The following is a 45,768-nucleotide window of genomic DNA, read 5'->3' as shown; positions in this document are numbered from 1 at the left end:
CGTCTTTCTTCCGGGGGGGTGGGTTTTTTTTTGGGGCGCCCCCCCCCCCGGCGGGGGGGGGGGGGGGGGGGGCCCCCCCCGGGGGGGGGGGGGGGGGCGCGCCCCCCCCCCCCCCCCCCCCCGCCTCCTGCGCTCGCGTCGACGACCGGTGTCAGTCGAGTCCGAGCTTCTTGCGGAGCGACGCCACGTGCCCCGTCGCCTTGACGTTGTAGAGCGGCAGCTCGACGGCGCCCTGTTCATCGACCACGAACGTCGACCGGATCGTGCCCGTCACGATGCGGCCGTAGTTGTTCTTCTCGCCGTAGGCGCCGTACGCTTGGTGCACCGTCAGCTCGGGGTCGCTCAGCAGCGGGAAGTTCAGGCCCTGTTCCTCCTTGAACGTCAGGAGGGCCGCGGGCTCGTCCTTCGAGACGCCCAACACCTGGTAGCCCGACGACGTCAACGAGTTGATGTTGTCCCGGAAGTCGCACGCCTCGGTGGTGCAACCCGGCGTCGACGCCGCCGGGTAGAAGTACACGATGACCTTCCGGCCGGCGTAGTCGGCCAGCGAGACGGGTGAACCGTTCTCGTCGTCGAGGGTGAACGTCGGCGCCGCAGCGCCCTTCTCGAGCTTCGTGGACATGGTGCTCCGATCTGCGGACGCCACGACGGCGCCGATGGTTCTGGGAGGGTCAGAACTCATGCTAGTGTTGACCGTCGTTGCGAGAGATCGCAGCACGCACCTCTAGCTCAATTGGCAGAGCAACTGACTCTTAATCAGTGGGTTCTCGGTTCAAGTCCGAGGGGGTGCACGAAAGAATTGGGTCCCCCGTGTTCTGCTCGGCAGAACCGGGGGATTCTTTCGTCGTACGGGTGTGGTCCACTCCGCGGCCCCCCCCCCCGCACGGGGCGCGGGCCGGGCCCCCCAGGTCGGCGTTGCACGGGGGTGGCGTCGCTTCGCTCGTCATGGGGTGCGGGGGCGCGCCCGCGTCTCAGCGACGTCGGCGCGAGGGCGCCGGAACCGTGGCGACGCGGCGGGCCAGGGGCGCCGTGACCCGGTGCCGTCGGGCAGAGCGATCGTCTCGTCGTGGCCGGAGGACCGACTGCGGCGGGATGTGCTCGAGCGCTTGCCCGACTCGCTCTCACCCTCGTAACGTATCAATGTCATCTACCGGTTCTCGAGCGATTGGTCACCTCATGCCCTCTTTCTTCCCCGCAGAGTTCGAAGTCTTCGAAGCCGGCGCCCCCGGCGCCCGCATCGCTCTCGTGCTCCACGGTGGCGGTGGCCCGCAGACCGTCGCGCCGGTCGTCGAGCACCTCGCGTCCTCGTTCCACGTCGTCGCCCCGACGCACCCGGGATGGAACGGCACCTCAAGATCCGACGAGATCGGCTCCATCGCGGCCCTCGCCAGCACCTACCTCGAACACCTCCACGCTGCTGGCGGCCACGACGTGGTCCTGGTCGGGTCCTCCATCGGCGGATGGATAGCCCTCGAGATGGCCGTGCAGGCCGCAGCGGACGGGAAGTACGTGGGCCTGATCGGCGCCGTGATCGACATCGACGGTGTCGGCGTCGTCGTCGAGGACGCACCGATCGCGGACTTCTTCGCGTTGGATGCCCGCGGCCTCGCCGAGGTCGCCTGGCACGACCCCGACCGCGGTTACACGGACCCGGCCGTGCTCACCGAGCAGCAGCGAGCCGTGCAGCAGTCCAACGAGCGGGCCATGGCCGAGATCGCCGGCCGGGGGATGAGTGACGAGACACTCCTCGGTCGACTCGGCACGGTCGCCGTGCCGGTCCTCGTCGTCTTCGGCGAGAGCGACCGGTTCGTCACCCCCGCCTACGGTCGCGCCGTCGCCGAAGCGATCCCGGGCGGCGAGTTCGCCGAGGTCGCCGCTGCCGGGCACCTGCCCCAGCTGGAGAACCCCGAGGCCACGTGGGCCGTCATCGACTCGTTCGTGACCCGCTGCCAGCTACCGTGACCCACTCTTGACCGCAGGTCGAACGTGCCCCCGCGGCGGCTCAGGTATCACTGACCGTCGCGGGGGACCTGCGAGGAGGCGTCGCGGCCGGTCACGGGGTACGGGCCGGTCATGCCCTCGCGGAGGCGGGCGGCCGCGAGGATGCGGTCGCGCTGCAGGTGCCAACCGAGCATCAGCAACGGGATGATCACGACCAGTGACATCACCGTGAACGACCCGATCGGCCAGTCGATCGCCATCAGCACGACCACGGCGAGCAAGAACGCCAGCGTCAGGTAGCTGGTGACCGGAGCACCCGGTAGCTTGAACGACGGCTCTTTCGCCTTGCCCTCCTTGGCCCACTGACGCAGGCGCATCTGGCACAGGATGATCGTGCCCCACGCCGTCAGGATGCCCAGCGACGCGATGTTCAACACGATCTCGAACGCCGTGTTCGCCCCGACGATCGCGTTCAAGAACACGCCCAACAAGGTGATGCTCGCGGTCAGCAGGATGCCGCCGAACGGCACCCCGCCCTTCGACATCTTCGTCGTGAACTTCGGCGCCGACCCGTTCATGCCCATCGAGTGCAGCACCCGCCCGGTCGAGTACAGCCCCGCGTTGAGGCTCGACAGCGCGGCCGTGACGACCACGAAGTTCATGATCGACCCCGCGACGTCGCCCACCTCGGGGCTGCCGATGCTGCTGAAGAACGTGACGAAGGGGCTCTCGCCGGCCTTGTACGCCGTGTACGGCAGCAGCAACGACAGCAGCACCAGCGACCCGACGTAGAACACCGCGATGCGGATGATGACCGTGTTGATCGCGCGAGGCACGACCTTCTCGGGGTTCTGGGTCTCACCCGACGCCGTGCCGACCAACTCGATCGCCGCGTAGGCGAAGACGACGCCCTGCACCACGATCACGGCCGGGAGGAGGCCGTTCGGCAGGATGCCCGACGACGCCACGAGGCCCCAACCGGTGTCGACGGCGGCGCCGTCGTGCGTGACGGGGAACGCCGCCGCGAGCCACACGACGCCGACCACGAGGAACACCACGAGCGCGGCGACCTTGATGATGGCGAACCAGAACTCCATCTCGCCGAAGACCTTCACCGCCAACAGGTTGACCGAGAGCACCACGGCGAGGGCGACCAGGGCCAGCAGCCAGTCGGGTGCCGCCGTGAAGGCCGACCAGTAGTGCAGGTAGAGGGCGACGGCGGTGACGTCGACGATGGCCGTCATGGCCCAGTTCAAGAAGTACATCCAGCCCGCCGCGTACGCGAACTTCTCGCCGAAGAACTCGCGGGCGTACGAGACGAACGACCCCGACGACGGGCGGTGCAGCACCAACTCGCCCAGGGCACGCAGGATGAAGAACGCGAACACGCCGCAGATCGCGAACACGATCGCGAGCGCCGGGCCGGCCGACGCCAGTCGACCACCGGCCCCGAGGAAGAGCCCCGTGCCGATCGCGCCACCGATGGCGATCATCTGGAGCTGACGCGGCTTGAGGCCGTGCTGGAAGCCCTCTTGCTCGTGCGAGAAGTCTTGAGGGAGGTGCGTCTCGGTGGAGGCTTCGCCGCCCCCGTTCGTGGGACTCGTCATGGCTCGACCGTAGCCCGTATCTGTTCCGTCCGCCTAAACGTGACATGACAGGCGAATGCCCAGGAGGCGCGGGGGTCATTCACACGCCGGTAACGAATGGGACACGATCGGGATCCCCGCAGACATGGGCGACACGCCGGGACGGGGTACGCCGATGGTCCCCTGGTGGTGGGTTCGCAATTCGGATCAACGACAGATGTCGGCTACGTTCGTGGAGGCCCGGGAGACCGGGCCCGTCATCATCAGGACGCGCCGACCGATGGTCCGACCAGTTCGGGTTCCGGTCGTCGTACGGTCTGGTGACGCGAGGGTCCGGTCCCATGACCGGCCCGGCGGAGGTCAGGTTCGCCCCGTGTCATCACGGTGGGCTTGAGCCGACACGATCCGCACGCGTCGTCGACCCGTCCGCCCGACCCGATCGCCGCCGACGGCGAACCGGCCCGAGCGGCCGGTGCCCCCTCGGCGTGCCTGGAGACACCCGTGACCACTACGCCTGCCGTGCGTGCCCGGAACCTGTACAAGGTGTTCGGCCGCCGACCCAAGGACGCCGTCGCCCGACTCGAGGCCGGCGCGTCACGCACCGAGGCCGCGGGCCTCGGCACCGCCGCCGTCATCGACGCCTCGTTCGACGTCCAGCCCGGTGAGATCTTCGTCGTGATGGGGCTGTCCGGCTCGGGCAAGTCGACCCTCATCCGCATGCTGAACGGTCTGCTGGAGCCCACGTCGGGCTCGGTCGAGGTCGCGGGCTCCGCCATCTCGGACGTGCCCGCCAAGCGGCTCCGCGAGGTGCGTCGTCAGAACGTGTCGATGGTGTTCCAGCACTTCGCCCTGCTGCCGCACCGCACCGTCATCGACAACGTCGCCTACGGTCTCGAGGTGCAGGGGGTCGCGAAGGCGGCCCGCCTGGCCAAGGCCAGGGAGGTCACCGAGATCGTCGGCCTCGCCGGGTGGGAGGACAAGCTGCCGAGTCAGCTCTCGGGCGGCATGCAGCAGCGCGTCGGCCTCGCCCGCGCCCTCGCCGCCGAGACCGACATCCTGCTGATGGACGAGGCGTTCTCCGCCCTCGACCCGCTGATCCGCCGCGAGATGCAGGAGCAGCTCGTCGAACTGCAGGCGAAGCTCGGCAAGACCATCGTCTTCATCACCCACGACCTGAACGAGGCGATGTTCCTCGGGGACCGCATCGCGGTGATGCGGGACGGCCGCATCGTCCAGATCGGCACGCCCGAGGACATCCTCACCGACCCCGCCAACGACTACGTCGCCCAGTTCGTGCAGGACGTCGACCGGGCGCGCGTCCTCACCGCCGCGAGCGTCATGGAGCCCGCCCGGGCCGTGGTCCCGCTGACCGTCGGCCCCCGCGGTGCCCTGCGCTCGCTGCGCGACCTGCAGACCGCCGCCCTGTTCGTCACGGGCCGCGACCGCAAACTGCTCGGCTGGGTGCGTGACCGCCACGTCATGCGCCAGGTCAAGGCGAACGACACCGACCTCGCCGCCATCGTCAACGCCGAGTTCTCGAAGGTCGGGCCCGAGGCGGCCCTCGTCGACCTCTTCGAGCTGGCCGTCGAGAGCCCCCTGCCGATCGCGGTCGTCGACGGCGCCGACCGCCTCCTCGGCGTCATCCCGAGGGTCACGCTGCTCGCGGCGCTCGGCAACGTCGACACGACGACGTCGCCCATCCCCGTGCTCGAGCCCGTCACCCGCATCTCGGACGTCGAGCTCGACGCCACCCTCGAAGGAGCCATCCGATGAACGAGTACCTGCGCATCCCCTTCGGCTCCTGGGTCTCGGAGGTCGTCGACTGGATCACCACCCACCTCGGCGGCTTCTTCGACGTCATCCGTCTCGTCTTCACGTTCTTCTACGAGTGGGTCGCGTACTTCTTGAGCGCGCCTCCGTTCTGGGCGGTCGTCATCGTGATCGCGGCCCTCGCGTTCGTCGCCAAGGGCTGGAAGTTCTCGGTCGGCACGGCCGTCGGCCTGCTGTTCATCGGCACGGTCAACCAGTGGGACAACGCGATGTCGAGTCTCGCCCTCGTGCTCGTCGCCAGCACGCTCGCGATCGCGCTGAGCATCCCGCTCGGCGTGCTCGCCGCGAAGTCGAGCGTCGCGTCGCAGATCATCCGGCCCGTGCTCGACTTCATGCAGACGACGCCCGCGTTCGTCTACCTCATCCCGGCCCTGCTGCTGTTCCGCGTGGGCGTCGTGCCCGGAATCGTCGCGACCATCGTCTTCGCGATGGCCCCCGGCGTCCGCCTGACCGAGCTCGGCATCCGCGGAGTCGACAAAGAGGTGGTCGAGGCCGGCCAGGCGTTCGGCTCGTCGCCGTGGCGCATCCTCCGACAGATCCAGCTGCCGCTCGCGAAGCCCAGCATCATGGCCGGCGTCAACCAGGTCATCATGCTCTCGCTCTCGATGGTCGTCATCGCCGGCATGGTCGGCGCGGGCGGACTCGGCGGCGACATCGTCGCCAGCCTCAACCGCATCGACGTGGGGCTGGGCGCCGAGGCCGGCATCTCGGTCGTCATCCTGGCGATCGTGCTCGACCGCATGACGGCGGCCCTCGGGTCCGACCGTCACAGTCGACGGGTGGCCCGGGCGCAGAACCGCCGGTCCGTCCCGCCGGCCCCGGCCCCGGCCCGTCCCGAGGCCGAGCAGCCCCTGCCCCCCACCGACCGCCGCGAACCCGCGACGGCCTCGGTCTAGACCCCGACCACCTGCGGGACGGGAGCAGCCTTCGCCCACCCCGACCCGCGCCTCCTGCACCACCCGAAAGGACCACATGAAGAAGCGCACCATCGCCGCATCGATCGCCCTCGGCACCACCGCCGTCCTCGCACTCGCGGCCTGCTCGCCCCCCGGCAGCAGCTCGTCGGCCGACGCCGAGACGCTCGACAACGGCGACCAGGCCGTCGTCGACCTCGCCGTGTTCAACGGCTGGGACGAGGGCATCGCGGCCTCGTGGCTGTGGAAGACCGTCCTCGAGGAGGAGGGCTACACGGTCAACCTGAAGCCGGCCGACGTCGCTCCCGTCTACAGCGGCCTCACCACCGACGACTACGACGTCGTGCTCGACACCTGGCTGCCCACGACCCACGCGTCGTACATCGAGCAGTACGGTGACGACCTGACCGACCTCGGCGCCTGGAACGACGGCGCCAAGCTCGCGGTGGCCGTGAACGAGGACGCCCCCATCGACTCGCTCGACGAACTGGCGGCCAACGCCGACCTGTTCGGCGGCAAGATCGTCGGCATCGAGCCGGGCGCGGGTCTCACGGCCGCCGTGCAGGACGAGACCATCCCGACCTACGGCCTGAGCGACCTGCAACTGCAGACCTCGTCGACCGCCGCCATGCTCACCGAGCTGAAGAGCGCGACCGACGCGGGCGAGAACATCGCCGTCACGCTCTGGAGCCCGCACTGGGCCTACGACGCGTTCCCGATCAAGGACCTCGCCGACCCCGAGGGCACCCTGGGCGACGCCGAGGGTATCCACTCGTTCGGTGGCAAGAGCTTCACCGCGAACTTCCCGCAGCTGACCGAGTGGCTGCAAGGATTCACGATGGACACCGAGACCCTGTCCTCGTTGGAGAACGCCATGTTCAACGGCGAGGAGGTCGACGGCGACGACTACGCCCCCGTCGTCGAGAAGTGGATCTCCGAGAACCAGGACTACGTCGACGGCCTCACCAGCTGATCAGTCCCGTACCCGACGTCGCCCCGGCCGAGCCCCGCTCGCCCGGGGCGTCGCCGTGTCGGTCGTCCGGCCGGGTGACGGAGCCGGGTGAAACCACAGCTGGACGACACCCGACGCACAGCCAACCCCGAGGTCACACCCCGGGAGGCGCGGGTAGCGTCGTCGTCGGACGTCACCGAGACGTCCCCGCACCACCCGCACCAGCACCACGAGAGGCACCACCCGTGAGCACCACCGCACCGTCCGACGTCCTGAGGAGAATGGCCCGCGTCATCACGCGCACCGTCTCGTCCGACCTCGTCCAGGTGTCGACCCCCGACCGCGTTCTCGGCCACGTCCGGGCCGAGCAGGGCGTGTTCGTCGCCCTGCGCGGTGCCGACCCCCGCTGGGGTGAGGTCGTCGGACGTTATCCCTCCGAGGGTCTCGCGCTCGAGGCGCTGCGGCAGCGCAAGCGCTCCATCTGATCCACCGCCGCGCCGAGTCGTGGTCGCCCCGGGCCCACCGGTCGGTCGTGAGAATCGCCCGGGCGCCTAGCCACCGACGCCGGCGAAGAACGACGTGAGCTGGCGCGTGATCCGGTCGCGCGCCTCCTCGTCCGAGATGGCGGCCGAACCGTCGCCCGACTGCTCGCCGTAGCTGCCGAACTGCGCGTGGTTCGACCCGTCGATCTCGACCACCGACGCGCTTCCCGGCAGCATGTCGCGGTCCTTCGCGGTCTTCGCCGGGGTGCTCAGGCCGTCTTCGGAACCGCCGAGGCTGAGGACCGCCAGCTCGTCGTCGTCCGAGAGGTCGGTGGTCGCGCAGTACGAGCCGAGGAGCACCAGCGCGTCCACCGACCGATCGTCGGCGGCGTACCGACAGGCGCGAACGCCGCCGAGCGAGTGGCCGCCGACGGCCCACGTGTCGACGTCGGGCGCGAGGGCGGTGAAGGTCGACAGCGGACGTGGGTCGAGGATGCCGAACCCGAGAGTGGGTCGTTCGACGACGACGGTGATGCCGGTCGCGACGAGCCCCGCGAAGGTCTGCTCATAAGCCTGCGGGTCGACCCGGGCGCCCGCGACGAAGACGAGACCCTGGCCGGTGGACGCCGTCTCGGCGGGTCGCATGACGACCGTGTCGGGCGTGCTGGTGACGGCGACCCGGTCGTCGTCGGCGACCGCCGCGAGCGAGGCCGCGGTGGCCGACATGGGGGTCTTCGCCCAGACGAAGAACCCCGTGGCCGCGAGCACGACGCCGGCGAAGAGCCCGAGTGCCACGCCCTTCAGCGCGCGTCGCCGACGAGACCGGTGACGCGACGGCGTCGGGGGCGTGGCGGGCTCGTGACGGGAAGCTGTGGATCGTCTCACCGTTCCATCGTCCCAGGGTCGAGCCCCGACGGAGCAGGGCGTCTTGCGACAGGCTCGAGGGATGCCCTGGATACAACTCGTCATCTCACTCGTCGCCGCCGTCGTCCTCACGTTCGTCGTCTCGGCCGTCGTCGGCGCGGTCGTCGGCGTCGTCGCCAAGCGCAAGGAGTGGGCTCAGGCGTTCGTGACGCGCATGCGACGACCGTTCCGCGCGACGCTGCTCGTCGTCCTGCTCGTCGTCGCCCTGACCACGTCGTTCGACTCGCTGCTGCCCGCCGACTACCCGGGGGAGGGCTGGGTGTCGCAGTCCTTCCGCTGCGCGATCATCGTCGTCGTCGCCTGGTTCGTGGGCGCCCTGGCGATCTTCTTCGAGGACCTCGGCCTGTCGCGCTACCGGGTCGACACCCCCGACAACCGGGTGGCCCGTCGCGTCCGGACGCAGGTGCTCATCCTGCGCCGGCTGACGGTGGCCCTGATCGTCATCCTCGCCGCGGGCACCGTGCTGCTCGGGTTCCCGGGAGTCGAGGCCGTGGGCGCGAGCGTCCTCGCCAGTGCGGGGCTGGTCTCCGTCGTCGCCGGACTCGCGGCGCAGTCGACGTTGGCCAACGTCTTCGCCGGCATCCAACTGGCGTTCAGCGACGCCATCCGCATCGACGACGTGGTCGTGGTCGAGGGCCAGTGGGGTCTGATCGAGGAGATCACCCTGTCGTACGTCGTCGTCCACGTCTGGGACGACCGCCGCCTCGTGCTCCCGTCGACGTACTTCACCACGACGCCGTTCGAGAACTGGACGCGGCGCACGAGCGAACTGCTCGGGGCCGTCGAGTTCGACCTCGACTGGCGCGTCGACCCCGGTGCCATGCGCAAGGAGCTCGACGTGATCCTGGCGGGCACCGACCTCTGGGACGGCCGCACCAAGGTGCTGCAGGTCACCGACGCCCAGGCCGGCTACGTGAGGGTGCGCGTCCTGGTGACCGCCAAGGACGCCCCCACCCTGTTCGACCTGCGCTGCCTCGTCCGCGAGGACCTCATCGCGTGGTTGCACGCGAAGAGCCCCCAGTCGATCCCGCGGACGCGCGTCCAGATGGTCGAGGCCGAGCCCGCACCGAAGGGCAGGGCCCACCGCTCGTCGTCGGACGCCTCGGGCCTGTTCAGCGGCGACAACGCCGGCTCCGAGCGCACCGCGTTGTTCACGGCCGCGATCCCGATCCACGACATCGCCGACTACGAGGCCTCGCTCGGCGCCGAGGCGGAACACGATCCGCACGTCGCGGGCCGCCCGGGTGGCCGGCCCGTCGGTCGGCCCGACGGCGACCCGAGCGGGCCGACGCCCGGGGTCGACGGACGTCGCTGACGCGACCACCGGACGCAGGAGGCGCGCCCCGCCAGAGCGGGACGCGCCTCCTCGGTGACTCCGCCGACGTCAGTCGTCGTCGTTCGCGGCCTCGACGACGTTGCCCACGGCGATCGCGGTCGAGGCCGCCCAGCTGACGGCCATCAGGGCCAGTCGCCAGTCACGGGGACCGGCGCTGAGGCTGCGGAGCAGACTGATGCCGGAGAAGATGGCGCTGATGATCGCGCCGTTGAAGAGGAATTTGCGCACGGTGGGGCTCCCAGGGGTCGTTTCGCCCACGGTACCGCGTGACGTCGCGGGAGTCCGGCTGGGGGTAGGTTGAGCTGCCCGGCGTCCCGTGCCGGTGCGTCCCGCGGTCGAAGGAGAATGCCGTGCGCACTGCCGTGCTCGGAGGAGTGTTCGTGGTGCTCGGCCTCGTGGCCGTGGCCACCGGGGTCCTGACCGGTGACGAACTGCTCGCCCTCGTCGAGCGGGTCGCTCCCGTGCTGGGCTTCGTCGTCGGCCTGACCATCGTCGCCGAGCTGGCGGCGGAGGCCGGGCTCTTCGCCTGGCTGGCGTCCGCCTCGGCCCGGCTCGCCGGAGGGCGCGTGTCCGTGCTGTGGCTCCTGGTGGTCGCGCTCGCCGTGCTGTGCACGGTGTTCCTCTCTCTCGACACGACGGCGGTGCTGCTCACACCCGTCGTCGTGATCGTCGCCCGGCACGCAGGCCTGCCCCCGATGCCGTTCGCCCTGACGACGGTGTGGCTCGCGAACTGCGCCTCGATGCTGCTCCCGGTCTCGAACCTCACCAACCTGCTCGCCCTGCACGAGCTCGGCTCACCGGCGCCGGTGCAGTTCGCCGCCCTGGTCGCCCCGGCGGCCGTGGTGGGCGTCGCCGTCCCCGTCGTGGCGATCGGACTGCGCTACCGCCGTCAGCTGGTCGGCCGCTTCGAGGCGCCGGCATCCGAGCCCGTGGCCGACCGCGTGCTCTTCGGCGTCGCCGCGGTCGCGACGGGACTCCTCGTGCCGGCCCTCGTCTCGGGCGTCGAGGTCTGGATCCCCGCGGCGATCGCGGCGCTGGTGCTCGTCGTGGCCACGGCCGTGCGCCGGCGCGGCGTCCTGCGGCTCGGGCTCGTGCCCTGGGGCACGCTGCTCTTCGCGGGCGGACTCTTCCTCGTCGTGGAGGCCGCCCACTCGCTCGGCCTGGCCGACCTGCTCGGCGCCGTGGTCGGCACGGGCGACCAGCTGCCCGACCTGTTGCGGCTCGCGGGCGGCAGCGCCGTCGCCGCGAACGTCGCGAACAACCTGCCGGCCTACCTCGCCCTCGAGCCGGTGGCGGGGTCGCCGCTGCGGCTCGTCGCCGTGCTCATCGGGGTGAACATCGGTTGCCTCGTCACGCCGTGGGCGTCGCTCGCGACGCTGCTCTGGCACTCGCGGCTGTCCTCGATGGGGGTCGAGGTCGCGTGGGGGCGGTTCATGCTCGCCGGACTCGGCGTGGCGGCGATCGCCGTACCGCTGGCGGTCGTCGCGACCGTGCTCTTCGTCTGAGCGGCGCGGACGTCCACGCCCGGCGCAGGGACGGTCGCGAGGTGACGGCGCGCGAAGGCGAGCGTCCGTCTCAGCTGACCGAGCCGCGCCTCCTCGCCCCCGTCGGTGTGCACCTCGGCGGCGACGACTCCGGACCACCCCGACCGGGCCAGGTGGGTCAGCACCTCGGCGACGGGCTGCGTGCCACGACCCGGCACCCGGTGCTGGTCGTGCAGACCACCCGGGCGGGACGACACGACGCCGTCGGCCAGGTGGACGTGACGCAGCCGTGGCCCGAGCGCCAGGGCGAGGTCGAGGGCGTCGCGGCCGGCGACGGCGGCATGTGAGAAGTCGAGGGTGGTCGCGTCCACGTCGACGGTCGAGGGGTCGTGCCCGGGGCGGTACGGGTCGAACCCGGCCGGTCCGAGTCGCAGGGGGAACATGTTCTCGACCGCGAGGGTGACGCCCGTCGACTCGGCGATCCCGCGGACGGCGTCCACGAAGCGGGCCGAGAACGACCTCTGCCAGACGAACGGCGGGTGGACGACGACGGTCGTGGCGCCCAGCTCGCGTGCCAGCTCGGCCGAGCGTCTCACCTTGTCGACCTGGTCGCGGCCGAAGGCGAAGTGCGCGACCGGCAGCACCGGGGCGTGCACCGAGAGCACGGGCAGGCCCCAGCGCGCGGTCGTCGCGTGGAGCAGGTCGGCGCGCCGGGTCGTGCGGTCGGCGGTCACCATCACCTCGACCCCGTCGAAGCCGGTGAGTCGCGCGAGGCGGAAGGCCTCGTCGGTCGACAGGGGGAAGACGCAGGACGTGCTCATTCCGACCGTGATCACGCCGCCAGGCTACGACCGGCGTGCGGCGGCGACGCCGTGGGGCTCGTGAACGGTCCGCGAACTCGTGGCGAACGATCCGGCCGCGTCGGCGGGGACCGGCCACTACGCTCGGGGCATGGCTGCCGACCACCCCGGGAAACAGCCCGGCATCGCCGACGTCGCGCGGCTGGCCGGGGTGTCGATCGCCACGGTCTCGCGGGTGCTGAACGGCAGCGAACAGGTCAGCGATCGGCGACGCGCGACCGTCCGCCGGGCCGTCGACGAGCTCGGCTACCGTCCCAACGAGGCGGCGCGGGCGCTGGTCAGCGGCCGCAACCGTCTGGTCGGCGTGCTGACCGGCGACACCTCGCGCTACGGCTACGCCTCGACCATCCAGGGGATACAAGAGGCGGCCATGGCTCACGGCCTGCTCGTGACGGTGGCGGTGGTCCCCGGCGAGCACCCCGACGACGTCCGTGCGGCCGTCGAACTCCTGTTGAGCCTGCCGCTGGCCGGGGTCATCGGCATCGAGTTCGACCGGCCGGTCAGCCTGGCGCTCGAGTCGCTTCCCCGCGCCCTGCCCGCGGCGACCGCCACGTTGATGGGCACGCACGTCTCAGGGCTGCCCCACGCCTACATCGACGACGAGCTCGGTGCCCGCCTCGCGACCGACCACCTGCTCGACCTGGGCCACGCCACGGTCCACCACCTGTCGGTCGACCACCCGTCCGAGTCGGGACTCGGCCGCAGCTACGGCTACCTCAGGGCCCTCGCCGATCGAGGGGTCGACGCGCCGCCCGTGGTGCCGACGGGGTGGCACCCGCTCCAGGCCCGCGACGCCGTCCTGCACTCGATCGGCCCCGAGGTCACGGCGCTCTTCTGCTTCAACGACGACGTCGCCATGGGGGCCGTGCGGGCGCTCGCCGAACAGGGCAGACGCGTGCCCGACGACGTGAGCGTGGTCGGGTTCGACGACGCCCCGTCGTCGCAGGTGCTGACGCCGTCGCTCACGAGCGTGCGGATGGACTTCCGCGGTCTCGGACGCGCCGTGCTCGAGCAGCTCGTCGCGCGGGTCGAGGGCGTCGAGCGGCCCGACGACGTCGAACTGCCGCCGCTGCTCGTCGAGCGCGAGAGCAGCGCGCCACCCCGCTGACGGAGGACGCGCCGCCCGGTCGGCGCGTCCCCGGCCGGCTCAGGAGGCGCGGGTCACCCGGTACACGCGCGCGCCGACACCGGCGTCCGGCGTCTCCAGGCGCAGACCGGCATCGGTCCGGATCGCCGTCCAGGCCGCCCCGGTGCTCGCCGGCGGGTAGACCTGCTCGACCTGCAGGTCGTCGGAGCCGAGGTGCGGCAGCGAGAGCTCGACCGTGGCGTCGGCGTGGGCCTGTCGCCAGGCGATCAGGTAGGTCTCGTCGTCGTCGTCCGCCGCTGCGGGCACGTCGAAGGCGACGGTCGTCCAGGCGTCGTCCCACGAGGGCAGCCCGGTGGGGAACCTCGGGGTCGATCGTGCCAGGGCGCCCCGCATGCGTTTGTGCACGGCGACCGCCTCGGCGACCAGGTCGAGACGGTGCTCGTCCATGCCGCTGAGGACGCCGGCCTGGTACAGGCGTCCGGCGAGCCCGGTGCACTCGGTGAAGACGATCATCTCGTCGCTCATGTCGGGCTGCGGGTACGCCCAGTTGCCGGCCTGTTCGGGCAGCACGTGGGCGAGGGCTCCGACCGCGATCGCCGGGTAGAGCAACGGGTCCTGCTGATCGGAGGTCGATTGCAGCTGCAGGACGCCGAGCATGCCGAAGTCCGAGCGCATGGCGCCCGAACCGCAGTTCTCGAGCACGAGGTCGGGGTGCCGGTCGAGCACCGTCTCGAGCCACGACAGCAGGGCCCGGTTGTGCTCGAGCAGGCCGTCCCCGACCGATTCGGCGGCGTGGTCGGTGCCCGCCCCCGGGGTGACGTTGTAGTCCAGCTTGAAGAAACCGACGCCCAGTTCGCCGACGAGGCGGTCGACCGCCTCGTCGAGGTGTGCGCGGGCCTCGGGTGAGCGCAGGTCGAGCAGGTGGCGCTCGTGCTCGACGATGCGGACTCCGCCGCGTTGCAGGAAGGCCGAGTCCGGCAGGGTGCCGGCCGCGCGACTCGTCACGCCCACGACCTCTGGTTCGAGCCACAGCCCGGGCACCATGCCACGGGAACGGATGTGGTCGAGCACCGAGGCGAGCCCGGACGGGAACCGTGCGGTCGAGGGCTGCCAGTCGCCCACGCTGGCCCACCAGCCGGCGGTGTCGTCGTACCAACCGGCGTCGATGCAGAAGTACTCGGCGCCGACGTCGGCCGCGGCGTCGATCAGGGGCAGCAGCTTGCCCTCTGTGGGGTCGCCCTCGAGGGTGTTCATGTAGTCGTTGAACACCACCGGCAGGGTCTCGTCCTGCGGGTGGGGTCGGCGCGTCGCGCGGCGCTGGGCCGTGAGCGCCCCGAAGGCGTCGTCGAGCGTGTCGGCCACGGTGAACGACACGGGCACGCTCGTGAACGAGCGGTCGCCGTCGAGCACGACGGACCAGTGGTGAAGCGTGTCGGTCGGCCCGAGCACGGCCACGTACGCGCCGTCCTCGGAGCGGTCGCCGCGCGGGGGGCCGAAGGGTTTCTCGCTGAAGAGCCGGTCCTCGAGCGGGACCCCGCCATGGCCCCAGTGCGGGCTCTCACCCAGTTCGAACGTCCAGGCGCCGTTGTGCTCGATCTGCCAGGCGAGGGTGCGTCCGCCGACGCGGTCGCGCGCCGCTCCGATCGGATTCGCGATGCCAGAGGACCACGTGCTGAGGCTCGAGACGGCCAGGCGGTTGCGACTCGTCTCGCCCCGGGCCGTGCGGTCGATCGCGGCGAGTCCGGGCGATCTCAGGGGCTTCGAGGTCCACCGGTTCTCGCTGCACCAGCCGCTGTCCGCCCACCACAGGTCGACGTCGTTCGGGGAGTCCGAGACGACCGCGCCCGTCGCGAAGCTCGTGACTGCCCAGACCAGCAGCGGCGCACCGCCCGGCTCGACCGCCACGGTCGTGGTCGTCCTCACGGCCGGGACACCCGTCCGGGCCTCGAACACCGTGGTGGCGACCAGCCCGGACCCCTCGTGCCGCTGCACGATCTCGAGCCGGTCGACACCGGCCGAGCGGGAGGTCGTCGAGTCGACGTAGCGCAGACCCGCCCCGAGCGCGGTGGCGTCGTAGCGGTAGCTGTTGTTGCTGCGACCCCAGGCCGGGGCGAGCACCTCGACGAGCGGCTGTCGCGGCGTGCGATGCCGGGGGAGGGACGAGGAGGCGCGGGTCGCCTCACCGTCCACGCCCAGGTCGTCGATCGCCACCAGGCGCACCGGCCCCTCCGCGTCATGGTCGAACAGCAGCCTGAGCCGGGAGTTGTCCCAGTCGAGGGTGGTCACGCGGGGCGCGTCGGTGAGGGTCACGATGAGCTTCCTTGCACGAGGTGAGTGGTGGTCCTGGCGACTGTAACGGCTACCGATGAATCATGGAAGCGTTTCCATTTCGTTACCTCACCGTTATCTTTCATCGTTGTAACCGTTCTGTCCGCCGGGCACACTGGGGCCACGGTGGCTGCGGCCATCGCCACGTCCGCAACGGTGCGGACGAGACGAAGGAGTCTGATGGCACTCTCGACGCACGATCCGGCACCCCTCACCCGCTCGGCACCCGCGGCGGGACCATCGTCGCCCCCGAGCGTCCCCACCCGGCGGGGAGCGCCTCCGGGGCGTCGTCGTCCCGACGACACGAAACTCGCGCTCCTGTTCGTGCTCCCGGCGGCGATCGGCCTCGTGGTCTTCTACTTCTGGCCGCTGCTGAGGGGCATCTGGCTGAGCTTCACCTCGTGGGACCTGCTCTCACCCGCCGAGTTCGTCGGGCTGGCGAACTACGAGCGCATGATGGCCGATCCGATCTTCTGGAACGCGGCGCGGGTCACCGTCTACTACGTCGTGCTGAACATCGGGTTCCAGACGGTCATCGCCCTCGGCATCGCCGTCCTGATGCAGCGCCTGACCCGTTCCACCCTGCTGAGGGGCGTGATCCTGGCGCCCTACCTCGTCTCGAACGTGGTGGCCGCGCTGGTGTTCCTGTGGATCCTCGACTACCAGTTGGGCATCGGCAACCAGCTGCTCGACTGGGCAGGACTCGACCGCATCGGCTTCTTCACGACCGAGCAGTGGGTCATCCCGACCGTCGCCGGCGTCAACGTCTGGCGCCACATGGGTTACACGGCCCTGCTCATCTTCGCCGGACTGCAGGCGATCCCGGCCAACTACTACGAGGCGGCCCGGGTCGACGGCGCGAGCGAGTTCCGCATGTTCCGGCAGATCACGATGCCGTTGTTGCGGCCGGTGCTCGGGCTCGTCCTGATCATCTCGGTCATCGGTTCGTTCCAGGTCTTCGACACCGTCTCGGTGACGACGAACGGTGGCCCGGTCGACTCGTCGCGACTGCTGCAGGTCTACATCTACGACAAGGCCTTCGCGCAGTTCGACTTCGGCTACGCGTCGACGCTGAGCGTCGCCATGTTGATCATCCTGGTGATCGTCACCTTCTTCCAGTACCGCATCACGCGGGCCGGCCAGACCGACCTGAACTAGGGGCGCACCATGACTCAACTACAGACACGTCCTCGCGACAGCGCACCGACGTCGACCTCCGACCGGGCTCGGCCCGACCGCGTCGCCCGACCGCGCAAGCCCATCCGGTGGGGCCGGGTCGGCGCCTGGGTGGTGATGGGCCTGATCGTGCTCGTCACGGTCTTCCCGTTCTACTGGATCCTGCGCACGGCTCTCTCGAGCAACGGTGCGCTCTACGCCAACGCCACGTCGTTGCTCCCCGTGGACTTCACCTGGAACGGCTTCGCTCGGGTCTTCGGGGCGCAGTCGGTCGAGGACGCCATCGCCGACGGCGGCTCGGGGGCGAAGCTGGACTTCTGGCGGTACCTCGGCAACTCGGTCATCGTCTCGACCACGGTCACGATCTGCCAGGTCTTCTTCTCGTCGATGGCGGCCTACGCGTTCTCGCGTCTCGTCTGGCGCGGGCGCGACCTCGTCTTCGGGTTCTTCCTGCTGTCGTTGATGGTGCCCGTGATCTTCACGCTGCTGCCCAACTTCCTGTTGGTGAAGCAGCTCGGCCTGATCGACACCCTGCTCGGCATCATGCTGCCGTCGCTGTTCATGACCCCGTTCGCCATCTTCTTCCTGCGGCAGTTCTTCCTCAACGTGCCGAAGGAGGTCGAGGAGGCGGCGCTGGTCGACGGGGCGAGCAAGATCGCGATCTTCTTCAAGGTGATCGTGCCCATGTCGGTCGCCCCGATCGCGACGGTCGGCATCTTGACCTACATGACGTCGTGGAACGACTACTTCTGGCCCCTGATGGTCAGCTACACCGACGACTCACGGGTGCTGACGGTGGCTCTGGGGGCCTTCAAGTCCCAGAGTCCGCAGGGAGGCCCGGACTGGTCGGGCCTCATGGCGGCGACGCTCGTCGCGGCGCTTCCGATGATCGTGCTCTTCGGCGTCTTCGCCAAGCGGATCGTCAACAACATCGGCTTCAACGGGATCAAGTGAGGACCATCATGTCGACGACGACACGCCCCGACCACCGCCCCGACCACCGCCCCGACCACCGCGACGGACGCCGTCGTCCACGACGTCCGTCGCGCCTCCGTCGCCTCGTCGCGGGAGCCACGGCCGCGGCCGCCTTCGTGGCGCTCAGCGGCTGCTCGGCCGTCGGCGCACCCGCGGCCGACGGAACGACGAGCGTCGACTACTGGCTCTGGGAGTCGCTGCAGCTGCCGGGCTACCAGAAATGCGCGGACGCCTTCGAGGCCGAGAACCCCGACGTCACAATCCGCATCACGCAGTACGGCTGGGCCGACTACTGGCAGAAGCTCACCGCCGGCCTGGTCGCCGGCGCGGGGCCCGACGTCTTCACCGACCACCTGACCAAGTACCCCGAGTTCGTCACGCGCGGAGTGATCCTGCCGCTCGACGACTTCGAGGCGACGGCCGACATCGACCCGGCCGACTACCAGGAGGGTCTCGCCGAGCTCTGGAAGGGTCAGGACGGCAAACAGTACGGGTCGCCCAAGGACTTCGACACGATCGCCCTCTTCTACGACGAGAAGGTGCTGTCGGAGGCCGGCATGACCCCCGCCGACCTCGACGGACTCACCTGGAACCCCGAGGACGGCGGCACCTTCGAGGACGTCATCGCCCATCTCTCGGTCGACGCGAACGGCGTCCGAGGCGACGAAGAGGGGTTCGACCCCACGAACGTCGTCACGTACGGGCTCGGCTCGAACGGCGCGGGCGACACCAACGGTCAGACGCAGTGGTCCTGGCTCGCCGGCGCCACCGGCTGGGACTACACGAACGCCCCGGTGTGGGGCGACGAGTACCACTACGACGACCCGCGGTTCAAGGCGTCGATCGCCTGGCTCTTCGGCCTCGTCGACAAGGGGTTCCTCCCGTCGTACGAGCGCGTCGGCACCGCGCCGAACCTCGTGCAGCAGCTCGGTTCCGGCCAGGCGGCGCTGACGGCCGACGGCTCCTGGACCATCTCGAGCTACGCCCGTCTGCAGGGCGTCGACCTGGGCATCGCGAGCGTGCCGATCGGCCCGATCGGTCACCCCGTCTCGATGTACAACGGCTTGGGCGACTCCATCAGCGCGCAGACCGACGCTCCCGAGGAGTCGGCCCGGTGGGTGCGGTTCCTCGGCTCCGACGCCTGCCAGACGATCGTCGGCGACGAAGGCGTGATCTTCCCGGCCAGGCCGGCCGGCACCGACGCGGCCATCGCGGCGTTCGCCGACGAGGGCATCGACGTCACTCCGTTCACCGACCTGGTCGCGGACGGCGACACGGTGCTGTTCCCGGTCACGAACAACGCGGCCGAGATCCTGTCGATCATGCGACCCGTCATGGACGGCATCTACATCGGCAGCGAGTCCGTGGACTCGCTCGACGCGGTGAACCGGCGGGTCAACGGCCTGTTCGACTGACGTCGCCGAGACCGCAGGAGGCGCGGCTCGCCGACACCGCGCCTCCTGCGCTCACGCCCTCGGCCTCACAGCCAGTCGCGTCGCCTGAACTGCCACCAGAGCAGACCGCCGATGGCGACGATGAGCACGCACGAGGTGACGAAGCCGGCCGGGGACTGGAACCCCGGGTACGGCACGTTCTGTCCGTAGAACCCCGTGATGGCGGTGGGCACCGCGATGATCGCCGCCCAGCTCGTCACCTTCTTCATGATGAGGTTCATCCGGTTGGACTGCAGGTTGAGGTTCGTGTCGAGGATGGTCGAGACGAGGTCGCGCAGCGAGTCGTTCTGCTCGGCCACGCGCAGCACGTGGTCGTAGACGTCCTGGAAGTACGGCTGCATGTCGGAGTCGACCTCCTTCAGGTCGCGGCGCAGCAGGGTGTTCAACACCTCGCGCATCGGCGACGCGACCCGCCGCAGCTGGACGAGGCTCTTGCGCAGGGCGAACGAGCGCTTCTGCACGTCGATGGTGCGGGGCTTCGGGTCGAAGAGGTCGTCGGCGATGCCCTCGATCTCGTCGTCGAGCGCGTCGGTGGCGTCGAAGTGACGGTCGACGACGCAGTCGAGCAACCCCCAGAGCAGGTACGTGACGCCGTGCGGGGCGAGATCCTTGTTCTCGTCGTACGTCTTCTCGAGCCGCGAGACGTCGAACTCGGGGTGGTGGATGGTCACGAGGGCCCGCTTCGAGATGAACGCCTTCACCTCGCTCGTGGTGAGCACCCCGCTCTCGCGATCGAAGCGCACGTCGTAGAGCGCCGCGAAGAGGTGCCCGTCGTATCGGTCGATCTTGGGACGCTGCCCGTCCTGCAGGGCGTCCTCGACGGCCAGCTCGTGCAGGCCCAGCTCGTCCTCGAGCGCGGCGAGGTCGTCGGCGGTCGGGTCGGTGAAGTCGATCCAGACGTGGCAGCCGTCGGTCTCGAGATGGTCGCTCACCTCGTGCAGCGGGAAGCCGTGGGCGACGAGTTCGCCCCGGCGGTAGGCCCGGGTGATCGTGGTGGTGCCGCGGGCGTCGCCCTCGTCGGCGGTGCCGTGGGACCCCTCGGTGCGCGGGGGACGGATGTCGGTCATGAGGCGCATGCTATTCCCGTGACCTCGTACACGAAGCAGCGTGCCGACGCCCCCGCCGGGTTCTTCGAGGCCGGGGCGGCCGGGCTCGCCTGGCTCGCCGAGGCCACGCCCCGAGGAGGCGCGCGCACCGTGGGCGTGCGGGCCACGTCCCCGGGACGCATCGACCTCGATCCCGTGCGCGAGGTCCCTCCCACGGCGCAGGCCGCGCGGGCCTTCGGCACGGCGCTGGCGGTGACCCACGCGAGCGGTGCGGACGCGTTCGGCGCGCCTCCTCGGGGCTGGACGGGGCCGACGTTCATCGGCAGCCGGTCCATGAGCACGCGGCCGAAGGCGACCTGGGGCGTCTTCTACGCCGAGCAACGGGTCCTGCCCTACGCCCGTGTCGCCGTCGAGGCGGGCACCCTCGACCGGGCCGGCCTCGAGGTGGTCGAGCGGGCGTGCCGCGTCGTGGCGGACGGCGCCTTCGACGACGACGTGCCCCCGGCCCGACTCCACGGCGACCTGTGGGCCGGCAACGTGCTCTTCGCGGACGGGGGAGTGGTGCTGATCGACCCGGCCGCCCACGGCGGGCACCCCGAGACCGACCTGGCCATGCTGGCGTTGTTCGGCTGCCCGCACCTCGACGAGGTGCGGGCCGGCTACGACGCGCGCTCGCCGCTGCGCGACGGGTGGAGCGACCGTCCGCCGCTGCACCAGCTGCATCCGCTGGCCGTTCACGCCGCCGGTCACGGGCCGAGCTACGGGGTCGCTCTGGTGCGTGCCGCCGAGGCGACCCTGCTGCTCGTCTGAACCGTGCGGGGCGGGGTACGCCGGTCGCCCGGGGGTGCCGGGGGCACCGCTGATAATCTGGCCGTCCCGCGTCCGTGCGGGCGATCCGACAGGAGCTGACCCACCCCCATGCCTGACACCCCCGAACGCTACGGCTTCGTCGTCGTCTCCAACCGCCTCCCCGTCGACCGTGTCATCGCCGACGACGGTTCGGCGTCGTGGCAGCACTCACCCGGTGGTCTCGTCACCGCCCTCGAGCCCGTCATGAAGGCCAACGACGGTGCCTGGGTGGGCTGGGCGGGGCAGCCCGACCTCGAGTTCGAGCCCTTCGAGTCCGACGGCATCGAGATCGTGCCCGTGCCGCTCACCGCCGACGAGGTCCAGCGCTACTACGAGGGCTTCAGCAACGACACGCTCTGGCCCCTCTACCACGACGTGATCGCAGCACCGACCTACCACCGCGTCTGGTGGGAGTCCTACGTCCAGGTCAACCAGCGTTTCGCCGACCGCGCCGCCGAGATCACCGAAGAGGGCGGCACCATCTGGGTGCAGGACTACCAGCTGCAGCTCGTGCCGAAGATGCTGCGCGAGGCCCGACCCGACGTGACCATCGGGTTCTTCAACCACATCCCCTTCCCGCCGCTCGGCATCTTCTCGCAGCTGCCCTGGCGGCAGCAGATCGTCGAGGGCCTGCTCGGCGCGGACGTCATCGGGTTCCAGCGAGCCGACGACGCGTCGAACTTCTCGCGCGCCGTCCGACACCTGCTCGGTTACGCGACGACGCGCCCCTACATCGAGGTCCCGGTCGACGACGAGTCCGCGCCGGTCTCTCGCCGTGGCACGAAGGTGCGTCGCGTGCTGGCCAAGCACTTCCCGATCTCGATCGACGCCGCGAGCTACGAAGAGCTCGCCGCACGACCCGACGTCCAGGCCAGGGCCCGTGAGATCCGCGAGGGCCTCGGCAACCCGAAGACGATCATGCTCGGCGTCGACCGACTCGATTACACCAAGGGCATCCGGCATCGCATGAAGGCCTTCGGCGAGCTGCTCGCCGACGGCCGGCTCAGCGTCGAGGACGCGACGCTCGTGCAGGTCGCGAGCCCGAGCCGCGAGCGGGTCGAGACGTACAAGCTGCTGCGCGACGAGATCGAGCTCACCGTCGGTCGCGTCAACGGCGACTACGGCACCATGAGCCACACGGCCATCAGCTACCACCACCACGGCTATCCGCGCGAAGAGATGGTGGCGCTGTACCTCGCGGCCGACATCATGCTGGTCACGGCCCTGCGCGACGGCATGAACCTCGTCGCGAAAGAGTACGTGGCGGTCCGTCGTGACAACGACGGCGTGCTCGTCCTGAGCGAGTTCGCCGGTGCGGCCGACGAGCTGAAGAGCGCCCTCCTGATCAACCCGCACGACATCGGCGGCCTCAAGAACACCATCATGCGGGCCATCGAGATGCCCAGGCGAGACCGCACCACGCGCATGCGGGCCCTCCGTCGTCGTGTGCTCGAGAACGACGTCGCCAAGTGGTCGGCGTCCTTCCTCCAGGCCCTCGAGAACGTCCGTCCGGGGCAGCAGATCACCCCGGCCTCGGCCGCGAAGGGAGGCGATGCCTCGTGACCGGTCCCGACTCCCTGGCCCTGAGCGATGCCCTCGGACGCCTCGCGACGACGCCGCGCCTCCTCGTGGCCCTCGACTTCGACGGGACCCTGGCCCCCGAGGTCGACGCTCCTCTCCAGGCCCGTGCGCTGCCGGCGGCCATGGACGCGATCACGCGTCTCTCGGCGCTCGACCGGACGACCGTGGCCCTGGTGTCCGGGCGCGACCTCGCGTCGCTGATCGAGGTCAGCCAGATGCCCGACGAGGTGCTGCTGGTCGGGTCGCATGGCATCGAGGTGCGGGTCGACGGTCACGAGACGTCTCTCAGCGACGACGAACAGGCGGCCCGCGGGCGGCTGTCCGACGCCGTCCACGGCGCGGCCCAGGGCCGAGAGGGCGTCTTCGTCGAGGAGAAGCCCGCGGGCCTCGCCCTGCACACGCGGCTCGCGGACGACGCGACGACCGCAGCCGTCCACGTGGCCGCCCGCGAGGCCGTCGGTGCACTCGGCGACGTGCACGAGCGGGTCGGCAAGAACGTCCTCGAGTTCGCCGTGCGGGCGACCGGCAAGAACGACGGCATCGACCGTCTCCGCGAGTCCGTCGACGCCACGGGCGTCCTCTTCGCGGGGGACGACGTGACCGACGAGGACGGCTTCCGGGCACTCGGCGAGGGCGACCTCTCGATCAAGGTCGGCCAGGGCGAGACCGGCGCGATGCACCGTGTCGCCGATCCCGCCGCGATGGCCGACCTGCTCGTCGAACTCGCCGGCCTGCGAGAACACCTGGGGTATGCCTGACGCCGCATGTCTCGTCCGGGCGTGACGGCCCGATCTGAGCATTCCCAGGTGACCGCAAGGTAGTCTGGACCCCCCGCCGCGACTCCCCGCCACCGCTCAGCCGAGCCGGTTCGACGAGGTCGCCTGCCGACGGAGGTCCCCGTGATCGTAGCCCTGACAGCGTTCGCCGTGGCGGCCGTCGTCGTGGCCTGCGTCGGCGGTCGCCTGGGCCGCTCGCTCTTCCTCTGGTCGTCCGTCGTGCCGTTCGCCGCCTTCGTCTACACGGCGCTCCAGGGCCCCGCGGTGCTGTCGGGCGAGGTGCCCACCGAGGCCGTGCCATGGATTCCCCAGCTGGCCATCTCGCTCACGTTGCGCATGGACGTGCTCGCCTGGGTGCTCGCGCTCGTGGTGACGGGCGTCGGTGGTCTCGTGCTCGTCTACTGTGCACGGTACTTCGAGCGCGACGAGGCCGGACGCGCCCGATTCGCCGCCGTGCTCGTCGCGTTCGCCGGAGCCATGTACGGCCTGGTGACGAGCGACGACGTCTTCGTCCTGTTCGTCTTCTGGGAGGCCACGAGCGTCTTCTCGTACCTGCTGATCGGTCATTACACGGCGAAGCAGGCCAGTCGTGGCGCCGCCTTGCAGGCTCTCATCGTCACGACCGCGGGTGGGCTCGCGATGCTCGTCGGCCTCGTCGTCCTCGCCGTCCAGGGCGGAACGAGCTCCCTGTCGCAGCTCGTCGAGCAGCCGCCCACGGGGACGGTCGTCACGGTGGCCGTCGTGCTCGTGCTCGTCGGGGCCCTCTCGAAGTCGGCACTCGTGCCGTTCCACTTCTGGCTCCCGGCCGCGATGGCCGCACCGACGCCGGTCAGCGCCTACCTGCACGCCGCCGCCATGGTCAAGGCGGGCATCTACCTCGTCGCCCGCCTCGCCCCCGGCTACCACGATCAGCCCGGTTGGCAAGAGATCATCGTGACCGTCGGGGTGGTCACGATGATCCTCGGCGGGTACCGCGCACTCCGGCAGCACGACCTGAAGCTCGTCCTGGCCTACGGCACGGTGAGCCAGCTCGGGTTCCTGACGATCGTGGTCGGCTTCGGCACCCGCGACGCGGCTCTCGCCGGCCTCGCCCTGCTCGTCGCCCACGCCCTGTTCAAGTCGACGCTCTTCCTGGTGGTCGGTGTCATCGACCATCGCACGGGCACGCGAGACCTCCGCAAGCTCTGCGGGCTGGGCAGACAGGCCCCCGTCCTCCTCGTGGTCACGGTCCTGGCACTCGCCTCGATGGCGGGCGTGCCACCGACCTTCGGCTTCGTCGCGAAAGAGGCCGTGCTCACCGCCCTCTACGACGACGCCGTGACCGGGTCGCCCTGGGGCGTCGTCGCCCTGGTCGGCGTCGTCATCGGTTCGATCCTGACCACCGCGTACAGCCTGCGCTTCCTCTGGGGGGCGTTCGGCCGCAAGAAGGGCGTCGAGCCGGTCGAGTTCGTGCGTGAGCACGTCGACTTCCTCGCGTCGCCGATCGTCCTCGCCGTCGCCGGTCTCGTGCTCGGCCTGGTCTCGTACCAGGTCGGTCCGGTGTTCGCGCGCTACGCCGACACCCTGCCCGCGGGGCCGGGCGAGCACGAGCCCTACTACCTCGCGCTCTGGCACGGCTTCGAGCCCGCCCTCGGCTTGACCGCGATCTCACTCGTCGTCGGCGGACTGCTGTTCTGGCAGCGAGACAGGGTCTCGCAACTGCAGAAGGCCGTCTCGTTCCTGCCCCGCGCCTCCGACGGGTACGTGCGCATCATGGCGACCATCGACCGCACGGCGTCGCGGACGACCGCGACGACGCAGCGCGGCTCGCTTCCGTTCTACCTGGCCACGATCCTCGTCGTGTTCATCGCCTCGTCGATCGTGACGCTCGCGCTCAACAGCAGCTGGCCGACCAGCGCCGTGCTCTGGGACTACCCGGCGCAACTCGCCATCGGCGGGTTGATGATCATCGGTGCCATCGCGTCGGCACTCTCGAACAAGCGGTTCCAGGCCGTCGTCCTCGTGGGCGTGACGGGCTACGGCATGGCCGCGCTCTTCGCGCTGCACGGGGCCCCCGACCTGGCCCTGACGCAGGCCCTCATCGAGACCATCACCCTCATCGCTTTCGTCCTCGTGCTGCGTCGGTTGCCGGCCCGGCTGGGCGAGCGCAACGGTCGCACGCACCGGGCGATCCGGGCAGTGATCGGCATCTCGGTCGGGTCCGTCATGGCCGCCATCGCCGTCGTGGCCCTGGGGGCGCGCTCCGTCCCCACGATCTCGGGCGCCTTCCCCGAACTCGCCGTCGACGGGGGGCACGGGCGCAACGTCGTCAACGTGACGCTGGTCGACATCCGCGGGTGGGACACCATGGGCGAAATCGCCGTCCTCATCGTCGCCGCCACCGGTGTGGCGAGCCTGGTCTTCCTGACCTCCCGCACCGACGTGCTGCCCCGGCCCGAGCGGCGCACGCGCGCCCAGCGGTTCCTGGCACGGGTCCGGCCCGTGCGTGAACCGGCCCCCGTCGTGCCGGTCCACGGATCGACCGCCCAGATCGGCGACAGCGACGAGGGCGACCGCCGCGCATGGCTGCTGGCCGGACGCAAGCTCGCGCCGCAGAACCGCTCGATCCTGCTCGAGGTGGTCGTGCGACTCATCTTCCACGCCATCATCGTCGTCTCGATCTACCTGCTCTTCGCCGGGCACAACACGCCCGGCGGCGGCTTCGCGGGCGGTCTGATCGCCGGATTCGCGTTCGTGGCCCGGTACCTCGCCGGCGGCCGGTACGAGCTCGGCGCCGCGGCACCCCTCGACGCCGGCAAGCTCCTCGGCGCCGGTCTCCTGACGGTGGCCGCCACGGCCCTCGTCCCGCTCTTCTTCGGCGTCGACGCCCTGACGTCGACCTGGTTCGAGGGCGACGTGCCGTTGCTCGGCCACGTCGAGTTCGTGACCTCGACGTTCTTCGACGTCGGCGTCTACCTGGTCGTCGTCGGGCTCGTCCTCGACGTGCTCCGGAGTCTCGGGGCCGAGGTCGACCGCCAAGAAGAAGAGGACGCGTTCGGCCACCCGAGCGAGGTGTCCGAGCCCGAAGAGGAGTCGCTCCCCGTGTCCGTCGCCGGTACGCCCCCGACCGAGCGGGGTCGCGCATGAGCGTCTCCCTCGTCCTGATCGTCGTCATGGCCGCGTTGTACGCCTGCGGCGTCTACCTGCTGCTCGAGCGCAGCATGACCCGCGTGCTGCTGGGCTTCCTCCTCGTCGGCAACGCCACGAACATCCTCATCCTGCTCATGTCCGGCCGACGCGGCGCCGCCCCCGTGGTCGACGGTCAGGCCGATCCGGCCGACTTCGCCGATCCGCTGCCGCAGGCCTTCGTGCTGACGGCCATCGTCATCACCTTCGGCATCTCGGCCTTCATGCTCGCGCTGATCTACCGGTCGTGGCGACTCGCCCAGGGCGACACCCTCGCAGACGACGCCGAAGACCTCGAGATCGGGCGTCGGGGCGTCCCGGCCGAAGAAGAGTCCGAGCAGGGCGACGGTGACGACGAAGCCGGTGGCGACAGCGAGTTCGGCAGCCGTGCCGAGGCGGCCGTCCCGGCCGACGACCCGCTGCCTCGCGACGACCGATCCCACCACGACGAGAAAGGGCACCGAGTATGACCACCAGCTACCTCGTGCCGCTCGTCGTCCTGATCCCGCTGCTCGGTGCCGCGGCGGCCTTGATCGCCGGTCGGCGACCCCGACTGCAGGCCGTCGTCTCGATCGTCGCCCTGGCCCTCGTCGTCGTCATCAGCCTGGTGCTGCTCGTCGTCGTCGACACCCAGGGGGCGATCGCCGTGCAGGTGGGCGGCTGGCAGGCACCGTTCGGCATCACGCTCGTCGTCGACCGCCTCGCGGCGCTCATGCTCAGCATCTCGTCGATCGTCCTGCTGGCGGTCTTCGTGTTCTCGGTCGGCCAGGGCCAGGCCGACGGGGACGGCGAGGCCCCGGTCTCGATCTACAACCCGACCTACCTCATCCTCGCCACGGGCGTGTTCAACGCTTTCATCGCGGGTGACCTCTTCAACCTCTACGTGGGCTTCGAGATCCTCCTGGTGGCCAGCTACGTGCTGATCACCCTCGGCGGCACCGAGCAGCGCATCCGGGCCGGTGTGGTCTACATCGTCGTCAGCCTGGTGTCGTCCGTGCTGTTCCTCGCGTCCATCGCGATGATCTACGGGGCGCTCGGCACGGTGAACATCGCGGACATCGCCCAGAAGATGGACACCATCCCGCCCGACGTGCAGACGATCATCCACGTCATGCTGCTCACGGCGTTCGGTATCAAGGCGGCGATCTTCCCGCTGTCGTTCTGGCTGCCCGACTCGTACCCGACGGCTCCCGCCCCCGTGACCGCCGTGTTCGCGGGTCTGCTGACGAAGGTCGGCGTCTACGCCATCATCCGCACCGAGACCGTGCTCTTCGTCGAGAGCAACGTCAACGTCTACCTGCTGATCATCGCCTTGTTGACGATGATCGTGGGCATCCTCGGCGCGGTGGCCCAGGCCGACATCAAGCGTCTGCTCTCGTTCACCCTGGTCAGCCACATCGGGTACATGATCTTCGGTATCGCCCTCGGCACCGTCGAGGGGTTGGCGGCGACGATCTACTACGTCGTGCACCACATCACGGTGCAGACGACCCTCTTCCTCGGGGCCGGCCTGATCGAACGCCGCGGTGGCACGGCGTCGATCACCCGCCTGGGCGGCCTCCTCAAGGCGGCGCCCCTCGTCGCCGTCCTGTTCTTCATCCCGGCGCTCAACCTCGGCGGCATCCCACCGTTCTCGGGGTTCATCGGCAAGGTGGCCCTGTTCGAGGCCGGGGCCCGGCTCGACGACCCGCTCGTCTACGTCCTGATCGGAGCCGGGGCGCTCACGTCCCTGCTCACGCTCTACGCCCTGATGCGGGCCTGGAACCTCGCGTTCTGGCGTCCCAAGGCGGACGTCGACGACCACGAGTCGCCGTTCACCGAGCACCTCGAGGAAGCCCCCGGTCGGGTGGCCGTCCAACGACGTCGCACCAACCCACGCACGATGGTGGGTGCCACTGCGGGCATGGTCCTCGTCTCCCTCGCCCTGACGTTCGCCGCCGGTCCGCTCTACGGCGTCGCCGAGCGCGCGGCGGGCCGGGTCTACGGCTCGAACGACTACGTGCGGACGGTCTTCCCCGAGGGCCAGGGCGAGACGACTTCCGACCCGTCGTCGCCCGAGCCCGAACCGGCCTCCGACTCCGCCGACGAAGGGAGCGCCCCGTGACCGGTCGTCCCACCCGCGGCGAGGTCGGCCGCAGCCTCGCGCGTCAACTGCCCCTGCTCGTCGGGTTGGTCGTCCTCTGGATGGCCCTGTGGAACCAGTTCACCGTCCTGGCGTTCGTGACCGGCGTCGCCGTGGCGCTGCTCGTGACGCGGGTGTTCTTCCTGCCGCCGGTCGAGCTCAGCGGTCGGTTCAACGTGTGGTACGCCGTGGTCTTCCTGGCGCACTTCGTGGTCGACCTGGTTCGCGCCTCCGTCATCGTCGCCTGGCAGGCCGTGCGGCCACGCGGGGTCGACTCGAACGCCATCGTCGCGGTCCAGCTGCACACGAGGTCGGACTTCATCATGACCCTGGTCGCCGAGGCCATCTCGCTCGTGCCCGGTTCGCTCGTGGTCGAGGCCGACCGCGAGCGGTCGATCCTCTACCTCCACGCCCTCGCCGTCGAGGACCTGGCCGGTGTCGAGGGTGTCCGTGACGGCGTCCTGGTCGTCGAAGCCCGGCTCGTCCGGGTGCTCGGCAGCGACGACGATCGACGTCGCATCGCCGAGGGCACCCCGGCCGCCGCCGAGGTCCACGAACCGGTCAGCCCGTCCTCGTCCCACGAAGGAGGCCCCTCGTGACCGTCGTCGCCTACGTCGTCGGAGCCCTGTTCGCGTTCGCCGGGCTCGCCTCGGTCATCCGCATCGTGCGGGGGCCGTCGATCCTCGACCGCATGATCGCGTCCGACATGCTGCTGACCACCCTGATCTGTGTCCTCGCCGCCGACATGGTCTTCAACGGGCACACCCGGACCATCCCGGTCATTCTCGCCCTCGCGTTGACGGCCGTCCTCGGCTCGATCACGGTGGCGCGCTACGTCTCGAAGCAGGACCCGTCGTGATCCCCGAGACGGTCTACGACGTCGCCGCCTCGGTCATGCTGATCGCGGGCGCGCTGCTCTCGCTCGCGGCCGGGATCGGCCTGCTCAGGTTCCCCGACGCCCTGTCGCGCATGCACGCCGCGACCAAGCCGCAGATCTTCGGCCTCATCCTGGTCCTGGCGGCGATCGCCCTCGACCAGCACACGATCGGCACGATCGCGTCCCTGCTCGTCGTCCTCGTCTTCCAGATGCTCACGGCGCCCATCTCGGCGCACATGATCGGCCGGGCGGGGTACCGGAACGGAGACCTGTTGCGAGACCAGTTGGTCGTCGACGAACTCGACGACGCCGTGGCCCGGGCCGCGGGCGAGATCGCCGAGACCACCGAGGGCGACGTCGCCGATCTCGACGTGTCCGATCTGCCCGTCGGGTCGGCCGACGCGCTGGCGGTCGAGATGGACCGGGTGGGCGATTCCTCGGGACTCGACGACAGAGAGGGCGACGACGAGGCTCGCGACCACGAGGGTCGTCGCGCGCGAACGGGCGGTCAGACGGCGGGGGAGCCGGGGGAGCTCTGAAGCCGACCGTGACGGTGGACGGCACGGGCGCGGTCACGCCCTAAACTCGACCCATGCCAGAGAAGCCCACCCCGGACGGGATCGACATCAAACCCCGCAGCCGCGTCGTCACCGACGGCGTCGAGGCCACCACGTCACGAGGCATGCTCCGTGCCGTCGGCATGGGCGACGAAGACTGGAGCAAGCCCCAGATCGGCATCGCCAGCAGCTGGAACGAGATCACCCCCTGCAACCTGTCGCTCGACCGTCTGGCCCAGGGCGCCAAAGAGGGCGTCCACGCCGGAGGCGGCTACCCCCTCCAGTTCGGCACCGTCTCGGTCTCCGACGGCATCTCGATGGGCCACGAGGGCATGCACTTCTCGCTCGTCTCCCGCGAGGTGATCGCCGACAGCGTCGAGGTCGTGATGAACGCCGAACGACTCGACGGCTCGGTGCTGCTCGCCGGCTGCGACAAGTCGCTGCCGGGCATGCTGATGGCCGCGGCCCGGCTCGACCTCGCCAGCGTGTTCCTCTACGCGGGCAGCGTCGCCCCGGGCTGGGTGAAGCTCAGCGACGGCACCGAGAAGAACGTCACGATCATCGACTCGTTCGAGGCGGTCGGTGCCCACAAGGCCGGCAACATGAGCGACGACGACCTCAAGGCCATCGAGTGCGCGATCGTCCCGGGCGAGGGTGCCTGCGGCGGCATGTACACCGCGAACACCATGGCCAGCGTGGCCGAGGCCCTCGGCATGAGCCTGCCCGGTTCGGCGTCCCCGCCGTCGGCAGACCGTCGTCGCGACTACTTCGCCCACCGCTCGGGCGAGGCCGTCGTCGAGTTGCTCCGTCAGGGCATCACGACGCGCGACATCCTCACCAAGAAGGCGTTCGAGAACGCCATCGCGGTGGCCATGGCGTTCGGCGGCTCGACCAACGTCGTGCTGCACCTGCTCGCGATCGCGTACGAGGCCGAGGTCGACCTGACCATCGACGACTTCAACCGCATCGGCGACAAGGTGCCGCACATCGGCGACCTGAAGCCGTTCGGCAAGTACGTCATGAACGACGTCGACCGGATGGGCGGCGTGCCCGTCGTCATGAAGGCGCTGCTCGACGCCGGTCTGCTGCACGGCGACTGCCTGACCGTCACCGGCAAGACCGTCGCCGAGAACCTCGAGTCCATCAAGCCGAAGCCGCTCGACGGCGAGGTGCTGCGGACCCTCGACGACCCGATCCACGCCACCGGCGGTCTCACCGTCCTCAGCGGCTCGATGGCTCCTGAAGGCGCCGTGGTCAAGACGGCCGGCTTCGACGCCTCGGTGTTCGAAGGTCCGGCCAAGGTGTTCGAACGCGAGCGCGGCGCGATGGACGCCCTGACCGAGGGGCGGATCGAGGCCGGCGACGTGGTCGTCATCCGCTACGAGGGGCCCAAGGGCGGCCCGGGCATGCGTGAGATGCTCGCCATCACCGCGGCCATCAAGGGCGCCGGGCTCGGAAAAGATGTACTACTCTTGACGGACGGACGATTCTCAGGCGGCACAACCGGCCTGTGCATCGGCCACATAGCACCCGAAGCGGTCGACTCCGGTCCGATCGCCTTCGTGCGCGATGGTGATCTGATTCGGGTCGACATCGCCGCTCGCTCGATCGACCTACTCGTCGACGCCGCTGAGCTGGACGCCCGCCGAGACGGCTGGGCACCGCTTCCCCCGCGCTACACCCGCGGTGTCCTCGCGAAGTACGCACGCCAGGTCCGATCCGCGGCCGAGGGCGCCGTCACCTACTGACGCCTCCCGCCCCAGGACCGAGCCGACGCGTCGTCGCACCCCCGTGCACGGCCGCGTCCCGCACCGTCACCATCGATCACCGACCACGAACAGGGAACCGGCACTGATGCCTGCAGAGTCCACCCCCACGCCCGGCACCGCGACACGGACGGCCCGGCCGACCTCCGGCGCGTCCGTCGGGGCGCCCACCGCGCCTCCCGTGCTGACCGGGTCGGGTGCCATCCTCAAGTCCCTCGAGCACCTCGGTGTGACCGACGTGTTCGGGCTGCCCGGCGGCGCCATCATCCCGTTCTACGACGAGCTGATGGCCTCGACGGCCATCCGGCACATCCTCGTCCGCCACGAGCAAGGTGCCGGCCACGCCGCCGAGGGTTACGCGGCCGCGTCGGGTCGGGTCGGCGTCGCCATCGCGACGTCCGGCCCCGGTGCGACGAACCTCGTCACGGCCATCGCCGACGCCTACATGGACAGCATGCCCCTGTTGGCCATCACCGGACAGGTCTTCTCCACCCTGATGGGCACCGACGCCTTCCAAGAGGCCGACATCGTGGGCATCACGATGCCCATCACGAAGCACTCGTTCCTCGTGACCAAGCCGGAAGACATCCCCGCCACGCTCGCCGCGGCCTACCAGATCGCGAGCACGGGTCGTCCCGGGCCGGTACTCGTCGACATCACGAAGGACGCCCAGCAGAACAGCGCCCCGTTCGTCTGGCCGCCCGTCGTCGACCTGCCGGGCTACCGTCCGGTCACGAGGGCACACGGCAAGCAGATCACCGCGGCCGCGCAGATGATCGCGGACGCGAAGCGGCCCGTGTTCTACGTCGGTGGCGGCGTCATCCGTGCCGGGGCGTCGGACGAGCTGAAGGCCCTCGTCGAGCTCACCGGGGCACCCGTGGTCACCACGCTGATGGCCCGCGGAGCGTTCCCCGACACCCACTCGCAGCACCTCGGCATGCCCGGCATGCACGGCACCGTCCCCGCCGTGCTCGGCTTGCAAGAGAGCGATCTCATCATCGCCCTGGGTGCCCGGTTCGACGACCGCGTCACCGGCAAGGCCGACCTGTTCGCGCCCGGCGCGAAGGTCGTCCACGTCGACATCGACCCGGCCGAGATCTCGAAGATCCGCATCGCCGACGTACCGATCGTCGGGGACGCGAAGGTCGTCATCCCCGACCTCACGAGCGCGTTCGCCGAGGTGACGGGTGGCGTGCGGCCCGACATCGCCGCCTGGTGGGAGCACCTCGACGGGCTCCGCGAGCAGTTCCCGCTCGGCTACACCGAGCCCGACGACGGCCTGCTCTCGCCGCAGGCGATCATCCAGCGCATCGGGCAGCTCTCCGGCCCCGAGGCGATCTACGCCTCCGGCGTCGGGCAGCACCAGATGTGGGCCGCCCAGTTCATCCAGTACGAACGTCCTCACGCCTGGCTGAACTCCGGAGGCGCGGGCACGATGGGCTACTCGGTTCCGGCCGCCATGGGGGCCAAGGTCGCCCAGCCCGACCGCGTGGTCTGGGCCATCGACGGTGACGGCTGCTTCCAGATGACCAACCAAGAGCTGGCGACCTGCGTCATCAACGACATCCCGATCAAGGTCGCGGTCATCAACAACTCGTCGCTCGGCATGGTTCGCCAGTGGCAGACGCTCTTCTACGAGGGGCGCCACTCGTTCACCGACCTCAACACCGGTCACGACACGCGTATGGTGCCCGACTTCGTCAAGCTGGCCGACGCCTACGGGGCGCTGGGCATCCGTGTGACCCGCGAGGACGAGATCGACGCCGCCATCGAACTGGCGCTGGCGACCGACGACCGTCCGGTCGTGATCGACTTCGTCGTCAGCCGCGACGCCATGGTCTGGCCGATGGTTCCGCAGGGGGTCTCGAACTCCGAGATCCAGCACGCCCGCGCTCTCGCCCCCGAATGGGACGACGAGGCGCCCGGAAGCAGCGCGTCCGACACCACCCGCGACGGCGACATGACCGGAGAGCACGCATGAGCCACGTCCTGAGCCTCCTCGTCGAGGACAAGCCCGGTCTGCTGACCCGCGTCGCGGGTCTCTTCGCCCGGCGGGGCTTCAACATCGAGAGCCTCGCCGTGGGCAAGAGCGAACTCGAGGGCTTCAGCCGCATCACGGTGGTCGTCGACGTCGAGGAACTCCCGCTCGAGCAGGTCACCAAGCAGCTGAACAAGCTGGTCAACGTCATCAAGATCGTCGAGCTCGACTACTCGCAGTCGGTGCAGCGTGAGCACCTTCTGATCAAGGTGCGCGTCGACAACACCACGCGGTCCCAGGTCCTCGAGGCGGTCACGTTGTTCCGTGCCTCGGTCGTCGACGTCGCGACCGACGCCCTCGTGATCGAGGTCACCGGCGACACCGGCAAGACCACCGCGTTGCTCCGCGTCCTCGAGCCCTACGGCATCAAAGAGATCTCGCAGTCCGGCCTGCTGGCCATCGGCCGCGGCGCGAAGTCGATCACCGACCGCGTCTTCAAGAACTGAACCCGCGAGGGGTCGCGCACCGTGCCTCCTCGCCTCGACACCCCACCGTCACCACCCAAGGAGAACCTCACCGTGACTGAAATCGTCTACGACAACGACGCCGACCTGTCGATCATCCAGGGCAAGAAGGTCGCCGTCATCGGCTACGGCTCGCAGGGCCACGCCCACGCGCTGAACCTGCGCGACTCCGGCGTCGAGGTCGTCGTCGGGCTGAAAGAAGGCTCGAAGAGCCGTGCCAAGGCCGAAGAGGCCGGCTTCGTCGTGCAGACGCCCGCCGAGGCCTCGGCCTGGGGCGACGTCATCGTGATCCTCGCTCCCGACCAGGTGCAGCGGCACGTGTACGCGGACGACATCGCGCCGAACCTCGCCGACGGCAAGGCCCTCGTGTTCGGCCACGGCTTCAACATCCGTTTCGGCTACATCGAGGCCCCCGCGGGCGTCGACGTGCTGCTCGTCGCGCCCAAGGGCCCGGGCCACACCGTGCGCCGCGAGTTCGAGGCCGGTCGTGGTGTGCCCGTGATCGTCGCCGTCGAGAACGACGCCTCGGGTTCGGCCTGGGACCTCGCCTGGTCGTACTCGAAGGGCATCGGCGGGCTGCGCGCCGGTGGCATCAGGACCACCTTCACCGAAGAGACCGAGACCGACCTCTTCGGCGAGCAGGCCGTGCTCTGCGGCGGCACCTCGCAACTGATCCAGTACGGCTTCGAGACCTTGACCGAAGCCGGCTACCAGCCGCAGATCGCCTACTTCGAGGTGTTGCACGAGCTCAAGCTGATCGTCGACCTCATCTGGGAGGGCGGCCTCGCCAAGCAGCGCTGGAGCGTCTCCGACACCGCCGAGTACGGCGACTACGTCTCGGGCCCCCGCGTCATCACCCCCGACGTGAAAGAGAACATGAAGGCCGTGCTCGCCGACATCCAGTCGGGTGCGTTCGCCAAGCGGTTCATCGACGACCAGGACGCCGGAGCCCCCGAGTTCCAGCAGCTGCGCAAGAAGGGTGAGGAGCACCCGATCGAGGCCACCGGCCAAGAGCTGCGTGCCCTGTTCGCCTGGAAGCAGCAGGACACCGACTACGTCGACGGCAGCGCCGCGCGCTGACCCGTCGCCGTACCGGAACCACCCGAGAGGGCCCCGCACCACCCGGTGCGGGGCCCTCTCGCCGTCGGTCCGCCCGGTGACCTCGTGGCATGATCTAAGGCATGGCTCACAGCAAGAAGGCCGTGCACTTCGGCGCCGGCAACATCGGTCGGGGCTTCGTCGCCCAGTTCCTCCACGCGAGTGGTTACGAGGTCGTCTTCGCCGACGTCAACGACGACCTGATCGGGGCGTTGCAGTCGCAGTCCTCGTTCGAGGTGCACGAGGTGGGCGAAGACAGCCGCACGACGGTCGTCGACGGTTACCGCGCGATCAACAGCCGCACCGACGAGGCGGCCCTCGTCGCCGAGATCGCCACGGCGGACGTCGTCACGACGGCAGTCGGCGCCCGCATCCTGCCGTTCGTCGCCCCGGTCATCGCCAAGGGCCTCGCCCGGCGGTCGGTCGACCTGGCCCCGCTCGCCGTCATCGCGTGCGAGAACGCCATCAACGCGACCGACTCGCTGGCCACCGCCGTCCGCGAGCACGACCCGGCCGAGAACGCCGTCTTTGCGAACTGCGCCATCGACCGCATCGTGCCCGAGCAGGCAGGTGGCACGCTCGACGTGACCATCGAGTCGTTCTTCGAGTGGGTGGTCGAGAGCACGCCGTTCGGCGAGCACCGTCCCGAGATCGAGGGCGTCACCTGGGTGGCCGACCTCGAGCCCTTCATCGAGCGAAAGCTCTTCACGGTCAACACCGCCCACGCCGCGGCGGCCTACCACGGGTTCCGCAAGGGGCTCGCGAGCATCCGCGAGGCGCTCGACGACGCCGAGGTCATGGCCGAGGTCCGTGGCGTGCTCGCCGAGACCAAGGGCCTGCTGGTCGCCAAGCACGAGCTCGCCGCGGACGCGCAACAGGCCTACATCGAGAAGAACCTCGTCCGCATCGCCAACCCGCACCTGCCCGACACCACCGAGCGCGTGGGCCGCAACCCGCTGCGCAAGCTCAGCCGCCACGAGCGGTTCGTCGGTCCCGCGGCCCAGGCGGCCGAGCGCGGGCTGCCCTACGCCGCCCTCGTCCGCGCCGTCCGCGCCGCCCTCGACTTCTCGGTGCCCGACGACGTCGAGAGCGTCGAGCTGCAGTCGCTGCTGAGCTCGGGCCTCGCGGCCGACGAGTTGACGCGGACGCTGACGGGCGTCCAGGACGACCACCCCCTGTTCCCCGCGTTGCTCGCGGCGGTCTCGTCCAAGCTCACGGCATGACGCCGGCCGAGCCGCAGGCGTCGGCCGGCGGCGACGGGGACGACGCGCTGAACTGGGGCGACGAGGCCGACAGCAGCCACGTCGAGGGGCCCGCACCGGCCGTGCGTCGGCGCCGGAGTCGCGGGTCCGACGGTCCCGACGACGAGCTCGACGGCGACCTGGGCGAGCCGGGCGCCGACGAGGACGACGTCGACGACGGCCCGGCCGTGATGAGTTCGGCCTCGCTCGTCGTGCACGGCGTGCTCGGCGGGGTGTTCCTGCTCTGGTCCGCGGGCTGGATCGTGGCCGTGGGCGACTTCACGAACCCGTTCACCGACGCGATCTCGTCGCTCATGTGGAACCTCGGCGAACTGTTCGCCGTGGTGGCCCCGCTCGCGTGGTTCGTGGCGGTCATCGCGCTCGTCCCCGTCGATCGCACCGGTCGCCGTCTCGCCTGGATGGCCGTCGGGGCGCTCCTCGTGGCCCCGTGGCCCCTCGTGATCGGAGGCTCCGCATGAGCGGCCACGAGCCCGACGCCGTCTCGGTGACGGCCGGCGACGCGAGCGAAACCGGCCGCGCCTCCTTCTTCTTCTACCTCGCGGTCGCGATCGTCTTCGCCGTCTTCTTCGCCTTCGACCTGTTCGAGGCGATCTCGAACCTCGTGCTGGTGCCGCAGGTGTTCACCCAGAACAACGACTTCTACCGTGAGAACGGCCTCGACGGTCTCGTGGTGTCGCCGCCGTGGGTGCCGCTGATCGTCGGGGTCGTCGTGCCGCCCGTGGCCTTCGTCGTCGCGGTCGTGATCGGTCGCCGTCGCGAGCTGTGGCGGTTCACGCTGGCGCTGCTCGCCGCCCTGGGGCTGGTGGCAGCGGTGTCGTTGACCCTCACCGCGTACGTCACGACCGTCTGAGCGGGCCCAGGAGGCGCGGGTCGGGTCGTCGGGGCGGCCCGCCCGAGCCTGCGTCATGGGGACGAAACAATCCGCACGAGTCGATAGAGTCGTCAGCAGCCGCGCCCACGGCGCGTCGCGGCCCCTCCCCGAACACCTCCCAGAGAAGGACGTCCGCCCCGTGGCCAAGCCCGTCGTGTTGATCGCTGAAGAACTGTCACCCGCAACCGTCGACGCCCTCGGGCCCGACTTCGACGTGCGATCGGTCGACGGCACCGACCGGCCCGCGTTGCTCACCGCCCTGGCCGACGCCGACGCGATCCTCGTGCGGTCGGCGACGCAGGTCGACGCCGAGGCCATCGCCGCCGCCCCCTCGCTCAAGGTCGTCGCTCGCGCGGGCGTCGGGCTCGACAACGTCGACATCAAGGCGGCCACCACGGCCGGGGTCATGGTCGTCAACGCGCCCACGTCCAACATCATCTCGGCCGCCGAGCTGACGGTCGGGCACATCCTCAGCCTCGCGCGTCACATCCCGGCGGCGCATTCCGCCCTGGCGCAGGGGCAGTGGAAGCGCTCGAAGTACACCGGCGTCGAGCTCTACGAGAAGACGGTCGGCATCGTCGGCCTCGGCCGCATCGGTGCCCTGATCACGGCCCGCCTGCAGGCCTTCGGCGTGAACGTCGTCGCCTACGATCCCTACGTCACGCCGGCCCGCGCCCAGCAGCTCGGTGTCACGCTGCTGTCGCTCGACGACCTGCTCGCCACGAGCGACTTCGTCACGATCCACATGCCCAAGACCCCCGAGACCACCGGCATGATCGGCCTCGAGCAGATGAAGGCCATGAAGAAGTCCGCGTTCGTCGTGAACGTCGCCCGCGGCGGTCTCATCGACGAAGACGGGCTGTACGAGGCCCTGACCACGGGCGAGATCGCCGGCGCCGGCCTCGACGTGTTCGTCAAGGAGCCCCCGGTCGACCAGAAGCTGCTCGGTCTCGAGAACGTCGTGGTGACCCCCCACCTCGGTGCCTCGACGGACGAGGCCCAAGAGAAGGCGGGCGTCTCGGTCGCCCGCTCGGTGAGACTCGCGCTCGGGGGCGAACTGGTGCCCGACGCGGTCAACGTGGCCGGCGGAGTCATCGACCCCTACGTGCGTCCCGGGATCCCCCTGGTCGAGAAGATCGGTCAGGTGTTCTCGGGTCTGGCCGACAGCCCGTTGACGAGCGTCGACGTCGAGGTCCGGGGCGACCTGGTCGAGTACGACGTCAGCGTGCTCAAGCTGGCGGCTCTCAAGGGCATCTTCACGAACATCGTCAGCGAGTCGGTCAGCTACGTGAACGCACCGCTCCTCGCCGAACAGCGCGGCATCACCGTGCGGCTGCTCACCGACCCGACCAGCGACGAGTACCGCAACGTCATCACCCTGCGCGGTTCGTTGAGCGACGGTTCGCGGATCTCGGTCTCGGGCACGCTCACCGGCACGAAGCAGGTCGAGAAGATCGTCGAGATCAACGGCTACGACGTCGAGGTCCCCATCGCGGCCCACCACCTCGTCATGGTCTACACCGACCGCCCCGGCATCGTCGCCGTCTACGGGCGCGAGTTCGGCGACGCCGGCATCAACATCGCGGGCATGCAGATCGCCCGTCGGAGCGCGGGTGGCCAGGCCCTCAGCGTGTTGACCATCGACAGCCCCGCACCCGACGAACTCGTCGAGAAGGTGCGCGTCGCCATCGACGCCCAGGTGCTGCGCGAGATCGACGTCACGCTGTAGTCGCGGCACGCCATGACGAACCGCCCCTCACCCGGCCGTGGCCGGGGAGGGGCGGTTCGTCGTCGGGGGAGTGGCCGTCGTCCCTGGGCCTACAGGTCGAGCGACTCGTGCGCCTCGAGCTTGACGGCGTCCCCGCCGACCGACTGCGCGGAGGCCTTCATGCGGTCGAAGTGCATGGCGAGTCCGGGCGCGGAGAGGGTCTGCTCGTGGGTGGGGAAGGCCAGTCGGGGCTTGACGGCCGCGACGTAGTCGATCACCTCGGCCACCTTGAGCCACGGCGCCCCGACGGGGGCCGCGAGGACGTCGACCGGCACCGGCGGCACCGTGAACTGGTCGCCCGGGTAGAACAGCGAGCCGTCGACGAGCACGCCGACGTTGTCGATGACCGGGATGCTCTCGTGGATGACCGCGTGCCGCGATCCGTAGAACGCGAGCGTGAAGGGGCCGACCTCGACGGTGTCGCCCTCGGCCACGACGTGCACGTCGAAGCCTTCGGCGGCCGTGGCCACGCCGGCCGGGCCGTAGACGGTGGCCTCGGGATTCGTCGCGAGCAGGTGCGACAGCTGGTCGGGAGTCCAATGGTCGGCGTGCTCGTGGGTCACGACGACGGCATCGACGTCGTGCAGGCCGATCAGGGGGGCCGTGAACGATCCGGGGTCGACGACGAGCTTGCGCCCGTCCTTCTCGAGGATCAGGCAGGCGTGTTCGAGCTTCGTGAGGCGCATGAGAGCGACTGTACGCGCGTCGGCGGGTCGATCTCGGCTCGCCGGTGCCTCGATTTGTGACGGACTGGCGCGGTGTGGCATACTCGACGAGTTGCAAATACGGCCCCATCGTATAGCGGCCTAGTACGTCGCCCTCTCACGGCGGTAACACGGGTTCGAATCCCGTTGGGGTCACCAGCATTGACGAAAACCGCCAGCCTCCGGTCTGGCGGTTTTTTCGTATCCCCTCACACCGCACGAGACCGCCTGGCGCGGGCCGGGCGGTCTCGTGTGATGCGTGGTGGGTCAGCCCTTCGTGGCACCCGCCAACAGGCCGCGGACGAAGAACCGCTGCAAGGCGAAGAACACGATCAGCGGCACGATGATCGAGATGAACGCCCCGGCCGTGAGCAGCTCCCACGACTGTCCGTACGACCCCGACAGGTCTTGTAGGGCCTTCGTGATCGGTAGCCCCTGCCCGGACGTGAACACGGTGGCCACGAGCAGGTCGTTCCAGACCCACAAGAACTGGAAGATGCCGAACGAGGCGATCGCCGGCATCGACAGGGGCAACACGATCCGGAAGAAGACCTGCCCGTGACCGGCGCCGTCCATTCGGGCGGCCTCGATCACCTCGGCCGGGATCTCCGAGATGAAGTTGTGCAGCATGAAGATGGCCAGCGGGAGGGCGAAGATCGTGTGCGCGATCCACACCTTGGCGTACGAACCGTCGAGCCCGTTCACCCCGAGCCCCGGCAGGATGTACAGGCCGCCGATGCGCAGACCGTCCGAGAACAGGCGGAGCAACGGGACGAGCGCCATCTGGATCGGGACGATCTGCAGGGCGAAGACGAGGACGAACAGCGTGTTGCGACCCTTGAACTCGATCCAGGCGAAGGCGTAGGCCGCGAGGCTCGCGATGGTGATGGGGATCAGCGCCGCCGGCAACGTGATCACCAGTGAGTTCAGGAACGCCTTGCCGAGGGTGAGGCTGTCGCCCGAGTTCAGGGCGTTGACGTAGTTGTCGATCGTGAACCCGGGGTTGGCGAAGACCGTCCACCAGCCCGTGGTCTTGATGTCGTTCGCCGGCCGGAAGGACGAGATGAACAGGCCGGCCGTCGGCAGCGTCCAGACGACCGCGATGATCAGGGCGGCGATCGTGGCACCACGACTGGTCGTGCCGCGTTTCAGCTTGCCGCTCGAGCCCTCGATCCGGGCGGCACCGCGTTTCAGTTGCCTCTCGGTGCTCGAGCCGACGGCGACCCCGATGGGGGTTGGGGTGGCGCTCATCGGATCTCCCTCTGTTTCTGGATCTGGCGGGCGTTGTAGATGACGATCGGCAGCACGAGCACGAAGAGGATGACCGCGAGAGCCGAGCTGTAACCGGTGCGGCTGCCGAGCTGGAACTGCCGGACCATCTCGAACGCGAGGATCGTCGTGTCGTTGCGTCCGCCGGTCATGGCCGAGACGATGTCGTAGACCTTGAGGGAGGCGATCGAGATGGTGGTGAGCACGACGATGATCGTCGTGCGGATGCCGGGGACGGTGATGTGTCGGAACGCCTGGAACCCGTTCGTGCCGTCCAGTGAGGCCGCCTCGAGCTGTTCGGCCGGAACGCCCTTGATGGCCGCCGACAGCACGGTCATCGCGAACCCGGCCTGGGTCCAGATCAGCACGATCACGAGCAGCAGGGTGTTCCACGGCTCGAGCCCCAACCAGTCGACCGGTTGGCCGCCGAAGGCGACGAGGACGCCGTTGAGCAGACCGATCTGCTCGCCCTGCCGGATGTCGTAGAAGAACTTGAAGATGATCGAGGCGCCGACGAACGAGATGGCCATCGGCATGAAGACGAGCAGCTTGAGGAACTTCTCCCCGCGGCTCTTGTCGATGAACACGGCGTAGGCGAGGCCGATCCCCGTGGCGGTGATCGGGGCCAGCAGGACCCAGACGAGGGTGTTGCCGAAAGCGGTGAGACCGTCGGGGCTCGTGAACACCCACACGAAGTTGTCGAGCCCGGCGAAGCCCGACCCGTCGTTCTTCATGAAGGCCTGACCTGCGGTGGTGATCGTCGGGTAGATGAGGCCGATGACCAGGAAGAACACGGCGGGGGTCATGAAGGCGATCAGCTGCAGCGAGTACCCGGCGCCACGTTTCGACCGGTAGTCGAGCAGGAACAGCCCGCCGCCGAGGACGGCCGCGATGGCGGCGACCCAGATGACCGAGTTGTAGAGGCCGAAGGCCAGGAGGACGACCACGGGGACGACGACGCAGACGGCCAGCCGGATGATCGTGTACTGGGGGCCTCGACGAGGGGCGAACTCGACGAAGACGAGCACCACGGCCACGAGGGCGGTGAAGGCGACGAGGATCAAGGGGATCTGCGCCAGGGGCGGTATTCCCGCCAACCACTGGAAGAAGCTGGACATCTCTGTCCTTTCACGTTCGGGTCCGAGCAGGACGCGGCCCGCCGCCGCCGCCCGAGGCGGCGAGCGGGCGCGGGGTCAGGGGCCACCGGCATGCGGTGGCCCCTGCGGCGCGGGTGTTACGAGGTGTAGCCGGCTTGGATCTCGCTGAGCACCGAGTCGGTGTCGGTGCCGTCGATCCAGTCGACCATGCCCTTCCAGAAGCTGTCGGAACCGACCGACTTGGGCATCAGGTCCGAGCCGTCGAAGCGGAACTGGGTGTCGGTGCCCTGCAGGATCTTGACGGCGCCCTTCAACAGGTCGCTGCCGGCGTTCTCGGGGTCGAGGCCCTTGTTGGCCGAGATGACGCCGCCCAGCGAGACGCGGCTGTTGGCCCAGTCGGCGCTGGCGAGGTACGCCTGCACCTTGGCGGTGTCGTCGTCGTTCGAGAACGCGGCGACGAACTCTCCACCGCCGGTGACCGCTGCCGGGTCACCTTCCTTCATCGGCGGGGTGAGGAAGGCCCAGACGTCGCCGTCCTCGGCGACCGTGGCGGGCTGACCGCTCGCGTTGTTCGCCGCGGTCAGGAAGCCCTCGAAGAACGAGGCCTGGTGGGTCAGGGCACAGCTGCCGTTCGCCACGTTGGTGGCGACGTCGCCGAAGGCCGTCGAGTTGATCGACTTCACGTCACCGTAGCCGGCGTTGACGAGGCTCGGGTCGAGCAGGATCTCGCCGACCGAGTCGAACGCCGCCTTGATCTCGGGATCGGTGAACTCGGTGTCACCCGCGACCCACGAGTCGTAGGTGTCGGGGCCGGCCTCGCGAAGCACGAGGTCCTCGACCCAGTCGGTCCCGGGCCACCCCGAGGCCTCGCCCGAGTTGAAGCCGGCGCACCACGACGGGCCGCCGGTCTTCTCCTGGATGGTCTTCGACAGCGCGACGAGATCGTCGTAGGTCTTGGGGACCTCGACGCCCCACTCCTCGAACTTCGCGGGGGAGTACCAGACGTAGCCCTTGACGCTGGCCATCAACGGGGCGCCGTACTGCTTGCCGTCGACCTGGCCGTACTTCTGCCAGTCCTCGGACCAGCCCTCCTTCACGTTGGCGAGCGCATCGGCGGGCAGCTCCTGCACCTTGCCCGAGGCCACCGTGTCGGCCAGCAGGCCGGGCTGGGGGAAGATCGCGAGGTCGGGGGTGTCGCCACCCTGGACCTTGATGCCGATCTGCTTCTCGAACTCTTTGTCGCCCGTGTACTTGATGTCGATGTCGTTGGCCTTCTCCCAGTCGGCCCACGACTTCTCGAGCAGGGTCGCTTCGTCGCCGTTGATCGTGCCGTAGACGTTGACCACGCCGTCGGCGGTCCCGACGTCACCGGCCCCGCCGCCGCCGGCGTTCGGGTCGTTGGGGTCGGCCGAGCCGGAGCACCCGGCCAGGAGGAAGCTGGACGCCGCCAGGATGGCCAGGGGCCCCGTGAAGCGGCGGTGCAGGGATGCTCGCATTGGTTTCTCCTCATTGAGTCGCAAGAGCGGACGACCCTCGTGCTGTCGATGGCATCGTCCGCCGCGCATCGTCGTCGACGCGCGTCGACGATGAGTGTCACACACTCGCAGGAGGCGCGCAACCGCGTCTGCTAAGGACGACCTCGGGCCGGGGCGGGGCCGGACGTGCCCCGGATCGTCAGCCGCGGTCGCACGACGACCTGGGGTGCCTCGTGTCGGGCGCCCTCGATCCGATCGACCAGGTCGTCGACGGCCGCCGCGGCGATCTCGCTGCCCGGCGGGTTGACCGTGGTCAGCGGGGGTGACGTCATCTCGGCGGCGAGGTCGCCGATGCTCAGGGCGACCACCGTGAGCTCGGCCGGGATCGACCGACCGGCTGCCGCCGCGGCCTGCACGAAACCCGCGAGGGCCATCTCGTTGAACGCGATGACGGCGGTCGGCGCGTGGCGGGACGCGGCGAAGGACTCGTAGGCCGCGCGGCCACCGGGCACGGAGTTGTCGGCGAGGTGCGTCTCGAGCATGACTCCGTGACGCGCCGCAGGCCCATGGAGCGCCACCGTGGCACGGCTGAGTGGACCGGAGCCCCGCTCGGGTGCCGTGATCGCCTGGCTCAGGAAGAAGACGTCGCGGTGCCCGAGTCCGGCGACGTGGGCCACGGCCTGGAGGCCGAGCGACTCGTAGTCGGCGTCGACGAACCAGAGTCCCTCGGCGTCGTCAGGGCGTCCGATGTTGGTGAACGGCAGGCGCGACCGCGACAGGACGGCGACACGGTCGTCGCGGGCGGTGAGCTCCATGAGGATCACCCCGTCGACCAGTCCCTCGCTCACGAGGCTGCCGAGTCCCTCGACGTCGTCGATGGGGTTGGACCACAGCAGCAGGTGGTACCCCCGCTCTCTCGCCCGGTCGGTGGCCGCCGCGACGTATTCGAACTCGGACGACGTGACGCCACGACGACCGTACGGGCAGTGCAGGGCGAGGATGCCGCCCCGGGCACCCGCCAGACCACGGGCGAACGCGTTGGGCGTGTAGTTCAGCTCGGCCATCGCCGCTTCGACGCGGCGCCGGGTGGCGGCGGAGATGGTCCGTCGGCCGCTGATGGCGTACGAGACGGTGCTCGACGAGACGCCTGCCAGGCGTGCCACGTCGTCACGGGTTGCCGGCATTCTCGTCCACCTCGTCGTCGATCGTTTGCACAGCATACGAGCGACGGCCTCGTGGTCCGTTCGGCGGATCGGCCGGTAGGTGGTGGTCTAGGTGGGCCACACGGGGCGGAACTGCACGCTGATGCGGGGCCCGACGGCCTTCTTGGTCTTGGCGATCGCGTGCTCGTGGGTTCGCTGGCAGCTGCCGCCCATGACGAGCAGGTCGCCGTGGCCGAGGGGGAACCGACGAGTCGTGCCCGTCGACCGGGAACGCACCGCGAGCGTCCGGGGCGCCCCCAGCGAGACGATGCCCACCATCGTGTCGCGGTCGATCGTGCGCCCGACGTGGTCGCCGTGCCAGGCGATGCTGTCGTCACCGGTGCGGTAGAAGCAGAGACCCGCCCGGTCGAACCGTTGCTCGACGGTCGCGCCGCGCTCGGCCGCGTAGTAGGTGTTGAGATCGTCGCGGGCCCGGGCCAGCACGGGGTCGG

Annotated in this window: 40 protein-coding genes, 2 tRNA genes and 1 pseudogene (1 of these 43 cut by a window edge); 30 read left to right on the top strand and 13 right to left on the bottom strand. The window is 69.8% G+C overall.

The genetic code is table 11. The features are described 5' to 3' along the window. Positions 1-151 precede the first annotated feature (151 nt). The gene (gene bcp, locus EDF50_RS04750; RefSeq protein ID WP_123518338.1) at positions 152-622 is read right to left on the bottom strand and encodes a thioredoxin-dependent thiol peroxidase; all 471 of its coding nucleotides are present in this window, start codon (positions 620-622) and stop codon (positions 152-154) included. 96 nt (positions 623-718) lie between these two features. Here bcp and EDF50_RS04745 point away from each other — a divergent pair. Beyond that, positions 719-791: transfer RNA gene (locus EDF50_RS04745), tRNA-Lys, on the top strand. Positions 792-1,176: 385 nt separating this feature from the next. Next, complete coding sequence (locus tag EDF50_RS04740; protein WP_123518337.1) at positions 1,177-1,962, top strand: alpha/beta fold hydrolase; 786 nt, start codon at positions 1,177-1,179, stop codon at positions 1,960-1,962. 47 nt (positions 1,963-2,009) lie between these two features. Here EDF50_RS04740 and EDF50_RS04735 read toward each other — a convergent pair whose 3' ends face one another. Beyond that, a complete protein-coding gene (locus EDF50_RS04735) occupies positions 2,010-3,548 on the bottom strand; it encodes an amino acid permease (RefSeq protein ID WP_123518336.1) in 1,539 nt (512 codons plus the stop codon). Positions 3,549-4,028: 480 nt separating this feature from the next. Between EDF50_RS04735 and EDF50_RS04730 the strand changes: the two genes are divergently transcribed. The 4 genes from EDF50_RS04730 to EDF50_RS04715 all read left to right on the top strand — a co-directional run bounded on the left by EDF50_RS04730 (position 4,029) and on the right by EDF50_RS04715 (position 7,708). Then, entirely contained in the window at positions 4,029-5,300 is a 1,272-nt protein-coding gene (locus EDF50_RS04730) for a glycine betaine/L-proline ABC transporter ATP-binding protein (protein WP_199738588.1), read from the top strand. Beyond that, positions 5,297-6,253: a proline/glycine betaine ABC transporter permease gene (locus EDF50_RS04725; protein WP_123518335.1), complete on the top strand. Its 957-nt coding sequence runs from the start codon at positions 5,297-5,299 to the stop codon at positions 6,251-6,253. Before EDF50_RS04730 ends, EDF50_RS04725 begins: the two co-directional genes overlap by 4 nt. A gap of 76 nt (positions 6,254-6,329) precedes the next feature. Beyond that, entirely contained in the window at positions 6,330-7,244 is a 915-nt protein-coding gene (locus EDF50_RS04720) for a glycine betaine ABC transporter substrate-binding protein (protein ID WP_123518334.1), read from the top strand. Between the two features lie 224 nt (positions 7,245-7,468). Further along, on the top strand, positions 7,469-7,708 hold the full coding sequence (locus tag EDF50_RS04715) for a hypothetical protein (RefSeq protein WP_148076755.1): 240 nt from the start codon (positions 7,469-7,471) through the stop codon (positions 7,706-7,708). 66 nt (positions 7,709-7,774) lie between these two features. On the opposite strand, the gene EDF50_RS04710 is transcribed toward EDF50_RS04715, so the two are convergent. Beyond that, complete coding sequence (locus EDF50_RS04710; RefSeq protein WP_233570308.1) at positions 7,775-8,500, bottom strand: alpha/beta hydrolase; 726 nt, start codon at positions 8,498-8,500, stop codon at positions 7,775-7,777. 151 nt (positions 8,501-8,651) lie between these two features. Here EDF50_RS04710 and EDF50_RS04705 point away from each other — a divergent pair, with 151 nt between their 5' ends. Beyond that, positions 8,652-9,944 (top strand): mechanosensitive ion channel family protein, encoded by a 1,293-nt coding sequence (locus EDF50_RS04705; RefSeq protein ID WP_123518331.1) that lies wholly within the window; start codon positions 8,652-8,654, stop codon positions 9,942-9,944. A 69-nt stretch (positions 9,945-10,013) separates the two neighbouring features. Here EDF50_RS04705 and EDF50_RS04700 read toward each other — a convergent pair whose 3' ends face one another. Continuing rightward, positions 10,014-10,193 (bottom strand): hypothetical protein, encoded by a 180-nt coding sequence (locus tag EDF50_RS04700; RefSeq protein ID WP_123518330.1) that lies wholly within the window; start codon positions 10,191-10,193, stop codon positions 10,014-10,016. 122 nt (positions 10,194-10,315) lie between these two features. Between EDF50_RS04700 and EDF50_RS04695 the strand changes: the two genes are divergently transcribed. Continuing rightward, on the top strand, positions 10,316-11,470 hold the full coding sequence (locus tag EDF50_RS04695; protein ID WP_123518329.1) for an SLC13 family permease: 1,155 nt from the start codon (positions 10,316-10,318) through the stop codon (positions 11,468-11,470). A 65-nt stretch (positions 11,471-11,535) separates the two neighbouring features. Here EDF50_RS04695 and EDF50_RS04690 read toward each other — a convergent pair. After that, a pseudogene (locus tag EDF50_RS04690) lies at positions 11,536-12,270 on the bottom strand (sugar phosphate isomerase/epimerase family protein); the annotation flags it as partial. Positions 12,271-12,400: 130 nt separating this feature from the next. Here EDF50_RS04690 and EDF50_RS04685 point away from each other — a divergent pair. After that, positions 12,401-13,417 (top strand): LacI family DNA-binding transcriptional regulator, encoded by a 1,017-nt coding sequence (locus EDF50_RS04685; RefSeq protein WP_148076754.1) that lies wholly within the window; start codon positions 12,401-12,403, stop codon positions 13,415-13,417. Positions 13,418-13,456: 39 nt separating this feature from the next. Here EDF50_RS04685 and EDF50_RS04680 read toward each other — a convergent pair whose 3' ends face one another. Next, positions 13,457-15,706, bottom strand: a complete 2,250-nt coding sequence (locus EDF50_RS04680; protein ID WP_158612625.1) for a glycoside hydrolase family 36 protein — start codon at positions 15,704-15,706, stop codon at positions 13,457-13,459. A gap of 198 nt (positions 15,707-15,904) precedes the next feature. Here EDF50_RS04680 and EDF50_RS04675 point away from each other — a divergent pair, with 198 nt between their 5' ends. Genes EDF50_RS04675 through EDF50_RS04665 form a run of 3 tightly spaced genes read left to right on the top strand, consistent with a single transcriptional unit; the run spans position 15,905 to position 19,290 of the window. Beyond that, positions 15,905-16,882, top strand: coding sequence for a carbohydrate ABC transporter permease (locus tag EDF50_RS04675; protein WP_123518326.1), 978 nt, complete (start codon positions 15,905-15,907; stop codon positions 16,880-16,882). A 9-nt stretch (positions 16,883-16,891) separates the two neighbouring features. Then, positions 16,892-17,854, top strand: coding sequence for a carbohydrate ABC transporter permease (locus EDF50_RS04670; protein WP_123518325.1), 963 nt, complete (start codon positions 16,892-16,894; stop codon positions 17,852-17,854). 8 nt (positions 17,855-17,862) lie between these two features. Next, positions 17,863-19,290: a sugar ABC transporter substrate-binding protein gene (locus EDF50_RS04665; RefSeq protein WP_123518461.1), complete on the top strand. Its 1,428-nt coding sequence runs from the start codon at positions 17,863-17,865 to the stop codon at positions 19,288-19,290. A 65-nt stretch (positions 19,291-19,355) separates the two neighbouring features. Here EDF50_RS04665 and EDF50_RS04660 read toward each other — a convergent pair whose 3' ends face one another. Continuing rightward, the gene (locus tag EDF50_RS04660) at positions 19,356-20,396 is read right to left on the bottom strand and encodes a magnesium transporter CorA family protein (protein ID WP_123518460.1); all 1,041 of its coding nucleotides are present in this window, start codon (positions 20,394-20,396) and stop codon (positions 19,356-19,358) included. Positions 20,397-20,414: 18 nt separating this feature from the next. Here EDF50_RS04660 and EDF50_RS04655 point away from each other — a divergent pair, with 18 nt between their 5' ends. The 17 genes from EDF50_RS04655 to serA all read left to right on the top strand — a co-directional run bounded on the left by EDF50_RS04655 (position 20,415) and on the right by serA (position 39,530). Beyond that, the gene (locus tag EDF50_RS04655) at positions 20,415-21,185 is read left to right on the top strand and encodes a fructosamine kinase family protein (protein ID WP_233570307.1); all 771 of its coding nucleotides are present in this window, start codon (positions 20,415-20,417) and stop codon (positions 21,183-21,185) included. Between the two features lie 108 nt (positions 21,186-21,293). Further along, complete coding sequence (gene otsA, locus EDF50_RS04650; RefSeq protein WP_123518324.1) at positions 21,294-22,787, top strand: alpha,alpha-trehalose-phosphate synthase (UDP-forming); 1,494 nt, start codon at positions 21,294-21,296, stop codon at positions 22,785-22,787. After that, positions 22,784-23,563, top strand: coding sequence for a trehalose-phosphatase (gene otsB, locus EDF50_RS04645; protein WP_199738582.1), 780 nt, complete (start codon positions 22,784-22,786; stop codon positions 23,561-23,563). The genes otsA and otsB overlap by 4 nt, the downstream gene beginning before the upstream one ends. Before the next feature lie 141 nt (positions 23,564-23,704). Continuing rightward, a complete protein-coding gene (locus tag EDF50_RS04640) occupies positions 23,705-26,707 on the top strand; it encodes a Na+/H+ antiporter subunit A (RefSeq protein WP_123518323.1) in 3,003 nt (1,000 codons plus the stop codon). Continuing rightward, positions 26,704-27,216 carry a Na(+)/H(+) antiporter subunit C gene (locus EDF50_RS04635; protein ID WP_123518322.1) on the top strand — a complete coding sequence of 171 codons (513 nt, stop codon included), beginning with the start codon at positions 26,704-26,706 and terminating at the stop codon, positions 27,214-27,216. The genes EDF50_RS04640 and EDF50_RS04635 overlap by 4 nt, the downstream gene beginning before the upstream one ends. Further along, complete coding sequence (locus tag EDF50_RS04630; protein ID WP_123518321.1) at positions 27,213-28,850, top strand: Na+/H+ antiporter subunit D; 1,638 nt, start codon at positions 27,213-27,215, stop codon at positions 28,848-28,850. The genes EDF50_RS04635 and EDF50_RS04630 overlap by 4 nt, the downstream gene beginning before the upstream one ends. Next, positions 28,847-29,467: a Na+/H+ antiporter subunit E gene (locus EDF50_RS04625; protein WP_123518320.1), complete on the top strand. Its 621-nt coding sequence runs from the start codon at positions 28,847-28,849 to the stop codon at positions 29,465-29,467. The genes EDF50_RS04630 and EDF50_RS04625 overlap by 4 nt, the downstream gene beginning before the upstream one ends. Beyond that, entirely contained in the window at positions 29,464-29,727 is a 264-nt protein-coding gene (locus EDF50_RS04620) for a monovalent cation/H+ antiporter complex subunit F (RefSeq protein WP_054145652.1), read from the top strand. The genes EDF50_RS04625 and EDF50_RS04620 overlap by 4 nt, the downstream gene beginning before the upstream one ends. Then, positions 29,724-30,284 carry a monovalent cation/H(+) antiporter subunit G gene (gene mnhG, locus EDF50_RS04615; protein ID WP_233570306.1) on the top strand — a complete coding sequence of 187 codons (561 nt, stop codon included), beginning with the start codon at positions 29,724-29,726 and terminating at the stop codon, positions 30,282-30,284. Before EDF50_RS04620 ends, mnhG begins: the two co-directional genes overlap by 4 nt. A 53-nt stretch (positions 30,285-30,337) precedes the next feature. Beyond that, positions 30,338-32,050 (top strand): dihydroxy-acid dehydratase, encoded by a 1,713-nt coding sequence (ilvD, locus tag EDF50_RS04610; protein WP_123518319.1) that lies wholly within the window; start codon positions 30,338-30,340, stop codon positions 32,048-32,050. 106 nt (positions 32,051-32,156) lie between these two features. Continuing rightward, positions 32,157-34,049: an acetolactate synthase large subunit gene (locus EDF50_RS04605; protein ID WP_123518318.1), complete on the top strand. Its 1,893-nt coding sequence runs from the start codon at positions 32,157-32,159 to the stop codon at positions 34,047-34,049. Continuing rightward, positions 34,046-34,552: an acetolactate synthase small subunit gene (gene ilvN / locus EDF50_RS04600; protein ID WP_123518317.1), complete on the top strand. Its 507-nt coding sequence runs from the start codon at positions 34,046-34,048 to the stop codon at positions 34,550-34,552. Before EDF50_RS04605 ends, ilvN begins: the two co-directional genes overlap by 4 nt. 72 nt (positions 34,553-34,624) lie before the next feature. Beyond that, entirely contained in the window at positions 34,625-35,650 is a 1,026-nt protein-coding gene (gene ilvC, locus EDF50_RS04595; protein ID WP_123518316.1) for a ketol-acid reductoisomerase, read from the top strand. Between the two features lie 101 nt (positions 35,651-35,751). Beyond that, entirely contained in the window at positions 35,752-36,891 is a 1,140-nt protein-coding gene (locus tag EDF50_RS04590; protein WP_123518315.1) for a mannitol-1-phosphate 5-dehydrogenase, read from the top strand. Further along, positions 36,888-37,388: a hypothetical protein gene (locus EDF50_RS04585; RefSeq protein ID WP_123518314.1), complete on the top strand. Its 501-nt coding sequence runs from the start codon at positions 36,888-36,890 to the stop codon at positions 37,386-37,388. The genes EDF50_RS04590 and EDF50_RS04585 overlap by 4 nt, the downstream gene beginning before the upstream one ends. Further along, positions 37,385-37,780, top strand: coding sequence for a hypothetical protein (locus EDF50_RS04580; RefSeq protein ID WP_123518313.1), 396 nt, complete (start codon positions 37,385-37,387; stop codon positions 37,778-37,780). The genes EDF50_RS04585 and EDF50_RS04580 overlap by 4 nt, the downstream gene beginning before the upstream one ends. A 160-nt stretch (positions 37,781-37,940) precedes the next feature. Next, a complete protein-coding gene (gene serA / locus EDF50_RS04575; protein ID WP_123518312.1) occupies positions 37,941-39,530 on the top strand; it encodes a phosphoglycerate dehydrogenase in 1,590 nt (529 codons plus the stop codon). An 89-nt stretch (positions 39,531-39,619) separates the two neighbouring features. Here serA and EDF50_RS04570 read toward each other — a convergent pair whose 3' ends face one another. Then, positions 39,620-40,255 (bottom strand): MBL fold metallo-hydrolase, encoded by a 636-nt coding sequence (locus EDF50_RS04570; protein WP_123518311.1) that lies wholly within the window; start codon positions 40,253-40,255, stop codon positions 39,620-39,622. A gap of 101 nt (positions 40,256-40,356) precedes the next feature. Here EDF50_RS04570 and EDF50_RS04565 point away from each other — a divergent pair. Next, positions 40,357-40,432 (top strand) — tRNA-Glu (locus EDF50_RS04565). 108 nt (positions 40,433-40,540) lie between these two features. On the opposite strand, the gene EDF50_RS04560 is transcribed toward EDF50_RS04565, so the two are convergent. The 5 genes from EDF50_RS04560 to EDF50_RS04540 all read right to left on the bottom strand — a co-directional run. Next, a complete protein-coding gene (locus EDF50_RS04560) occupies positions 40,541-41,524 on the bottom strand; it encodes a carbohydrate ABC transporter permease (RefSeq protein WP_123518310.1) in 984 nt (327 codons plus the stop codon). Next, on the bottom strand, positions 41,521-42,660 hold the full coding sequence (locus tag EDF50_RS04555; protein ID WP_123518309.1) for a carbohydrate ABC transporter permease: 1,140 nt from the start codon (positions 42,658-42,660) through the stop codon (positions 41,521-41,523). Before EDF50_RS04555 ends, EDF50_RS04560 begins: the two co-directional genes overlap by 4 nt. Before the next feature lie 116 nt (positions 42,661-42,776). Continuing rightward, complete coding sequence (locus EDF50_RS04550; RefSeq protein ID WP_123518308.1) at positions 42,777-44,135, bottom strand: ABC transporter substrate-binding protein; 1,359 nt, start codon at positions 44,133-44,135, stop codon at positions 42,777-42,779. Positions 44,136-44,266: 131 nt separating this feature from the next. After that, entirely contained in the window at positions 44,267-45,298 is a 1,032-nt protein-coding gene (locus EDF50_RS04545) for a LacI family DNA-binding transcriptional regulator (protein WP_158612624.1), read from the bottom strand. A gap of 87 nt (positions 45,299-45,385) precedes the next feature. Continuing rightward, positions 45,386-45,768 carry the 3' portion of an alpha-ketoglutarate-dependent dioxygenase AlkB gene (locus EDF50_RS04540; protein ID WP_123518306.1) on the bottom strand. Its footprint extends 262 nt past the window's final position, so 383 of the gene's 645 nt are visible here — the last part of the coding sequence; its start codon lies beyond the right edge, outside the window — the gene reads right to left on this strand; its stop codon occupies positions 45,386-45,388.

Source organism: Frigoribacterium sp. PhB24 (assembly GCF_003755185.1).
In the GTDB taxonomy this organism is placed as follows: Bacteria; Actinomycetota; Actinomycetes; order Actinomycetales; family Microbacteriaceae; genus Frigoribacterium.
The sequence above is the reverse complement of the archived record's forward strand: the minus strand, read 5'-3'. Positions and strand labels throughout refer to the sequence as shown.

Bases quoted from the DNA above. Each gene is read 5' to 3' on its own strand.
- bcp (WP_123518338.1), bottom strand. From the start codon at position 622: ATGTCCACGAAGCTCGAGAAGGGCGCTGCGGCGCCGACGTTCACCCTC.
- EDF50_RS04665 (WP_123518461.1), top strand. From the start codon at position 17,863: ATGTCGACGACGACACGCCCCGACCACCGCCCCGACCACCGCCCCGAC.
- EDF50_RS04740 (WP_123518337.1), top strand. From the start codon at position 1,177: ATGCCCTCTTTCTTCCCCGCAGAGTTCGAAGTCTTCGAAGCCGGCGCC.
- EDF50_RS04685 (WP_148076754.1), top strand. From the start codon at position 12,401: ATGGCTGCCGACCACCCCGGGAAACAGCCCGGCATCGCCGACGTCGCG.
- EDF50_RS04570 (WP_123518311.1), bottom strand. From the start codon at position 40,255: ATGCGCCTCACGAAGCTCGAACACGCCTGCCTGATCCTCGAGAAGGAC.
- ilvD (WP_123518319.1), top strand. From the start codon at position 30,338: ATGCCAGAGAAGCCCACCCCGGACGGGATCGACATCAAACCCCGCAGC.
- EDF50_RS04725 (WP_123518335.1), top strand. From the start codon at position 5,297: ATGAACGAGTACCTGCGCATCCCCTTCGGCTCCTGGGTCTCGGAGGTC.
- EDF50_RS04630 (WP_123518321.1), top strand. From the start codon at position 27,213: ATGACCACCAGCTACCTCGTGCCGCTCGTCGTCCTGATCCCGCTGCTC.
- EDF50_RS04580 (WP_123518313.1), top strand. From the start codon at position 37,385: ATGAGCGGCCACGAGCCCGACGCCGTCTCGGTGACGGCCGGCGACGCG.
- EDF50_RS04735 (WP_123518336.1), bottom strand. From the start codon at position 3,548: ATGACGAGTCCCACGAACGGGGGCGGCGAAGCCTCCACCGAGACGCAC.
- EDF50_RS04555 (WP_123518309.1), bottom strand. From the start codon at position 42,660: ATGTCCAGCTTCTTCCAGTGGTTGGCGGGAATACCGCCCCTGGCGCAG.
- EDF50_RS04675 (WP_123518326.1), top strand. From the start codon at position 15,905: ATGGCACTCTCGACGCACGATCCGGCACCCCTCACCCGCTCGGCACCC.
- EDF50_RS04660 (WP_123518460.1), bottom strand. From the start codon at position 20,396: ATGACCGACATCCGTCCCCCGCGCACCGAGGGGTCCCACGGCACCGCC.
- EDF50_RS04705 (WP_123518331.1), top strand. From the start codon at position 8,652: ATGCCCTGGATACAACTCGTCATCTCACTCGTCGCCGCCGTCGTCCTC.
- EDF50_RS04635 (WP_123518322.1), top strand. From the start codon at position 26,704: ATGAGCGTCTCCCTCGTCCTGATCGTCGTCATGGCCGCGTTGTACGCC.
- EDF50_RS04720 (WP_123518334.1), top strand. From the start codon at position 6,330: ATGAAGAAGCGCACCATCGCCGCATCGATCGCCCTCGGCACCACCGCC.
- EDF50_RS04545 (WP_158612624.1), bottom strand. From the start codon at position 45,298: ATGCCGGCAACCCGTGACGACGTGGCACGCCTGGCAGGCGTCTCGTCG.
- EDF50_RS04550 (WP_123518308.1), bottom strand. From the start codon at position 44,135: ATGCGAGCATCCCTGCACCGCCGCTTCACGGGGCCCCTGGCCATCCTG.
- ilvN (WP_123518317.1), top strand. From the start codon at position 34,046: ATGAGCCACGTCCTGAGCCTCCTCGTCGAGGACAAGCCCGGTCTGCTG.
- EDF50_RS04560 (WP_123518310.1), bottom strand. From the start codon at position 41,524: ATGAGCGCCACCCCAACCCCCATCGGGGTCGCCGTCGGCTCGAGCACC.
- EDF50_RS04605 (WP_123518318.1), top strand. From the start codon at position 32,157: ATGCCTGCAGAGTCCACCCCCACGCCCGGCACCGCGACACGGACGGCC.
- otsA (WP_123518324.1), top strand. From the start codon at position 21,294: ATGCCTGACACCCCCGAACGCTACGGCTTCGTCGTCGTCTCCAACCGC.
- EDF50_RS04585 (WP_123518314.1), top strand. From the start codon at position 36,888: ATGACGCCGGCCGAGCCGCAGGCGTCGGCCGGCGGCGACGGGGACGAC.
- EDF50_RS04590 (WP_123518315.1), top strand. From the start codon at position 35,752: ATGGCTCACAGCAAGAAGGCCGTGCACTTCGGCGCCGGCAACATCGGT.
- EDF50_RS04670 (WP_123518325.1), top strand. From the start codon at position 16,892: ATGACTCAACTACAGACACGTCCTCGCGACAGCGCACCGACGTCGACC.